At 60.3% G+C, this 56,282-nt stretch carries 57 protein-coding genes (2 of these 57 cut by a window edge); 37 read left to right on the forward strand and 20 right to left on the reverse strand.

Going from position 1 to position 56,282, the window contains the following annotated elements; genetic code table 11:
• The 7 genes in view from rfbB to ACQRAX_RS07995 are tightly spaced (at most 35 nt apart) and all read left to right on the forward strand, a layout consistent with a single transcriptional unit that may run on beyond the window.
• Positions 1–562 carry the 3' portion of a dTDP-glucose 4,6-dehydratase gene (gene rfbB, locus ACQRAX_RS07965; protein ID WP_412038917.1) on the forward strand. Its footprint begins 521 nt before the window's first position, so only the last 562 of its 1,083 coding nucleotides appear in the window; its start codon lies beyond the left edge, outside the window; its stop codon occupies positions 560–562.
• Entirely contained in the window at positions 559–1,434 is an 876-nt protein-coding gene (gene rfbA, locus ACQRAX_RS07970; protein ID WP_412038916.1) for a glucose-1-phosphate thymidylyltransferase RfbA, read from the forward strand. The genes rfbB and rfbA overlap by 4 nt, the downstream gene beginning before the upstream one ends.
• Positions 1,431–1,976 (forward strand): dTDP-4-dehydrorhamnose 3,5-epimerase, encoded by a 546-nt coding sequence (gene rfbC, locus ACQRAX_RS07975; protein ID WP_412038915.1) that lies wholly within the window; start codon positions 1,431–1,433, stop codon positions 1,974–1,976. The genes rfbA and rfbC overlap by 4 nt, the downstream gene beginning before the upstream one ends.
• Positions 1,977–1,987: 11 nt before the next feature.
• Positions 1,988–2,848 (forward strand): dTDP-4-dehydrorhamnose reductase, encoded by an 861-nt coding sequence (gene rfbD / locus ACQRAX_RS07980; RefSeq protein ID WP_412039101.1) that lies wholly within the window; start codon positions 1,988–1,990, stop codon positions 2,846–2,848.
• Between the two features lie 35 nt (positions 2,849–2,883).
• Positions 2,884–4,698 carry a sensor histidine kinase gene (locus ACQRAX_RS07985; RefSeq protein ID WP_412038914.1) on the forward strand — a complete coding sequence of 605 codons (1,815 nt, stop codon included), beginning with the start codon at positions 2,884–2,886 and terminating at the stop codon, positions 4,696–4,698.
• Positions 4,695–6,107, forward strand: a complete 1,413-nt coding sequence (locus ACQRAX_RS07990; protein ID WP_412038913.1) for a sigma-54-dependent transcriptional regulator — start codon at positions 4,695–4,697, stop codon at positions 6,105–6,107. The genes ACQRAX_RS07985 and ACQRAX_RS07990 overlap by 4 nt, the downstream gene beginning before the upstream one ends.
• Positions 6,104–6,559, forward strand: a complete 456-nt coding sequence (locus ACQRAX_RS07995; RefSeq protein ID WP_412038912.1) for a YiiD C-terminal domain-containing protein — start codon at positions 6,104–6,106, stop codon at positions 6,557–6,559. Before ACQRAX_RS07990 ends, ACQRAX_RS07995 begins: the two co-directional genes overlap by 4 nt.
• Here the strand turns inward: ACQRAX_RS07995 and cysQ are convergent.
• Together cysQ and nudE are read right to left on the reverse strand one after the other, a co-directional pair.
• Positions 6,548–7,375 carry a 3'(2'),5'-bisphosphate nucleotidase CysQ gene (gene cysQ, locus ACQRAX_RS08000; RefSeq protein ID WP_412038911.1) on the reverse strand — a complete coding sequence of 276 codons (828 nt, stop codon included), beginning with the start codon at positions 7,373–7,375 and terminating at the stop codon, positions 6,548–6,550. The two genes, ACQRAX_RS07995 and cysQ, sit on opposite strands and share 12 nt — an antisense overlap.
• Positions 7,372–7,938 (reverse strand): ADP compounds hydrolase NudE, encoded by a 567-nt coding sequence (nudE, locus tag ACQRAX_RS08005; protein ID WP_412038910.1) that lies wholly within the window; start codon positions 7,936–7,938, stop codon positions 7,372–7,374. Before nudE ends, cysQ begins: the two co-directional genes overlap by 4 nt.
• 80 nt (positions 7,939–8,018) lie before the next feature.
• Between nudE and yrfG the strand changes: the two genes are divergently transcribed.
• Entirely contained in the window at positions 8,019–8,681 is a 663-nt protein-coding gene (gene yrfG / locus ACQRAX_RS08010; RefSeq protein ID WP_412038909.1) for a GMP/IMP nucleotidase, read from the forward strand.
• Between the two features lie 3 nt (positions 8,682–8,684).
• On the opposite strand, the gene lysM is transcribed toward yrfG, so the two are convergent.
• A complete protein-coding gene (gene lysM / locus ACQRAX_RS08015) occupies positions 8,685–9,125 on the reverse strand; it encodes a peptidoglycan-binding protein LysM (protein WP_412038908.1) in 441 nt (146 codons plus the stop codon).
• Positions 9,126–9,209: 84 nt separating this feature from the next.
• Here lysM and ACQRAX_RS08020 point away from each other — a divergent pair, with 84 nt between their 5' ends.
• The 6 genes from ACQRAX_RS08020 (at position 9,210) to ACQRAX_RS08045 (ending at position 15,934) form a co-directional block, all read left to right on the forward strand.
• Positions 9,210–10,097, forward strand: a complete 888-nt coding sequence (locus tag ACQRAX_RS08020) for a LysR family transcriptional regulator (RefSeq protein WP_412038907.1) — start codon at positions 9,210–9,212, stop codon at positions 10,095–10,097.
• Between the two features lie 92 nt (positions 10,098–10,189).
• Complete coding sequence (gene fdhD / locus ACQRAX_RS08025) at positions 10,190–11,026, forward strand: formate dehydrogenase accessory sulfurtransferase FdhD (RefSeq protein ID WP_412038906.1); 837 nt, start codon at positions 10,190–10,192, stop codon at positions 11,024–11,026.
• Positions 11,023–13,359 (forward strand): FdhF/YdeP family oxidoreductase, encoded by a 2,337-nt coding sequence (locus ACQRAX_RS08030; protein WP_412038905.1) that lies wholly within the window; start codon positions 11,023–11,025, stop codon positions 13,357–13,359. The genes fdhD and ACQRAX_RS08030 overlap by 4 nt, the downstream gene beginning before the upstream one ends.
• A 212-nt stretch (positions 13,360–13,571) precedes the next feature.
• Entirely contained in the window at positions 13,572–14,048 is a 477-nt protein-coding gene (locus ACQRAX_RS08035; RefSeq protein WP_412038904.1) for a glycine zipper domain-containing protein, read from the forward strand.
• A 295-nt stretch (positions 14,049–14,343) separates the two neighbouring features.
• Positions 14,344–15,159, forward strand: a complete 816-nt coding sequence (locus ACQRAX_RS08040) for a CheR family methyltransferase (RefSeq protein WP_412038903.1) — start codon at positions 14,344–14,346, stop codon at positions 15,157–15,159.
• A 118-nt stretch (positions 15,160–15,277) separates the two neighbouring features.
• Positions 15,278–15,934, forward strand: a complete 657-nt coding sequence (locus ACQRAX_RS08045; protein ID WP_412038902.1) for a response regulator — start codon at positions 15,278–15,280, stop codon at positions 15,932–15,934.
• 9 nt (positions 15,935–15,943) lie between these two features.
• Here the strand turns inward: ACQRAX_RS08045 and ACQRAX_RS08050 are convergent, their stop codons facing one another.
• The 4 genes from ACQRAX_RS08050 to ACQRAX_RS08065 form a co-directional block, all read right to left on the reverse strand.
• Positions 15,944–16,372, reverse strand: a complete 429-nt coding sequence (locus ACQRAX_RS08050; protein WP_412038901.1) for an acyl-CoA thioesterase — start codon at positions 16,370–16,372, stop codon at positions 15,944–15,946.
• 116 nt (positions 16,373–16,488) lie between these two features.
• Complete coding sequence (locus ACQRAX_RS08055) at positions 16,489–18,030, reverse strand: phosphoenolpyruvate carboxykinase (RefSeq protein ID WP_412038900.1); 1,542 nt, start codon at positions 18,028–18,030, stop codon at positions 16,489–16,491.
• A gap of 179 nt (positions 18,031–18,209) precedes the next feature.
• Positions 18,210–19,112 carry an Hsp33 family molecular chaperone HslO gene (hslO, locus tag ACQRAX_RS08060; protein WP_412038899.1) on the reverse strand — a complete coding sequence of 301 codons (903 nt, stop codon included), beginning with the start codon at positions 19,110–19,112 and terminating at the stop codon, positions 18,210–18,212.
• 62 nt (positions 19,113–19,174) lie between these two features.
• Positions 19,175–19,576, reverse strand: a complete 402-nt coding sequence (locus ACQRAX_RS08065) for an RNA-binding S4 domain-containing protein (RefSeq protein WP_412038898.1) — start codon at positions 19,574–19,576, stop codon at positions 19,175–19,177.
• A 141-nt stretch (positions 19,577–19,717) separates the two neighbouring features.
• Here ACQRAX_RS08065 and ACQRAX_RS08070 point away from each other — a divergent pair, with 141 nt between their 5' ends.
• Both ACQRAX_RS08070 and rimK read left to right on the forward strand, forming a co-directional pair.
• Positions 19,718–20,200 carry an ATP-dependent zinc protease family protein gene (locus ACQRAX_RS08070; RefSeq protein WP_412038897.1) on the forward strand — a complete coding sequence of 161 codons (483 nt, stop codon included), beginning with the start codon at positions 19,718–19,720 and terminating at the stop codon, positions 20,198–20,200.
• Positions 20,197–21,102 (forward strand): 30S ribosomal protein S6--L-glutamate ligase, encoded by a 906-nt coding sequence (rimK, locus tag ACQRAX_RS08075; RefSeq protein ID WP_038605625.1) that lies wholly within the window; start codon positions 20,197–20,199, stop codon positions 21,100–21,102. Before ACQRAX_RS08070 ends, rimK begins: the two co-directional genes overlap by 4 nt.
• Here the strand turns inward: rimK and ACQRAX_RS08080 are convergent.
• Together ACQRAX_RS08080 and ompR are read right to left on the reverse strand one after the other, a co-directional pair.
• Positions 21,099–22,412, reverse strand: a complete 1,314-nt coding sequence (locus tag ACQRAX_RS08080; protein ID WP_412038896.1) for an ATP-binding protein — start codon at positions 22,410–22,412, stop codon at positions 21,099–21,101. The genes rimK and ACQRAX_RS08080 overlap by 4 nt on opposite strands.
• 127 nt (positions 22,413–22,539) lie before the next feature.
• Positions 22,540–23,280 (reverse strand): two-component system response regulator OmpR, encoded by a 741-nt coding sequence (ompR, locus tag ACQRAX_RS08085; protein ID WP_038605620.1) that lies wholly within the window; start codon positions 23,278–23,280, stop codon positions 22,540–22,542.
• A gap of 240 nt (positions 23,281–23,520) precedes the next feature.
• Between ompR and ACQRAX_RS08090 the strand changes: the two genes are divergently transcribed.
• The 4 genes from ACQRAX_RS08090 (at position 23,521) to ACQRAX_RS08105 (ending at position 28,590) form a co-directional block, all read left to right on the forward strand.
• The gene (locus ACQRAX_RS08090) at positions 23,521–25,839 is read left to right on the forward strand and encodes a Tex family protein (protein WP_412038895.1); all 2,319 of its coding nucleotides are present in this window, start codon (positions 23,521–23,523) and stop codon (positions 25,837–25,839) included.
• Positions 25,839–26,222, forward strand: coding sequence for a PaaI family thioesterase (locus ACQRAX_RS08095; RefSeq protein WP_412038894.1), 384 nt, complete (start codon positions 25,839–25,841; stop codon positions 26,220–26,222). Before ACQRAX_RS08090 ends, ACQRAX_RS08095 begins: the two co-directional genes overlap by 1 nt.
• Positions 26,223–26,375: 153 nt before the next feature.
• Entirely contained in the window at positions 26,376–27,962 is a 1,587-nt protein-coding gene (gene gshA / locus ACQRAX_RS08100; protein WP_412038893.1) for a glutamate--cysteine ligase, read from the forward strand.
• 1 nt (position 27,963) lies between these two features.
• A complete protein-coding gene (locus ACQRAX_RS08105) occupies positions 27,964–28,590 on the forward strand; it encodes a TetR/AcrR family transcriptional regulator (RefSeq protein ID WP_412038892.1) in 627 nt (208 codons plus the stop codon).
• Positions 28,591–28,630: 40 nt separating this feature from the next.
• On the opposite strand, the gene ACQRAX_RS08110 is transcribed toward ACQRAX_RS08105, so the two are convergent.
• From ACQRAX_RS08110 to ACQRAX_RS08145, 8 genes are all read right to left on the reverse strand, one after another.
• Positions 28,631–28,846 carry a TOBE domain-containing protein gene (locus ACQRAX_RS08110; RefSeq protein WP_010221227.1) on the reverse strand — a complete coding sequence of 72 codons (216 nt, stop codon included), beginning with the start codon at positions 28,844–28,846 and terminating at the stop codon, positions 28,631–28,633.
• Between the two features lie 18 nt (positions 28,847–28,864).
• The gene (gene ssuB / locus ACQRAX_RS08115; RefSeq protein WP_412038891.1) at positions 28,865–29,677 is read right to left on the reverse strand and encodes an aliphatic sulfonates ABC transporter ATP-binding protein; all 813 of its coding nucleotides are present in this window, start codon (positions 29,675–29,677) and stop codon (positions 28,865–28,867) included.
• Positions 29,674–30,468 (reverse strand): aliphatic sulfonate ABC transporter permease SsuC, encoded by a 795-nt coding sequence (gene ssuC, locus ACQRAX_RS08120; protein ID WP_412038890.1) that lies wholly within the window; start codon positions 30,466–30,468, stop codon positions 29,674–29,676. The genes ssuB and ssuC overlap by 4 nt, the downstream gene beginning before the upstream one ends.
• A 10-nt stretch (positions 30,469–30,478) precedes the next feature.
• Positions 30,479–31,627, reverse strand: a complete 1,149-nt coding sequence (gene ssuD, locus ACQRAX_RS08125) for an FMNH2-dependent alkanesulfonate monooxygenase (RefSeq protein WP_412038889.1) — start codon at positions 31,625–31,627, stop codon at positions 30,479–30,481.
• A gap of 58 nt (positions 31,628–31,685) precedes the next feature.
• Positions 31,686–32,651 (reverse strand): sulfonate ABC transporter substrate-binding protein, encoded by a 966-nt coding sequence (locus ACQRAX_RS08130; RefSeq protein WP_412038888.1) that lies wholly within the window; start codon positions 32,649–32,651, stop codon positions 31,686–31,688.
• Between the two features lie 92 nt (positions 32,652–32,743).
• A complete protein-coding gene (gene ssuE, locus ACQRAX_RS08135; RefSeq protein ID WP_412038887.1) occupies positions 32,744–33,337 on the reverse strand; it encodes an NADPH-dependent FMN reductase in 594 nt (197 codons plus the stop codon).
• Between the two features lie 200 nt (positions 33,338–33,537).
• Positions 33,538–34,176 (reverse strand): peroxiredoxin, encoded by a 639-nt coding sequence (locus ACQRAX_RS08140; protein ID WP_412038886.1) that lies wholly within the window; start codon positions 34,174–34,176, stop codon positions 33,538–33,540.
• Positions 34,177–34,335: 159 nt separating this feature from the next.
• Positions 34,336–35,682 (reverse strand): OprD family porin, encoded by a 1,347-nt coding sequence (locus tag ACQRAX_RS08145; protein WP_412038885.1) that lies wholly within the window; start codon positions 35,680–35,682, stop codon positions 34,336–34,338.
• A gap of 549 nt (positions 35,683–36,231) precedes the next feature.
• Here ACQRAX_RS08145 and tauA point away from each other — a divergent pair.
• Genes tauA through tauD form a run of 4 tightly spaced genes read left to right on the forward strand, consistent with a single transcriptional unit; the run spans position 36,232 to position 39,705 of the window.
• Positions 36,232–37,209, forward strand: a complete 978-nt coding sequence (gene tauA, locus ACQRAX_RS08150) for a taurine ABC transporter substrate-binding protein (protein ID WP_412038884.1) — start codon at positions 36,232–36,234, stop codon at positions 37,207–37,209.
• 12 nt (positions 37,210–37,221) lie between these two features.
• A complete protein-coding gene (gene tauB, locus ACQRAX_RS08155; protein ID WP_412038883.1) occupies positions 37,222–38,016 on the forward strand; it encodes a taurine ABC transporter ATP-binding subunit in 795 nt (264 codons plus the stop codon).
• Positions 38,013–38,852 (forward strand): taurine ABC transporter permease TauC, encoded by an 840-nt coding sequence (tauC, locus tag ACQRAX_RS08160; RefSeq protein WP_412038882.1) that lies wholly within the window; start codon positions 38,013–38,015, stop codon positions 38,850–38,852. The genes tauB and tauC overlap by 4 nt, the downstream gene beginning before the upstream one ends.
• Positions 38,853–38,871: 19 nt before the next feature.
• Positions 38,872–39,705 carry a taurine dioxygenase gene (gene tauD / locus ACQRAX_RS08165; RefSeq protein ID WP_412038881.1) on the forward strand — a complete coding sequence of 278 codons (834 nt, stop codon included), beginning with the start codon at positions 38,872–38,874 and terminating at the stop codon, positions 39,703–39,705.
• 64 nt (positions 39,706–39,769) lie between these two features.
• Here the strand turns inward: tauD and betT are convergent, their stop codons facing one another.
• The gene (betT, locus tag ACQRAX_RS08170; protein WP_412038880.1) at positions 39,770–41,731 is read right to left on the reverse strand and encodes a choline transporter BetT; all 1,962 of its coding nucleotides are present in this window, start codon (positions 41,729–41,731) and stop codon (positions 39,770–39,772) included.
• A gap of 233 nt (positions 41,732–41,964) precedes the next feature.
• Positions 41,965–42,897, reverse strand: a complete 933-nt coding sequence (gene epsC, locus ACQRAX_RS08175; protein WP_412038879.1) for a serine O-acetyltransferase EpsC — start codon at positions 42,895–42,897, stop codon at positions 41,965–41,967.
• Between the two features lie 191 nt (positions 42,898–43,088).
• Here epsC and ACQRAX_RS08180 point away from each other — a divergent pair, with 191 nt between their 5' ends.
• From ACQRAX_RS08180 to ACQRAX_RS08235, 12 genes are all read left to right on the forward strand, one after another.
• The gene (locus ACQRAX_RS08180; RefSeq protein ID WP_412038878.1) at positions 43,089–44,087 is read left to right on the forward strand and encodes a D-cysteine desulfhydrase; all 999 of its coding nucleotides are present in this window, start codon (positions 43,089–43,091) and stop codon (positions 44,085–44,087) included.
• Positions 44,088–44,194: 107 nt separating this feature from the next.
• Positions 44,195–44,989: a cystine ABC transporter substrate-binding protein gene (gene tcyJ / locus ACQRAX_RS08185; protein WP_412038877.1), complete on the forward strand. Its 795-nt coding sequence runs from the start codon at positions 44,195–44,197 to the stop codon at positions 44,987–44,989.
• Positions 44,986–45,654, forward strand: coding sequence for a cystine ABC transporter permease (tcyL, locus tag ACQRAX_RS08190; RefSeq protein WP_412038876.1), 669 nt, complete (start codon positions 44,986–44,988; stop codon positions 45,652–45,654). Before tcyJ ends, tcyL begins: the two co-directional genes overlap by 4 nt.
• Before the next feature lie 3 nt (positions 45,655–45,657).
• Positions 45,658–46,419, forward strand: a complete 762-nt coding sequence (gene tcyN, locus ACQRAX_RS08195; protein ID WP_412038875.1) for an L-cystine ABC transporter ATP-binding protein TcyN — start codon at positions 45,658–45,660, stop codon at positions 46,417–46,419.
• 170 nt (positions 46,420–46,589) lie between these two features.
• Complete coding sequence (locus ACQRAX_RS08200) at positions 46,590–47,312, forward strand: hypothetical protein (RefSeq protein ID WP_412038874.1); 723 nt, start codon at positions 46,590–46,592, stop codon at positions 47,310–47,312.
• Between the two features lie 174 nt (positions 47,313–47,486).
• Entirely contained in the window at positions 47,487–48,728 is a 1,242-nt protein-coding gene (locus ACQRAX_RS08205) for an SfnB family sulfur acquisition oxidoreductase (RefSeq protein ID WP_412038873.1), read from the forward strand.
• 21 nt (positions 48,729–48,749) lie between these two features.
• The gene (locus ACQRAX_RS08210) at positions 48,750–49,955 is read left to right on the forward strand and encodes an SfnB family sulfur acquisition oxidoreductase (protein ID WP_412038872.1); all 1,206 of its coding nucleotides are present in this window, start codon (positions 48,750–48,752) and stop codon (positions 49,953–49,955) included.
• Positions 49,955–51,340 (forward strand): LLM class flavin-dependent oxidoreductase, encoded by a 1,386-nt coding sequence (locus tag ACQRAX_RS08215; RefSeq protein ID WP_412038871.1) that lies wholly within the window; start codon positions 49,955–49,957, stop codon positions 51,338–51,340. Before ACQRAX_RS08210 ends, ACQRAX_RS08215 begins: the two co-directional genes overlap by 1 nt.
• Entirely contained in the window at positions 51,333–52,139 is an 807-nt protein-coding gene (locus ACQRAX_RS08220) for a MetQ/NlpA family ABC transporter substrate-binding protein (RefSeq protein WP_412038870.1), read from the forward strand. Before ACQRAX_RS08215 ends, ACQRAX_RS08220 begins: the two co-directional genes overlap by 8 nt.
• 1 nt (position 52,140) lies before the next feature.
• Positions 52,141–53,256 (forward strand): methionine ABC transporter ATP-binding protein, encoded by a 1,116-nt coding sequence (locus ACQRAX_RS08225; RefSeq protein WP_412038869.1) that lies wholly within the window; start codon positions 52,141–52,143, stop codon positions 53,254–53,256.
• Positions 53,246–53,890: a methionine ABC transporter permease gene (locus tag ACQRAX_RS08230; protein ID WP_412038868.1), complete on the forward strand. Its 645-nt coding sequence runs from the start codon at positions 53,246–53,248 to the stop codon at positions 53,888–53,890. Before ACQRAX_RS08225 ends, ACQRAX_RS08230 begins: the two co-directional genes overlap by 11 nt.
• A 139-nt stretch (positions 53,891–54,029) precedes the next feature.
• On the forward strand, positions 54,030–55,421 hold the full coding sequence (locus ACQRAX_RS08235) for an L-cystine transporter (RefSeq protein ID WP_412038867.1): 1,392 nt from the start codon (positions 54,030–54,032) through the stop codon (positions 55,419–55,421).
• 80 nt (positions 55,422–55,501) lie between these two features.
• Here the strand turns inward: ACQRAX_RS08235 and ACQRAX_RS08240 are convergent, their stop codons facing one another.
• Complete coding sequence (locus ACQRAX_RS08240; protein ID WP_412038866.1) at positions 55,502–56,020, reverse strand: dihydrofolate reductase; 519 nt, start codon at positions 56,018–56,020, stop codon at positions 55,502–55,504.
• 63 nt (positions 56,021–56,083) lie between these two features.
• Here ACQRAX_RS08240 and ACQRAX_RS08245 point away from each other — a divergent pair, with 63 nt between their 5' ends.
• Positions 56,084–56,282 carry the beginning of a DUF2868 domain-containing protein gene (locus tag ACQRAX_RS08245; protein ID WP_412038865.1) on the forward strand. 1,193 nt of this gene lie beyond the right edge of the window, so the window shows 199 of its 1,392 coding nt (coding positions 1–199); its start codon is at positions 56,084–56,086; the stop codon falls past the right edge of the window.

Below are 56,282 nucleotides of genomic sequence, written 5' to 3' on the forward strand. Positions count from 1 at the left end.
ACGTACCTATGGCCTGCCGGTACTGATCACCAACTGCTCGAACAACTACGGGCCGTTCCATTTCCCGGAAAAACTGATTCCGCTGGTGATTCTGAATGCCCTGGCGGGAAAACCGCTGCCGGTATATGGCAATGGCCTGCAGGTTCGCGACTGGTTGTACGTCGAGGATCATGCCCGTGCCCTGTTCAAAGTTGTAACCGAAGGCAAGGTCGGCGAAACCTACAACATCGGCGGGCACAACGAGCAAAAGAACATCGACGTGGTCCGCGGCATCTGTGCGCTGCTCGAAGAGCTCGCGCCTGAGCGCCCGGCTGGCGTCGCCAACTACGCCGACCTGATCACCTTCGTCCAGGATCGACCAGGCCACGACCAGCGTTATGCCATTGACGCCAGCAAGATTGAGCGCGAGCTGGGCTGGGTCCCGGAAGAGACATTCGAAACCGGCCTGCGCAAAACTGTGCAGTGGTACCTGGACAACCTGCCATGGTGCCAGCGCGTACAAGACGGTAGCTATCAAGGACAGCGCTTGGGCGCCAGTGACCTCAAGGATCTTATTGCATGACCAAAGGTATCGTTCTGGCAGGCGGCTCCGGCACCCGCCTGCACCCAATCACGCTGGGTGTTTCCAAACAACTGCTGCCGATCTACGACAAGCCGATGATCTACTACCCGATCTCGGTGCTGATGCTCGCCGGTATTCGCGAAATCTTGCTGATCTCCACGCCCCATGACTTGCCGCAGTACCAGCAACTGCTGGGCGACGGCAGTCAGTTCGGTATCGAAATCAGCTACGCCGAACAGCCTTCTCCCGACGGTCTGGCTCAGGCCTTCCTGATCGGTGAAGAGTTCATCGGCGACGATTCGGTCTGCCTGATTCTGGGCGACAACATTTTCCATGGCCAGGGTTTCAGCGAGCAGTTGTTGCGCGCCATCAAGCAACCTACTGGGGCAACCGTGTTCGGCTACTGGGTCAAAGACCCGGAGCGTTTCGGTGTGGTCGACTTCGATCAAGACGGTCGCGCCCTGTCGATCGAAGAAAAACCGGCCAAACCCAAGTCGTCTTACGCAGTAACCGGTCTGTACTTCTACGATAACGATGTGGTGAACATCGCCAAGAACGTCAAGCCGTCGCCACGTGGCGAGCTGGAAATCACCGACGTCAACAATGCCTACCTGCAACGCGGTGACCTGCGTGTCGAGCGCTTCGGCCGTGGCTTCGCCTGGCTCGATACCGGTACCCACGACAGCCTGCTTGAAGCTTCGCAGTACGTGCAGACCATCGAGCACCGTCAGGGCCTGAAAGTTGCCTGCCTGGAAGAAATCTCCTTCCAGCAGGGCTGGATCGATCGCCCCCAGCTGCTGGAGCGCGCCAGGATTTTCGGCAAGACTGGCTACGGACAATACCTCTACGGCCTGGCAGAAGAGCATCAATGAACGTCATCACTACCGATCTGCCCGGCGTGCTGATCATCGAACCGAAAGTGTTCGGTGATAGCCGCGGCTTTTTCTATGAAAGCTTCAATGCCGAGGCGTTCAAAGAGCAAACCGGCGTCACCACAACCTTCGTCCAGGACAACCATTCCCGCTCGCAAAAAGGCGTGCTGCGTGGGCTGCACTATCAACTGGAAAACACCCAGGGCAAGCTGGTGCGCGTCACCCACGGTGAAGTACTGGATGTGGCTGTCGATATCCGTCGCAGTTCTCTGCACTTCGGCCAATGGATTGCGGTGAGGTTGTCGGCCGACAATCACCGCCAACTGTGGGTACCGGAAGGCTTCGCCCATGGTTTTGTCGTGCTCAGTGACAGCGCCGAGTTCCTCTACAAGACCACCGACTACTACAACCCAGCGGCCGAACGCTGCATTCGCTGGGACGACCCGGACCTGGCCATCGACTGGCAACTGGACGCCGCACCGCAACTGTCGGCCAAGGACCAGGCCGGTAAATGGCTGAAAGAGGCGGACCTGTTCCCATGACCGCACGCCGACTGAACATCCTTATCAGCGGCCAACACGGCCAGGTTTCCCAAGCGCTGCAACAGCGCTTGGGTGACCTTGGCCAGTTGCATGTGCTGGGTCGTGATCAGCTCGACCTGGCCCAGCCCGAAGGCATCCGTGAACGCGTGCAGGCGCTCAAGCCTGACCTGATCATCAATGCCGCCGCTCATACGGCAGTAGATCAGGCCGAAAGCGAACCGGAGCTGGCTTTAGCAATCAACGGCCAGGCACCAGGCATCTTCGCCGAAGAAGCTGCCAAGCTGGGCATCCCGCTGATTCATTACTCCACTGACTACGTGTTCGACGGCAGCAAGACCAGCGCCTATACCGAAGACGATCAACCCAACCCGTTGGGTGTCTACGGGCGCAGCAAACTGGCTGGCGAGCAAGCGATTAGCGCTGTCGGTGGCGAGCATTTGATCTTGCGCACCAGTTGGGTGTATTCGCTGCACGGGCGCAACTTTCTGCTGACCATGCAGCGCCTGCTGCAGGAAAAGCCGCAACTGCGCATTGTCGCTGACCAGATCGGCGCACCGACCTGGGCGGGCACCATTGCCCAGAGCACCCGTGCCCTGATCGAACGCTGGCAGGCGGGCCAAGCCGGTGCCTGGGGCACCTACCACCTGACCGCTGAGGGCGAGACGTCCTGGTTCGGTTTCGCCCAGGCCATCGGCGAACACCTCAAGGCCCAAGGTTTGCCCTGTGCCGAGTTGCTGCCGATTGCTTCGAGCGAATACCCAACGCCTGCACGGCGTCCGCTGAACTCGCGCCTGGACTGCAGCCGCCTGCAACGCGAGTGGAATGTCAGCCAACCGCACTGGCAGCAAGCGCTGATTGACTGCCTGAAGTAGCGCATAATGCGCCAGATCATTCTGGCGCAGTTACGATGACCAAGACTCCACCGCTACCCCGCCGCCCTCGATGGCGCAGCCTCGCGCTCCTGGCGATATGCCTGGCGCCGTTGCTCTGGCCCTTGCAGCACTTGGCCAAGCACTACTACCAGGGCGAACTGGCCGGCCAGAACCGCCAGACCCTGGACCTGTACGTCGCCAACTTGCTCGGCACCTTGCACCGCTATGAAACTCTGCCGCAGATCCTCGGCGACCTGCCCGCCTTGCGTGCGGTACTGGCCGATCCAATCCGCCTGGAAACCCTGACCAACGCCAACCGCCTGCTCAAGGACATTGCCACTCAGACCGGCGCCGAAGTCATGTACCTGATGGATGCCAAAGGCAACACGCTGGCGGCCTCCAATTGGGACAAACACGATAGTTTCATTGGCCGAAACTTCGCCTTTCGGCCTTACTACACCGAAGCCGTTGCCGGACGACTGGGGCGTTTCTTTGGCCAGGGCACGACATCGGCCAAACGTGGCTATTTCTTTGCCGCTGCCGTACGTGACGGCGACGAGATCATTGGCGCCCTGGTAGTCAAAGTCGACCTGGACCATACCGAAACCCTGTGGGGTAAAACCCCCGAGCAGTTGTTATTGACTGACCACAACGGCGTGGTGATCCTGACCTCGCGCCCAGATTGGCGCTTCCGCGCCACGCGGCCACTGACCGATACCGAACGTGAAGCGATTGCCGCCATCCAGCCGTATCCGACCCAGGCACCGCAGCCCCTTAATCTCAACGAACAAGCCTGGTTGATCCAGACCCAGGCTATTGAGGAGACCGGCTGGCAGGTCAGTATCCTCGCGCCGCGGACCCTGATCGACCGTTCGGTGAACACCGTGGTAGCGATCGGTGCCGCCGCCCTGCTGGTGCTGATGCTGTTGCTTGGCTTGATCATGCAACGCCGACGCCACTACATGGATCGCATCGACTTTGAGGCCCACGCGCGCCAGGAACTGGAAAAGCGCGTGATTGAACGCACCGCCGACCTCGAAGGCCTCAACAGTCGCCTGAAAAGTGAAGTACTGGAGCGCGAGCAAGCCCAGCAGGAATTGGTGCGAGCCCAGGACGAGCTGGTTCAGGCGGGCAAACTGTCGGTGCTGGGGACCATGTCGGCGAGTATCAGTCACGAGCTAAATCAGCCGCTGGCGGCCATTCGCAGCTATGCGGAAAATGCCGAAATCCTTCTCGACCATCAGCGCACCGATGACGCCCGCAGCAACCTCAAGTTGATCAGCGAGCTGACCGGGCGCATGGCTTCGATCATTGCTCACCTGCGTGCGTTCGCCCGGCGCGACCGCCATGCCCCGGAAAGTGTGGCACTGCAGCCGGCCCTGGATGACGCCCTGGCGCTGCTGGCCAAGCGTCGCCGGGCCATGGCCGTGGAGTTGGCGCGCGACCTGCCGGACGCGACCCTTTGGGTCCAGGCTGGTGAGACCCGTTTGCGCCAAGTGCTGGGTAACTTGCTGGCCAACGCCCTCGATGCCTTGACCGAAAAAGCCAACCCACGCCGGCTCATGCTCAGTGCCGAACAGCGCGATGGCAACGTCTACCTGTACATTCGTGACAACGGTCCAGGATTTACCAGCGAAGCGCTGGCCCGTGCCCGCGAACCCTTTTTCACCACCAAAACACGTACCCAGGGTCTTGGCCTGGGCCTGGCGATCTGCGATACCTTGATGCGCGCGCTGGGCGGCGAGTTGCTGCTTGGCAACCACCCGGAAGGTGGCGCCCTGCTTACCCTGCAACTGCGCATGGCCAAACCCGGCGCCAACCTGCAAACCTCGGAGGACCCATCGGCATGACGACCGAGCCGCTCATTGACAGCCGCATACAGGTGATTCTGGTCGATGACGACCCTCACCTGCGCCAGGCGCTGAGCCAGACCCTGGATCTTGCCGGTCTTAAAGTTCTGTCCCTGGGCGATGCCCAGAACCTCGCCGCACGCATCGACTCGGACTGGCCAGGCGTGCTGGTCAGCGATATCCGCATGCCCGGCATCGATGGCCTGGAGCTGCTGCAACAGGTGCAGGCCCAAGACCCAGATCTACCGGTGTTACTGATTACCGGTCATGGCGACGTGCCCCTGGCGGTTCAGGCCATGCGTGCCGGAGCTTATGACTTTCTCGAAAAACCCTTCGCCAGCGATGCCCTGCTCGACAGCGTGCGCCGCGCCCTGGCCCTGCGGCGCCTGGTACTGGACAACCGCAGCCTGCGCCTGGCCCTGAGCGACCGCCAGGAGCTGAGTACGCGCCTGGTTGGCCAATCGTCGCCCATGCAGCGCCTGCGCGAGCAGATCGGTGCCCTGGCTGGCACCCGCGCCGACGTGCTGATCCTCGGTGAGACGGGGGCGGGTAAGGAAGTGGTAGCCCGTGCGCTGCATGACCTGTCGAGCCGCCGCGACGGTCCTTTCGTCGCCATCAATGCTGGCGCCTTGGCCGAATCGGTGGTCGAAAGTGAACTGTTCGGCCACGAGCCCGGTGCCTTCACGGGCGCGCAGAAACGCCGGATTGGCAAGTTCGAGTTCGCCAATGGCGGCACGCTGTTTCTCGACGAAATCGAGAGCATGAGCCTGGATGTCCAGGTCAAGCTACTGCGCTTGCTGCAGGAACGGGTGGTCGAGCGTCTGGGCGGCAATCAGCAGATCCCGCTGGATATCCGTATCATTGCCGCCACCAAGGAAGACCTGCGTCAGTCTGCCGACCAGGGCCGCTTCCGTGCCGACCTTTACTACCGCTTGAACGTCGCCCCCCTGCGGATTCCGCCGCTGCGCGAGCGTGGTGATGACATCCTGGTGCTGTTCCAGCATTTCGCCGATGCTGCCAGCGAGCGCCATGGTCTGCCGGCTCACGCCCTACAACCGCCGCAGCGCGCGCTGTTGCTACGCCACAATTGGCCAGGCAACGTGCGTGAACTGCAAAATGCCGCGGAGCGCTTCGCCCTCGGACTGGAACTGGCGCTCGATGGTGAAGCCCCGCCACATTCCCAGGAACATCCTGTGATTGCCAGCAGTGGTAACCTCAGCGAACAGGTCGAACACTTCGAGCGCTCGCTGATTGCCGCCGAACTGGCCCAGTCGCATAGCTCTATGCGCAGCTTGGCCGAGGCCCTGGGGATTCCACGCAAGACCCTGCATGACAAACTGCGCAAGCATGGCCTGAGCTTCGCTGACAGCAACAGCAGTGCTGATGATCTGGAGGACAACCGCCCATGACCACGGACAGCCACTACCTGGAATCAGTGCTGCACAGCGACATTCCGTTGACCCGCGAGATGGGTTTGCAAGTGCTCGACTGGCAGCAGCATCAACTGCGTCTGCAACTGCCGCTGGCCGCCAACGTCAACCACAAGAGCACCATGTTCGGTGGCAGCTTGTACTGCGCCGCGGTGCTGGTCGGTTGGGGCTGGTTGCACTTGCGTTTGCGTGAAGCGGGAATCGACGACGGTCATATCGTCATTCAGGAAGGGCAGATCAGCTATCCGCTGCCGGTGACCGGTGCCGCCATCGCCGTCTGCCAGGCACCGGAGGAGAAAGTCTGGGAACGCTTCGTTGCCACCTACCAACGCCGTGGTCGCGCGCGCCTGAACCTGCATACGCAGGTCAGCAACGCCGGTAACGATGAGGCCGCTGTGCTGTTCAGCGGCCAGTATGTGCTACATCGCTGAAGCCAGCTGCAACAGACGCTCGCGCCACGGCGCAGCCGCCGGCAAGGCCAGAAAGTGGGGGTTGAGCAATGACTCGCGCGGCGGGTAGATAAACACCTGGCCATCGAGCCCGAGCACTACACCGCCCGCGCCTTCCAATACCCCCTGGGCGGCTGCGGTGTCCCACTGGGACGTCGGCGCCAGACGCGGGTAGCAGTCGGCAGCCCCCTCAGCCAACAGGCAGAACTTCAACGAACTGCCTATATTGGCCAGCTGCAATTCACCGACCGCAGTACTCAACCCCGCCAGCAAGGCTTCTTGTTGCGGGCTTGAATGCCGTCGACTAGCCACCACGGTAAACCCTGTACCCGCAGGGGGTGCCAGGCGAACCTGGATGGCCTGCGGCGCGGCATTGGCCTCGGCGCACCAGGCGCCAATACCCTGGCCACCAAAGTAACAACGGCCATTGGTGGGAACCGCCACGACGCCAAACACCACGCGGCCCTGCTCGATCAGGGCAATATTGACCGTGAACTCTTCAGTACCGGCAATGAACTCCTTGGTGCCGTCGAGCGGATCGACCAGCCACCAACGCTGCCACTGCTGACGCTCACTCAAGGGAATATTGCAGTCTTCTTCAGACAGCACCGGGATCTGCGGGGCTAACGCCTGCAGGCCCTTGGCGATCACCTCATGGGCAGCCAGATCGGCAGCAGTAACCGGCGATTCATCAAGTTTGGTAGTCACCGCTACATCGGCGCGCCAGAACGGCAGGATGACCTGACCCGCCTGCCGTGCCAACTCAACCACCTGGTGCATCAACTGCTGATCATTCATGCGCCGAATGCCCCACGCAGGGTCAACAGGTCACGCACCAGGTAGAGCGCCGCCAGTGCGCGGCCTTCGGAAAACTGCGGGTGTTGGGCCAGGGCCGAGAGTTCACGCAGGTTGATCTTATCGACACGCATTGGCTCTGGCTCATCGCCTTCCAGGCGTTCTTCATACAGATCGGTGGCCAACACCACCTGAATCTTCTGGCTCATGTAGCCTGGCGACAGCGACAGTTCGGTCAGGTGCTCAAGTTGACGGGCGCCAAAGCCCGCCTCTTCCTTGAGCTCGCGGTCGGCCGCAGCCAATACATCCTCACCGGGCTCGATCAGGCCCTTGGGCAAGGACAGCTCGTATTCGTCAGTACCGCCGCAGTACTCTTCAACCAGCACCGCATGCTCAGCATCAAGCATGGCCACGATCATCACCGCGCCATAACCGTTACCACGGCCCACAAGTCGTTCGTAGGTACGCTCGTTACCATTGGCAAAGCGTAACTGCACCGCTTCGACCCGAAACAGGCGGCTGCTGGCGACAATCTCGCGGGAGAGTACGGTAGGTTTTTGGCGCATGGGGCGGCTCCTGGGCGTGAACGGGTTACTATACCGTGGCTTGCCCGGCCACTGTTGCCCTGACTGTCCGAGAATTTCATATGCCCGTTTTAGCCTGGCCCACCATCGACACCGTACTGCTGGACATGGACGGCACCCTGCTGGACCTGCACTTCGACAACCACTTCTGGCTCGAACACCTGCCCCAGCGCTATGCCGAGTTGCACGGCATCAGCCGGGCAATGGCCGAGCTGGAAATGCAACCATTGTTCGAGCAGCACGCCGGCTCACTGAATTGGTACTGCCTGGATTTCTGGAGCCGCGAGCTGAACCTTTCGGTACGCGATCTCAAGCTCGAGACCGCCCATCTGATTGCCCTGCGCCCGGACGCTGACACGTTCCTCAAGGCGATCAAGCAGGCCGGCAAGCGGGTGATTCTGATCACCAATGCCCACCGCGACTCGCTGTCACTGAAACTGGAAAAAGTCGAACTTGCGCCGTATTTCGAACGCCTGATCAGCTCCCATGACTACGGCTACCCCAAGGAAAACCCACAGTTCTGGGACGCATTACAGGCCGATATCGGTTTTATCCCGCAGCGCAGCCTGTTTATCGATGACACCTTGTCGATCCTGCGCAGTGCCCGCGACTTTGGCGTGGCGCACCTGCTTGCAGTGCGCCAGCCAGACAGCCGTAAAGGGCCGCGTGATACCGAGGAGTTCGCCGCCGTGGAGGACTACCGGACGCTGCTCGAAGGGCTTTGAGGTTTACTCGGGGATGCGCAGGCTCTGGCCTGGATAGATCTTGTCCGGGTGCTTGAGCATCGGCTTGTTGGCTTCGAAAATCTTGTTGTATTGATTGGCGTTGCCGTACACGGCCAGGGAAATGGCGCTAAGGGTGTCGCCCTTCTTCACCACGACGAAACGCGCTGCCGCTACTACGGGACCCGTCACGGTGATTTGATCATCTACCGAAGCAACGCCGGCTATGTTACCCAGCGCCAGAAGGATCTTCTCCTTCTCTTCCTGGCTGGTCACTTCACCGGTGACCGTCACCTTGTCGCCATCGACAGTGGCCTTGATGTTCGGGTTGCCGAGGCCAACCGCTTCCACATGCTGTTGCAATTGCTCGCTGGCATTGGCATTACCCGGCGTCAGCAGGTCGATGATTTTCTCGCCGGCCTCTTTGATGAAACTGAAAATGCTCATACCGCTCTCCTTGGTTATGAATCTCGGAGCCTGCAGTCTAGGACAGGTTAGAATGCTTCGCCTGCTTTGCGCCAAGGAGCGACGATGGACATCAAACAACTCAAATTCCTCATCGCCCTGGATGAAACCCGCCACTTCGGCCAAGCCGCCGCCCGCTGCCATGTAACGCAACCCACGCTGTCGATGCGCCTGCGCAATCTTGAGCAGGAGCTGGATCTGGCCCTGGTCAACCGCGGCCAGCGCTTCGAAGGCTTCACCGCCCAAGGTGAGCGGGTACTGGCATGGGCGCGTACGGTAATTGCCGCCTATGACGGCCTGCACGCCGAAGCTGCTGCCTGTCGCGGCCACCTGGTCGGAAACCTGCGCCTGGGCGTGGTGCCGCTGTCGAGCTTCGATCCGCTGCCGTTGTTGCAACGCCTGCACCAGCATCACCCGGACCTGAACTTCGAACTCAGCGCACTGAGCTCCGAGCAGATCCTCGAACAGCTGACCAGTAATCGTCTGGATCTGGGAGTGTCTTACCTTGAGCGCCTGGACCACGAACGCTTCCTGTCGCTGCCCCTGGGCGAGACGCGCATGGGGCTGATGTATGACCCAGATCATTTTCGCTTCGACGAACAGCCCTTAAGCTGGCAAGCATTGACCGAACTGCCCCTGGGCCTGCTGACCGCCGGCATGCACTTTCGCCAGTCGATCGATCACAATTTCCACAGCCGCGGCCTGCAACCGCGCTTGCTATTGCAGACCGATGCCGTCCATCAGTTGGTCCAAGCGGTCCGCGGTGGTCTGTGTTGCGCGATCATGCCGCTGGCTGCAGGGCTGGAAGTGCTCACCGAACAGTTGCGCCTGCAACCCATAGAGCAGGCCTGCACCCTGGCGCCACTGGGCCTGATCATGCGCCGCACAGCGCCGCGCTCGGCTTTGGCCGAAGCTTGCCTGGCTGAATTTCAAGCCCTGCAAAGTGGTGCCTGATCGACGCCATCTATCAAGGCATCAACATTAGCGATTAGACGATAACCGAGCGCAAGCCTAGGCTTAATCCAGACCAGTCGCCGGTATCTCTAATGCGTACAAAACCTCCGGCCTGCGCGGCGTCCGCCCCCCTGACTGCGCCCGCGGCCAGCAATCACTATGACTACAGCCACCTGACCGATGACAGCCAGGCCAGCACCGCGCTGGCCGAAGAAGTCGCATTGGCCATTGCCTACAACGGCATTAGCCAGGCAGTCATGCTGGTCAGCCCGACTGACCTTGAAGACTTCATCGTCGGTTTCAGCCTCGGCAGCGGCATCATCACCTCTCCAGACGACATCTATGACCTCAAGCTCACCGGCCGCGGTTCGGCGATCAGTGCTGAAGTAGAGATTGCCAGCCGTGCCTTCTGGAACCTGAAAAACCAGCGTCGACAACTGGCGGGCACCAGTGGTTGTGGCCTGTGTGGGGTTGAAGCCCTGGAGCAGGCCTTACCGGAACTGCAGGGGCTACCCGGTGCGCCCCTTCCACCCGCGCAATGGCTCGACGGCCTGCGCCAACGTATCGACGCCTTCCAGCCCTTGGGCCAGCACTGCGGTGCGGTACATGCAGCGTTATTCATGAACAACCAGGGTGAACTGCTGCTGGGCCGTGAAGACATTGGCCGCCACAACGCCCTGGACAAGCTGATTGGTGCTCTGTTGCGCCAACACATCAGCCTTGATGGCGGTTTGGCAATTGTCACCAGTCGCTGCAGCCTGGAACTGATCCAGAAAGTCCTGCGCGCCGGCATCCAGACCTTGGTCAGCCTGTCATCGCCCACCGGCCTGGCCCTGCAGTGGGCGCGTCGGCACAACCTGAACCTGATCCATTTGCCTAAACACAGCGCACCACGGGTCTTCAGCCCCGTGCTGGAGAATTGCCCGTGAGCCTGCATCACCAAGCCGATCAGAAGCCCGTCCCGCGTTACAAGCCCTATCACGGTGCTGCTGGTGGCTGGGGTGCTCTACGCAGCGTGGCCCAAGCCTGGATCGGCAGCGACAACGCGCTGAAGAACATCCGTGCCCTGCTCAAGACCAACCAGAATGGCGGCTTCGACTGCCCCGGTTGCGCCTGGGGCGACTCGCCGGAAAGCGGCATGGTCAAATTTTGCGAGAACGGTGCCAAGGCGGTGAATTGGGAGGCGACCAAGCGCCGTGTCGATGCCGCGTTCTTTGCCCGCCACAGTGTCACCTCGCTACTGGCCCAGAGTGACTACTGGCTCGAGTACCAAGGCCGGCTGACCGAACCCATGGTCTATGAACCGAGCACCGACCGTTACCGGCCGATTGATTGGGACGCAGCGTTCGCGCTGATCGCCAGCCATCTGCATAACCTCGCCAGCCCCGACCAGGCCGAGTTCTATACCTCAGGCCGAGCCAGCAACGAAGCGGCCTACCTGTACCAGTTGTTTGTGCGCGCCTATGGCACCAACAACTTCCCGGATTGTTCGAACATGTGCCACGAGGCCAGTGGCGTAGCCTTGGGCCAAAGTGTCGGTGTCGGTAAAGGCACGGTGACCTTTGACGATTTTGAACACGCCGATGCGATTTTCGTCTGGGGCCAGAACCCCGGCACCAACCACCCTCGCATGCTCGAACCGCTGCGCGAAGCGGTCAAGCGCGGGGCTCAGGTGGTGTGTATCAACCCTCTCAAGGAGCGCGGCCTGGAGCGCTTCCAGCACCCGCAGCATCCACTGGAAATGCTCACCAACGGTGATCGCCCGACCAACACCGCATACTTTCGCCCAGCCCTGGGCGGCGACATGGCAGTGCTCCGGGGTATGGCCAAGTTCCTACTGCAGTGGGAGCGCGAGGCGCAGGCTAGCAACGCTGCGGCCGTCTTCGATCATCAATTCCTCAATCTGCACACCCAAGGGGTTAGTGATTACCTGGAGGCGGTGGACGCCACCGCCTGGGCAGCGATCGAGACCCAATCCGGTCTGAACCTGGCAGAGATCGAACAAGCTGCGCGGATGTACTGCAAAGCCAAGAAAGTCATCATGTGCTGGGCCATGGGCATCACTCAGCACCGCCACTCTGTGGCGACCATCCAGGAAATCGCCAACCTGATGTTGCTGCGCGGCAATCTCGGCGTACCCGGCGCCGGCTTATGCCCGGTACGTGGCCATAGCAACGTACAAGGCGACCGCACCATGGGCATCAACGAACGCCCACCGGTTGCCCTGCTCGATGCCCTGGAGCGACGATTCAGCTTCAAGGTGCCGCGTCACAACGGCCACAATACTGTGGAAGCGATTGCTGCCATGCTCGCCGGCCAGGCCAACGTGTTCATCGGCCTTGGTGGCAACTTTGCCCAAGCCACGCCGGATACTGAACGCACCGCGCAGGCTTTGCGTAGCTGTGAACTGACCGTACAGATCAGCACCAAGCTCAACCGCAGTCATTTGATTCACGGCAAGCAGGCACTGATCCTGCCGTGCCTTGGCCGTACCGACATCGACCAGCAAGCCGAAGGCCCGCAAGCGGTCACCGTGGAAGATTCATTCAGCATGGTGCATGCCTCCAACGGTCAACTGCAGCCACTGTCGCGCCAGATGCGCTCAGAGCCAGCCGTGATCGCCGGAATTGCCGCAGCCACCCTCGGAGCGAAACCGGTGGACTGGAACTGGTTGGTCGGCGACTACGCACGTATTCGCGACCTGATCAGCGACACCATCCCAGGCTTTGACAGCTTCAACCAGCGCCTGGAACACCCAGGCGGGTTCTACCTGGGCAATAGCGCTGGGCAACGGCAGTGGAAAACCGCCAGTGGCCTGGCCAACTTCAAGGCCAACCAGCTGCCTGAGGATCTTCTGCACGAACGCGTACGGGAAACCGGCCAGGTGCCTGATCTGATCATGCAATCGATGCGTTCCCACGATCAGTACAACACCACCATCTATGGTCTCGATGACCGCTACCGTGGGGTCAAGGGCCAACGCAACGTACTGTTCGTCAATGAAGCCGACATCCTCCGCCTGGGCTTTCACCCGGGACAAAAGACCGATATCGTTTCACTGTGGGGTGATGGCCGCGAACGCAGGGTCAAAGGCTTCACCTTGCTCGCGTTCGATATTCCCGCCGGTCAGGCGGCAGCCTATTACCCGGAAGTGAATCCGCTGGTACCGCTGGAGAGCGTCGGTGACGGTAGCCACACGCCGACCTCGAAATTTGTCGCCATCAAACTGCAGGCAGCGAGCGACAACGCGCGCATCCTCTGACAGAATCCGCTGTTCAACACGCACAAAAAAAGGCCCTGGTAGCGATGCCAGGGCCTTGTCTCAAGTAAACTCAGACAGCCAAAAATCGAGAAAGTTTCATAGTTAAAACAGTAACTTAGAGAATTGTGTACAACTCGTGTTACTCGTCGGATTTCCATTGCCAGCCCCCTCCGTCAGCCTCAGGATCGCCTCGTCATCCTTATGAGGCTCTCTTGATGAAGTACTCCTCGATTCTGTTGTTGTCTCTCGGCCTGCTCAGTGGCGTTGCCTCGGCAGGTGGCACCACCGAAGCCGGTATCGGCGGCGCATTGGGTGGGGTACTAGGGTCCGCAGTCGGTCAGTCGATCGGTGGCAGCACCGGTTCGACAATCGGTGCAGGCCTTGGCGGCGCAGCCGGTAGTGCTGTCGGTGCGAACAAACACAGCCGTGGCGAAGCGGCCATCGGTGGCGCATTAGGCGCAGCGGGCGGTAACGCCATCGGTCGCAGCGTCGGTGGTGTCAATGGCGGCTACATCGGTGCAGCTGCAGGCGGTGGTGCCGGTGGCGCACTGGGTAACTACATGGGTAAGGAAAGTGACAAGGAAGATCGTCACTACAGCAACCGTGGCTACGATGACCGCCGCTACCGCCACGACCGCGGCCATCACTATGGCCATCGCAAGCACAAGAAGCACTGGCGTCACCGTTAAGGTTAAGCACATCTGGGCTTAAGCCAATCTCTTAGTCCCTGCCCTCCCGGGCAGGGATTAGCGATGATCCTCCCGCGTTACCGGTCAAGCCGTTCCGGCAACACCTGCCGCCGACCTGGCGAAATCCCACACCAGGGCAATACCCTTACCTTACCTACGGCTTAGGGGCCACCCCGATTCTGACAAAAATAGCCAGTAGCTATCATCGAACATTCCCCAATCAGCCAATGGACGCAGGGAATGCGCATCGATTCTGCACCGCCGCCCCTACTGCCCGTTGTCCGCAGAGGCTGATATGCCGGCAGGCAAACGCTTACCTGCGCTCAACGATGCTCAGTTTCTTGAGCTGCAGTCGCTGGTGGAACGCGCATCAGGGGTGATTCTGCTTTCTGAGCGCCGCGCAGTCATTGCTGCCCGCCTGGCCAGGCGCCTGCGCCATTATCAATTGGCGACCTTCTCCGATTACATGCTCCTACTCGCACGGCCTGACCAGGGTGTTGAGCGTCAGCGCGTGATCGAACTGCTGATTGCCAAAGAGACTTACTTCTTTCGCGAACATCCGCATTTCGAATTCCTCGCCCACTGGCTGGCGACCAAGACCAGCCCTGTGCGCCTGTGGAGCGCTGCCTGCGCGTCTGGCGAAGAAGCCTATAGCTTGGCCATGGTTGCCAGCGAACACGCCCACAATACTAACTGGCACGTCCTGGCCAGCGATCTAAGCCCGCGTATGCTCGAATGTACCCGCCACGGCATCTATGACATTACCCAGGCACGGTACTTTCCTGAGGGCTGGCTGCAACGCTATTGCCAATGGGGCATTGGCGAAATGGCCGGGCGCCTGCAGGTACAGACAAGTCTGCGGGAGCGCATCAGGGTGCAGCAGATCAACCTGATCCGGCCGTTACCCGATGACCTCGGGGTGTTCGATGTAATCGTTCTACGTAATCTTCTCGGCTGTTTCAGTCAGGACGACAAGCACCAAGTCGTACAGCGGCTGCTGGCTCGATTGCGTCCGGGCGGACTGCTGTTGATCGGTCACAGTGAAAGCATACACGGGCTTGATCTACCAATTCGGCCGATACTTCCTTCGGTGTTCGAGCGTCTATGTTGACCTGCGCTGCCGACACCGACGGCAGACTTTCAATACTGATCATGCTCCGTCGCGGCAGCGCTCATACGGACCGAGCAAACCTGCCGCCTTCCAACCCTTGCGAAACAGGCTCGAACCCATGCTCTGCCGAATTCTACTTGCCGATGACTCGCCGCTCTTTCGGGCTGGCCTGCGCGCGCTGCTCGAACAAAAAAAACATTACGCCGTAGTCGGTGATGCAGGCGATGGCCTGACCGCAGTTGCTTTGGCGGAAAAGCTCAAGCCCGATGTGATTTTGTTGGGTATGACCGCCGACACCTTGGACAGTGAGCAGATTCTGCGCGAGCTGTGTCTGCGCGCACCCGCCAGCCATGTGCTGATGCTCTCGTCGCGCTCGGAGCTGGATTTTGTCATGCGCTGCCTGCAGCTCGGTGCCCATGGCTTTCTGCTCAATAGCGCCACGGTGCAAGAACTGGAGCAGGCATTACAGGCGCTGAAAAATGGTGGCCAGTACCTGTCCTCGGCAGTTCTGCCGATGGTCATTGGCCAAGCGGTTAAACACAGTCGCAAGCGCCTGCCTGGCAGCAACGCCATGCAGTTGACCGTCCGCCAGCTGGAAATCCTGCGCCTGATCGCCCGCGGCGAAAGCACCCGTTCGATTGCCGATGGCCTGGGCCTGAGCGTAAAGACCATCGAGGCGCATCGTTCACAAATCATGCACCGCCTGCAGATTCACGACGTGCCAGGGTTGGTATTGTTTGCAGTCCGCGAAGGGATTATTCGCCTGAACGACTGAAGATACGCTTCAGCCTTGCAAACGCGATAACGCTGCTTGCAGCTCGGCAGGTAGCGTTGCTGGCCGCCCCGAGCCGCGCTCGACGAAAACCTGAACTACCTTGCCAGCCGCACAAGGTTGCATCTCACCAAGGCGAAACAAGCCCAACTGATACTCCACCGAGCTGCCAGCCAGGCGCGCTACCCGCAGACCGACCTCAAGGGTGTCTGGAAATGCCGGCAAGGCAAAAAAGTCCGCCGCCGAACTGACGACAAAGCCCAGCACTTCGCCCTCCTGTGGGTCCAGGTTGGCCTGCTGCAGAAGGAATGCCTGAATGGTTGTGTCGAAGTAGCTATACACCGTGGCACCGGCGATATGGCCATTGAGGTCGCAATCCTGCCAGCGCGTGAGGATTGGCTGCAGGTGGGGATAGTCTTGGCGTTGGGGCATTTCGGACATGACTGGCCTAGCGTGTGGGGACGGGAATACAAAAGCTTCCCACAATCAGGAAGAAATACCGAGAACGAAAAAGCCGCCCCTGAGGGCGGCTTTTTCTGTTTCACACCGGTTTCAGCTTACAGCTGTGGACCAGCGGCCTTGATGGCGTCGGACACTTCAAACTTCTTGAAGTTGTCGATGAACAGATTGGCCAAGGCCTTCGCTGCTTCATCGTAGGCGGCTTGGTCAGACCAGGTGTTGCGCGGGTTGAGCAGGACAGTATCAACGCCAGGAACGACTTTTGGCACGTCCAGGTTGATGATGTCCAGGTGCTCGGTCTCGGCACCGACCAGTGCGCCGCTCTGGATCGCTGCGATCACTGCACGGGTGGTCGGAATGTTGAAACGCTTGCCAACGCCGTAGCCGCCACCGGTCCAGCCGGTGTTGACCAGGTAGACCTTGGAGCCGAAGCCGCGGATACGCTTGATCAGCAGCTCTGCGTATTCACCAGCAGGACGCGGGAAGAACGGTGCGCCGAAGCAGGTGGAGAAGGTCGACTTGATGCCGCTACCCGAACCCATTTCGGTCGAGCCCACCAGTGCGGTGTAACCTGACAGGAAGTGATAAGCCGCTTGTTCTTCGTTGAGAATCGACACTGGCGGCAGCACGCCGGTCAGGTCGCAGGTCAGGAAGATAACCGCGTTAGGCTCGCCACCGAGGTTCTGTTCCGAACGCTTGGCAACGTGCTCCAGCGGGTAAGCTGCGCGGCTGTTCTGGGTCAGGCTGACGTCAGCGTAGTCGGCGTGCTTGGCGTCATCGATCACGACGTTTTCCAGTACCGCGCCGTGCTTGATGGCTTTCCAGATGACCGGCTCGTTCTTCTCCGACAGGTCGATGCACTTGGCATAGCAACCGCCTTCGATGTTGAACACCACGCCTTCGCCCCAGCCGTGCTCGTCGTCACCGATCAGGTAACGGCTTTCGTCGGCGGACAGGGTGGTCTTGCCAGTGCCGGACAGGCCGAAGAACAGGGTGACGTCGCCCGCTTCGCCAATGTTAGCGGCACAGTGCATTGGCAGCACGTCAGCGGCCGGCAGCAGGAAGTTCTGCACCGAGAACATGGCTTTCTTCATTTCGCCGGCGTAACGCATGCCAGCGATCAGCACTTTCTTCTGGGCGAAGTTGAGGATCACGCAACCGTCGGAGTTAGTGCCGTCACGCTCAGGCACGCACTCGAAGTTGGCAACGTTGAGAACCTGCCACTCATCACGGCCAGCAGGATTGTACTGGGCCGGGTTGATGAACAGGCAACGGCCGAACAGGTTCTGCCAGGCGGTCTGGGTGGTCATTTTGACGGCCAGGTAGTGCTCGGAAGCGGCGCCTACGTGAACGTGCGAAACGAAATGCTCTTGGGCGTTATTAAAGGCCTCAACGCGGTCCCACAGGGCATCGAACTTGTCGGCCGGGAACTTGCGGTTGATCGGGCCCCAGGCGATGGCGTCCTGCGTGGACGGCTCTTCGACGATGAAACGGTCGACCGGCGAACGACCGGTACGATGACCAGTTTTCACAACCAGCGCGCCAGTATCGGCCAGCTCGCCTTCACCGCGGTTCAGCGCTTCTTTTACCAGCTCATCGACGCTCAGGTCGGTGTACACGGTGTTGTTGGCTTGCGTCATGAGATTCCCCATCCGGCCTGCGGCCGAGTGCTCCAAACGTTTTGTAGTAGAGCTTTGAAAACTACTACAGCGAAAAAAGTGGCCGGATTATGCCAGAAACGCCCAAAAAAAGTAGGGTCCTCCTGTCAGAACGGCGAGTTTCCGGCGTTAGACAGGAGATTTACCTTAGCTGAAACGTTTTAGTGACGAGTATCTGACGGCGTGTCTACACCGCCACCGGCGAACAATTGCTCGATATCGGCGGCATCGAATTGATAGCGCTGGTTGCAGAACTGGCAGTCGATCTCGATCTTGCCGGCATGTTCGTTAACCAGTTCCAACGCGTCATGCTTACCGAGGCTGACCAACGCGTTGCCGGAGCGCTCTCGCGAGCAGCTGCAGCGGAAATGCAACGGCTGGATATCGAACAGGCGCACCGCATCCTCGTGATACAGGCGATGCAGCATGGTGTCGTTGTCCAGACCAAGCAGTTCCTCGGCTTTCACCGTATTGGCCAGAGCTTTCACATGGTTCCAGCTTTCTTCACGCTCCTCGATATCCTTGTGGCGATCGGCAGGTAACTGCTGCACCAGCAGGCCACGGGCGCGCTGGCCGTCGGCGGTGAGGGAAATACAGGTGTTGATCTGCTGAGACATGACGAAATAGTTGGTGAAGCATTCCGACAGGTCCTTGCCGTCCAGCTCCACCGTACCCTGGTAGCGCTGACCGTTGACCGGAATGATGGTCAGGACCAGATGCCCGCCAGGCATCAGATCGGCAAGCGTTGCATCATCCTCGATCTGCTCGGCTACATAGCGTGCCAGGCCGCGAATTTCGTGCTCGCTGGTGCATTCGATGGCCAGCAGGGGCACCGGCCCGCTCGACTGCGCCTGAAGGATCAACAGGCCATCGAACTTCAGGGTGCCGACCAGCAGCGCGGCAGCCGCCATCAGTTCGCCGAGCAATTGCGCGACAGGCAGCGGGTAAGGATGCTTGGCCAGCACTTCAGCATAGCTACGCTCCAGCCCGACCATTTCGCCGCGCACATCGCGGTCGTCGAAGATGAAGCGTTGGGTGTAATCGGTATCCGGCAATTCAGGCATGGGTTCGGGTATTCGCGTAAATGAATTAATGGCACCTAGTTTATCAGTGCGCTCCGCGCCCGTTAACCGGCGCTGTCGTGAAGCTGGTGGAGCTGGCGCCGTTGTTTCTTGGTCGGCCGACCATCGGTCGTCACGCCCAGTGCGCCAGCCTTGCGCATGGCGGCTGCCTTCTCGCGCCGGTCAATACTCTCGGCGGTTTCCTCATACAGCGCCTGGGCCTCAGGCGCACCACGACGCACCACTGACAGGGCCTTGACCACCACCGTGCGCTCGTCAAAGCCTGTGCGCAAGACAAACTCGTCGCCGACCCGTGGCTCTTTGCCCGGCTTGCATCGATCACCGCGACAGTGCACCTTGCCACTTTCGATGGCGGCCTTGGCCAGCGCCCGGGTCTTGTAGAAACGTGCCGCCCATAGCCATTTGTCCAGGCGGACCTTATCGTCCTCTTCCGACTTTTGTGCCATGACATTTCCCCGCTTAATTTCGTAAACAGAACTGTACTACCGTAACTGGCGGATGCAAAAAAACCGCAGCGTGCTTACAGTTCACCGACCTGTCGCGCCTGCCGAGTCTGGCTTTGCGACTTTCTACGCTGGTTGAGCAATTTGAAGACATTTGACCATTTGACTGTGATCGGCCTGCGCGAGTGGGTAGCCTTGCCCGACCTCGGGGTGGCGGGCCTGCGCGCCAAGATCGACACCGGCGCCAGCACCTCCAGCCTGCACGCTACCGAGGTCGAGACCTTTGAGCGCAATGGCGAGGCCTGGGTACGCTTCAACGCGCATCTGGGCTCGGTCGTGCAACTGCGTCACCGCCGCTGTGAAGCGCCGTTGGTGACGATGAAAACCATCAAGAGCTCCAATGGCCACGCCCAGACCCGCTATGTGATCCGCACGCCTCTGGCACTCGGGGATCGGGTTTGGGAGGTGGAGTTCACCCTGGCCTGTCGCAAGGCCATGCGTTATCGCCTGTTGCTAGGTTCCAAAGCCCTGATCCATGGCCAATTGGTGGTCAATCCGGGCCTCAAGTACGTTCAGGACAAGCCGGCATTTCCGGCCACTATTTCTCCTTCCACAGGTGTTGCATGAAGATCGCCGTGCTGTCGCGTAACCCGCGTCTGTATTCCACTCGTCGTCTGGTTGAAGCCGGTACTGCACGAGGCCATGAGATGGTTGTGATCGATACCCTGCGCGCCTATATGAACATTGCCAGCCACAAGCCGCAGATCCACTACCGCGGCAAGCCCCTCGAAGGCTTTGATGCAGTCATTCCGCGCATCGGTGCCTCGGTGACGTTCTATGGCTGCGCAGTACTGCGTCAATTCGAGATGATGGGCGTGTTCCCGTTGAACGAGTCGGTGGCCATCGCCCGCTCGCGGGACAAACTGCGTTCGCTGCAACTGCTGTCACGCCGTGGCATCGGCCTGCCGGTCACTGGCTTTGCCCACTCACCCGACGATATCCCCGACCTGATCCAGATGGTCAACGGTGCGCCGCTGGTGATCAAGGTGCTCGAAGGCACCCAGGGCATCGGTGTGGTCCTGTGCGAAACCACCAAGGCTGCCGAGTCGGTGATCGAGGCATTCATGGGCCTGAAGCAGAACATCATGGTCCAGGAATACATCAAGGAAGCCGGAGGCGCCGACATTCGCTGCTTTGTGGTCGGCGACAAGGTGATTGCCTCGATGAAGCGCCAGGCCAAGCCCGGAGAGTTCCGCTCCAACCTGCATCGTGGCGGCAGCGCCAGCCTGATCAAGATCACCCCGGAGGAGCGCATGACCGCGATCCGTGCAGCCAAGGTCATGGGCTTGAGCGTCGCCGGCGTGGATATCCTGCGTTCGAATCACGGCCCGTTGGTGATGGAGGTGAACTCCTCACCTGGGCTGGAAGGCATTGAGGTCACCACCGCCAAGGACGTTGCCGGGATGATCATCGAGCATCTGGAGAAGAACGGCGGGCCAAATCTGACCCGCACCAAAGGTAAAGGCTAGACCGCGTCGCGCGGCAGCAACAGCCCCAGCGGCAGACGCACCCGGGCTTCCAGCCCACCGCCGGAGCGATTGCGCAGCTCGACATTGCCGCCATGCTGGGCAGCGATCCGCTTGACGATCGCCAGCCCCAGCCCCGTGCCCTTGCCACTGCGGGCACGGTCGCCACGAATGAACGGGTTGAAGATCACTTCCAACTCGTTCGGATCGATGCCCGCCCCCCGGTCCAGCACGCTGAGCACCACGTAAGGGGCGTTGCTGTCGCCTGAGACATACGCTGCCACTTCCACGCCCTTGCCGGCGTGATATAGGGCGTTGCCAATCAGGTTGTTGAGCAAGCGCTTGAGCGATACCCTGCGCAGCGGAAACGGTGGAATCGGCTCTAGACACAGACGTACCCGCTCTTCTGGCTGATTGAACGGTGCCACCACCTCGCGCACCAGATCACTGAGGTCGACCTCTTCCACTGGCTCATCCCGCCCGTCACGAATGAAAGCGAGGAACTGGTCGAGAATGGCGTCCATGTCTTCGATATCACGCACCATGTCATCGGTCAGGTCACTCTCGTTGGCCAGCAACGACAGCGACAGACGCAAACGAGTCAACGGCGTGCGCAAGTCATGGGAGACACCTGCGAGCATCAGCTCACGTTCGCGCCCAGCCTGCTCGACGTCTTCGGCCATCTGGTTGAAGGCCCGGTAGACCTCGGTCATTTCGCTCGGCGTATCGCTGACCGGCAACCTGACACTGCGCCCCTGGCCCAACTGCCTGGCGGCGAAAACCAGGCGTTTGAGCGGCTGGTTGAGTTGACGGACAAAGATCCACGCAGACGCCGTGGACAACAGGCCGATGGCCAGGAACCAACCCAATACACTCCAGATTTTCTGCCCACGCAATGGGTGCGGATACAGCGGCACCTTCAACCAGCCATCACCCAGGCTTGGCGCCCTCACCCATAATGCTGGTGGCGCATGAATGCGCAGGCGAACTTCAGTGTCGGCGCCAAGTTCGGCTTGCATCTGACGCTGGTAGATCTCGCTGTAAGGCCAATGCTGCTCGCCTTCAGGCACACCGGAGCCAACCACACGAATCAACCCGGCGGCCTCGGCAATCTTGTCGCGGTTAGACTCGTCAGCCGCCCAATAGGCACGCAGGGTCAGGGCGACACCGTGACTGTACTGGCGGTCGACCAGCACGTCCTCGTTCATCAGCAGGTAGACCAGGGTCAGAGCTTTTGAGAACAGCACGACGATCAGCACCAGCCAAAGGGTGCGGGCGAAGAAGCTTTGCGGGAACCACAGGGGCGTTTTCATCGACAACGGCTACACACTTTGCAGGAGCGAGCATGGCTCGCAGGCTTTGCGGATCTCGGCACACGCAAAAACAGGGCAACCCGAAGGTCCACCCTGCTTGCAGTGACTGGCTCCTACAATCGATACATCACTTGCCAGCATTGCCATCCGGCACAAACACGTAGCCAACACCCCAGACAGTCTGGATATAGCGCGGCTTCGAAGGATCGGGCTCAATCATGCGCCGCAGGCGGGAAATCTGAACGTCGATGGAACGCTCCAGCGCATCCCATTCACGACCGCGGGCAAGGTTCATCAGCTTGTCGCGAGTCAACGGTTCGCGGGCGTGCATGACCAGCGCCTTGAGTACGGCGAACTCACCCGTGGTGAGCATGTGCACTTCTTCACCGCGCTTGAGCTCACGGGTGGCCAGCGACAACTCATAGTCACCGAAAGTGACGGTCTCGTCTTCACTGCCCGGCGCACCCGGTACCGCTGGCGCCTGGCGGCGCAACACCGCTTTGACCCGGGCCATCAACTCGTCGGGGTTGAACGGTTTGGCCAGGTAATCGTCAGCACCGAGCTCCAGGCCTTTGATACGGCTCAGCTCGTCACCCTTGGCGGTGAGCATGATGATCGGGATCTGGTTGTTCGCGGCGCGCAACCGGCGACAAGCGGTCAGGCCATCCTCGCCGGGTAGCATCAGGTCGAGGACCACCAGGTTGAACACCTCACGGGCCAACAAGCGATCCATCTGCTCGGTGTTGGGTACAGCACGGGCGCGGTAGCCCTTGCTGGTAAAGAATCGCTCCAGCAGGCTGCTCAAGCCCGGGTCATCGTCGACGATGAGAATTTTTTCGCCTTCGGCGGTTTGTGCAGTGCTGCTCATAGGTAGCTCCTCTAATCTCGGCAGGCATTATGGCTTAGCCACCAGTGACCGTGCCGTGTGCATTGTTAGCAGATTTTTCCCTGTGCGCCAGTTCTGCCTGGCCAGGGGCTGGCGTGCTGCTATCACCGCAAGCCCGGCGCGCTGGGTATAATGCGCCGCTTTCAGCCAGTGCCGCATTGATCCAAGCGCCCCATGGCGCCCGCCCGCGGCCTTTGTTTTCACAATTTGTCAGGTGGTTTTATGGACAGCATCAACAGCCGCATCGCCGAGGAACTCGGTGTCCGCCCGCAACAGGTCGAAGCGGCCGTAGCTCTGCTTGATGAAGGCTCGACGGTGCCTTTTATCGCCCGTTACCGTAAAGAGGTGACCGGCAGCCTGGATGACACCCAACTGCGCCATCTGGAAGAGCGTTTGCGCTACCTGCGCGAGCTGGACGACCGCCGTGCAAGCATCCTTGCCAGCATTGAAGAGCAAGGCAAGCTGACGCCGGAGCTGGCTCGCGAGATCAAACTGGCCGACACCAAAACGCGCCTTGAAGATCTCTATCTGCCGTACAAGCAAAAGCGCCGCACCAAGGGCCAAATCGCCCTGGAGGCCGGTCTCGGTGAGCTGGCTGACAGTCTGTTGAACGACCCACAGCTGAGCCCGGAAGCTGAAGCCGCACGTTTTGTCGATGCCGAAAAAGGCGTGGCAGACGTCAAGGCCGCCCTTGAAGGCGCCAAGTACATCCTCATGGAGCGCTTCGCCGAAGACGCCAGCCTACTCGACAAACTGCGCAGTTTCCTCAAGCAGGAAGCGGTACTTAGCGCTCGCCTGGTGGCTGGCAAGGAAGAGGAAGGCGCCAAGTTCCGCGACTACTTCGAACACGATGAGCTGCTCAAGAGCGTGCCGTCGCACCGTGCCCTGGCAATTTTTCGTGGCCGCAACGAAGGCATACTGGCCGCGTCGTTGAAAGTCGGTGAAGAACTGCCGGGCACCCTGCACCCGTGCGAAATGATGATTACCGAACGTTTCGGTCTGCAAAACCAGAACCGCCCTGCCGACAAATGGCTGGCCGAGGTGGTGCGCTGGACCTGGAAGGTGAAACTCTACAGCCACCTGGAAACCGATTTGTTCGGCGAACTGCGTGACAACGCCGAAGGCGAGGCCATCAACGTCTTCGCCCACAACCTGCACGACCTGCTGCTGGCCGCGCCGGCTGGCCCGCGCACAACGCTGGGCCTTGACCCGGGCCTGCGTACCGGCTGCAAGGTGGCGGTGGTCGATGCCACCGGCAAGCTGCTGGACACCGCCACCGTTTACCCGCACGTACCGAAAAATCAGTGGGACCAGACCATCGCGGTGCTCGCCGCGCTGTGCGCCAAGCACTCAGTCGAGCTAATCGCCATCGGCAACGGTACCGCCAGCCGCGAAACCGACAAGCTGGCTGCTGAACTGATCAAAAAATACCCAGCACTGAAAATGACCAAGATAATGGTCTCCGAAGCCGGTGCTTCGGTGTACTCGGCGTCGGAATTGGCGGCCCGTGAATTCCCTGATCTGGACGTATCGATCCGTGGCGCGGTGTCCATCGCTCGTCGCCTGCAGGACCCGCTGGCCGAACTGGTGAAGATCGATCCGAAATCCATCGGTGTCGGCCAATATCAGCATGACGTTTCCCAGCTCAAGCTGGCGCGCGGCCTGGACGCCGTGGTCGAGGACTGCGTGAACGCCGTCGGCGTCGACGTCAACACCGCCTCGGTAGCGCTGCTGGCACGCATTTCCGGCCTCAACAGCACCCTGGCGCAGAACATTGTCAGCCACCGCGACGCCAACGGCGCCTTCAAGACCCGTGCAGCGTTGAAAAAGGTCAGCCGCCTTGGCGAAAAAACCTTCGAACAAGCTGCCGGCTTCCTACGGGTAATGAACGGCGACAACCCGCTCGACGCTTCGGCGGTGCACCCTGAGGCCTACCCACTGGTACAGCGCATCGCTGCTGAAACCGACCGCGACATCCGTTCACTGATCGGCGACAGTGGTTTCCTCAAGCGCCTGGACCCGAAAAAATTCACCGACGAGACCTTCGGCCTGCCGACCGTCACTGACATCCTCCAGGAACTGGACAAGCCCGGCCGCGACCCGCGCCCCGAGTTCAAGACCGCTGAATTCCAGGAAGGCGTCGAGGACCTCAAGGACTTGCAACTCGGCATGATTCTCGAAGGCGTGGTAACCAACGTCACCAACTTCGGTGCCTTCGTCGATATCGGCGTGCACCAGGACGGCCTGGTGCACATCTCGGCACTGTCGGAGAAGTTCATCAAAGACCCGCGTGAAGCGGTCAAGGCCGGCGACGTGGTCAAGGTCAAGGTCATGGAAATCGACATTCCGCGTAAACGTGTTGGCTTGTCGATGCGCATGAGCGATACCCCAGGCGAGAAGATCGATGGCGCCCGTGGCAGCCGACCAGGTTCGGCACCGCGTCAGCAGAGTGCCCCGGCTCGCGCCAAGGAAACCCCGGCACCGGCCAACAACGCTATGGCCGCTCTGTTCGCCAATGCCAAACAGCTGAAGAAAAAGTGATGGAAGCCCCGCAAGAGGTCGTCCTCAGCGCCTTCAGCCAGTTGCTTGGCTGCCGCCTGCAACGCCTGGAAGCCGGTGTTGCAGAAATGACCCTGGCCCTGGAGCCACATTTGCGTAACCGCGGTGCCAAGCTGCATGGCGGGGCGATCTTCAGCCTGGTCGATACCGCCATGGGCCTGGCTTGTTCCAGTTCCCATGGCTTCGACCAGCAAAGCGTCACCCTGGAATGCAAGATCAACTACCTGCGCGCGGTCAGCGAAGGTGAAGTGCGCTGCATTGCCCGGGTACTGCACGCCGGGCGACGCACCCTGGTGGTCGACGCCGAGGTGCTTCAGGGCGACAAGCTGGTGGCCAAAGCGCAGGGAACCTTCGTCGTCCTCTAGCGGCGAGCGGCCAAATTGCGATACTTTCGGCAGAGCGCAGGCGCTGCCGAAAGCCGGCCAACACCAGGCGACAACGCCAGTTCCTCTGTCCACCCTTGTAGACCGTCATACCCACCCCCATATTGGGGCGACTGACGCGTGAAGGAATCCATCTTGAGCGAACTTCTCAACCGCCGCCTGAGCTTGCTCGGCCAAGGCGACAACCTCTCCCTGCTCAAGCAGTGCCTGCACGGCATCGAGCGCGAATGCTTGCGTGTGACCGAGGAAGGTCGCCTGGCACAAACCCCGCACCCCGAAGCTCTCGGCGCGGCGTTGACCCACGAGCAGATCACCACCGACTATTCGGAGTCGCTGCTGGAGTTCATTACTCCAGCCCTGGCCGACCCTGCGCAGACCCTCGAAAGCCTGGAAAACATCCACCGTTTCGCCTACACCCAGTTGGGCACGGAGTACCTGTGGAGCCCATCGATGCCTTGCCCATTACCAGCCGAGGAAGACATTCCGATCGCCTGGTATGGCAGCTCCAACATCGGTCAGCTCAAGTATGTTTACCGCAAGGGCCTGGCCCTGCGTTACGGCCGCACCATGCAGTGCATCGCCGGGATTCACTACAATTTCTCGCTGCCGGAAAAACTCTGGCCGCTGCTGCGTGACGCTGAAGGCAGCAACCTGAATGACCGCGATTATCAGTCGGCGGCCTACATCGCCCTGATCCGCAACTTCCGCCGCTACAGCTGGTTGCTGATGTACTTGTTCGGCGCCTCGCCGGCGCTGGATGCCGGCTTCCTGCGTGGCCGCGCCCATCAGCTCGAACAGTTCGATGCCGATACGCTCTACCTGCCCTATGCCACCAGCCTGCGCATGAGCGACTTGGGCTACCAGAGCAACGCCCAGGCCGGCCTGACGCCCTGCTACAACGATCTGAACAGCTACACCGACAGCCTGCGCAAGGCCGTCGCCACCCCGTACGCACCCTATGTGGAAATCGGTACGCACAAAGATGGCGAGTGGGTGCAACTGAACACCAACATCCTCCAGATCGAAAACGAGTACTACTCCAACATCCGTCCCAAGCGCGTGACCTACAGCGGCGAGCGACCAATCCAGGCGCTGATGGCCCGCGGTATCCAGTACGTCGAAGTGCGCTGCCTGGACATCAACCCGTTCCTGCCGACCGGCATCGACTTGCCTGAATCGCGCTTCCTTGATGCCTTCCTGCTGTTCTGCGCCCTGGATAGCAGCCCACTGCTGGGTACCCTGGAGTGCGGCAATTGCACGGACAACTTCCTCAGCGTGGTCAAACAGGGCCGTCGCCCAGGCTTGATGCTAGAACGCCATGGCAAGCCGGTGGAGCTCAAGGAATGGGCCAATGAGCTGCTCGAGCGCATTGCGCCGCTGGCTGCCCTGCTTGACCGCAGCCAGGACAGTGACGAGCACGGTAAATCCCTTGAACTGCAGAGGGCCAAGGTCAGCGACCCGTCCCTGACGCCATCGGCGCAAGTGCTGGCGAGCATGACCGAGCGCAAGGAAAGCTTCAGCCGCTTTGCCTTGCGTCAGAGCCAGGCACATGCCGAGTTCTTCCGCGCCCAGGCGCTGCCAGCCGACCAGCAGCAGCGTTTCGAAGCGGCAGCACGTGAGTCCCTGGAGGCGCAGGCCAAGCTTGAGCGTGAAGAGAGCAAGGTCGACTTCGATCTGTTCGTCAGTGCTTACCAGGCCAGCATCCTGGCGATCAGCAACTGACATGACCCGGACCGTCACCCCGCGCAAACCCCGCGCCCGTAGCCAGGCGCGGATCGATTCGATCCTCGAGGCGGCGCGAACCCTGCTGGCCAGCGAAGGCGTGGCCAGCCTGTCGATTTACAGCGTGGCCGAGCGGGCGCAGATCCCGCCGTCATCGGTGTATCACTTTTTCGCCAGTGTCCCGGCGCTGCTCGAAGCCCTGACCGCCGACGTGCATGGCGCCTTCCGCGCGTGCCTGGCGGCACCGGTTGAAGCAACGACACTGAACACCTGGCACGACCTCTCGCGCCTGGTGGAACTGCGCATGCTGAGCATCTACAACGAGGATGCCGCAGCCCGACAGTTGATCCTCGCCCAGCATGGCCTGAGCGAAGTGACCCAGGCCGACCGTCAGCACGACCTCGAACTGGGCGAGCAGATGCACAAGCTGTTCGCTGAGCACTTCCAGTTGCCGGTGCTACCAGACGATGTCGATGTGTTTGCCCTGGCCATGGAGCTGGGTGATCGGGTCTATGCCCGCTCAGTGCAGTTGCATGGGCAGATTACGCCGCGCATGGCTGAGGAAGGCATGCGCGTGTTTGATGCGTATCTGGGTTTGTACCTGCCGCCTTTTCTGCCTAAGCGCTAAGAGTCTCATCGCTGGCAATGTCGGCGCCCCCAGTGTCCACTCAGAGCTTGGCAATCGACACTTCAGTGGACTTCACAAAGGCAATCACCTCACTGCCAATGGTCAGCTCCAACTCGCGTACCGAGCGGGTGGTGATCACCGAAGTGACAATGCCCGAAGCCGTCTGCACGTCGATTTCCGACAGTACGGGCCCTTCGAGAATTTCTTTCACAGTGCCTTTGAACTGGTTACGTACGTTGATCGCTTTGATAGTCATCTGCTTGCTTCCTTCAGGTTAGAGAGCCCAACGCAGCTGCGTTGGCAAAGGTGCTACGGGTTCCGGCTCCGGCGGTGCGGCCGGCACCGAGAGCACACGGTTGAGAACTTCGCTTTCCAGCGCGGCGAGGCGATGTGAGCCTCGTACACGGGGTCGCGGCAGCTCGACGGTCAGGTCCAGCCCGACTTCTCCGTCCTCGATGAGGATCACCCGGTCAGCAACCGCAACCGCCTCGCTGACATCGTGGGTGACCAACAACACGGTAAAGCCATGCTCGCGCCATAACCGCTCGATCAGTTGTTGCATCTCGATACGGGTCAAGGCATCCAGCGCGCCCAGCGGCTCATCAAGCAGCAACAGACGCGGCTGGTGGATTAGCGCACGAGCCAGGGCTACACGCTGCTTCTGCCCGCCAGACAACGCCGCGGGCCACTCATTGGCGCGTTCGGCCAGGCCGACCGCCTCCAGGGCTTGCAGCGCCTGGGCTCGCCAGTTGCCGGACAGGCCAAGGCCAACGTTGTCGATGACCTTTTTCCAGGGCAGCAAGCGCGACTCCTGGAACATCAGTCGGGTGTCTTCACGCGCGTCACTCAAGGGCGCGGAACCCGCCAACAGCTCACCGCCGCTGGATTGGTCGAGGCCCGCGAGCAAGCGCAGCAGAGTGCTCTTGCCGCAGCCGCTACGGCCAACGATGGCGACGAATTGCCCGGCCGGAACATGCAGGTCGATGTCTCGCAATACCTGGCGCTGCCCAAAGGTTTTTTGCAGGTTGTTCGCCGCCAGCGGTATACCGCGCAGTAGCCGCGCGGGTGCTTCTTTGAGGATGGTCATGCGCCCTCTCCCCGGGTCGGTTGATAAGCCGGATGCCAGCGCAGCCAGACCCGTTCCAGGCCTCGCGCCGCGAGATCGGCAAGCTTGCCGAGCACCGCATACAGAACAATCGCCAGCACCACCACGTCGGTCTGCAGGAACTCACGGGCATTCATCGCCAGATAGCCGATGCCGGCGTTGGCGGAAATGGTTTCGGCCACGATTAGAGTCAGCCACATAAAGCCCAGAGCAAAACGCACGCCGACCAGGATCGACGGCAACGCACCGGGCAAAATCACCTGACGAAACAGCTCGAAGCCGGACAGGCCATAACTGCTGGCCATTTCCACCAGCGCTGGATCGACGTTGCGAATGCCGTGATAGGTGTTGAGGTAAATCGGGAACAGGGTGCCCAGGGCCACCAGGAAAATCTTTGCCGACTCATCGATCCCGAACCACAGGATCACCAATGGAATCAGCGCCAGGTGTGGCACGTTCCGGATCATCTGCACCGAGCTGTCGAGCAGGCGTTCGCCCCACTTCGACAGGCCGGTGACAAATCCCAGCGCCAAACCAATTGCGCCACCGATCACGAAGCCGAGCGCGGCGCGCCAGCCACTGATCGCCAAGTGGGTCCAGATTTCACCGCTGCGAACCAGTTCGACACCGGCGCTGAACACCGCGCTCGGGGCCGGCAGGATGCGCGTCGACAGCCAGCCGACGCTGACTGCCAATTGCCAGATCGCCAGCAACAACAACGGCAGCGCCCAAGGGGCCAGACGTTGCGGCCAAGGAGTGGATGCTCGACTCATGACCCGCTCCTCAGCGCTGCGCCGCAGACTTGGGCAAGATGTCGTTGGCAACCATCTCACCAAATGGACTCACGTAGCCCGCACGCTTCGGCAGTTCCGGACGCTGCACATCCAGGTGCGGGAACAGCAGCTCAGCAACCCGATAGGACTCTTCAAGGTGTGGATAACCAGAGAAGATGAAGGTATCAATACCCAGGGCGGCGTATTCCTTGACCCGCTCGGCCACGGTTGCCCCATCGCCGACCAACGCAGTACCGGCGCCACCACGCACCAGGCCGACACCGGCCCAAAGATTGGGGCTGACTTCCAGGTTGTCACGGTTGCCGCCGTGCAACGCGGCCATGCGTTGCTGGCCCACCGAGTCAAAGCGCGCCAGCGACGCTTGAGCACGGGCAATGGTGTCGTCGTCCAGGTGCGAAATCAGTCGCTCGGCAGCCTGCCAGGCCTCAGCGTTGGTCTCGCGCACAATCACATGCAGACGGATGCCGAAACGTACCGTGCGCCCCTGCTTGGCGGCTTTGGCCCGGACTTCTTCGATTTTTTGCGCAACGGCTGCTGGCGGCTCGCCCCAAGTCAGGTACAGCTCGACCTGTTCGGCGGCCAAGTCCTGGGCCGCTTCCGAGGAACCGCCAAAGTACAGCGGCGGACGCGGCTGTTGGACCGGCGGGTAAAGCAACTTGGCGCCTTTGACCTGGATGTGCTGGCCGTCGTAGTCGACGGTTTCGCCTTCCAGCACGCGCCGCCAGATACGGGTGAACTCCACCGAGGCCTGGTAGCGCTCTTCGTGGCTGAGGAAAAGGCCGTCACCTGATAGCTCTTCCGGATCACCACCGGTCACCAGATTGAACAACGCACGGCCGCCCGAGAGCCGATCCAGGGTCGCGGCCTGACGGGCTGCCACGGTTGGCGAGATGATCCCCGGGCGCAGGGCGACAAGGAACTTCAAACGCTGGGTCACTGGAATCAGCGACGCGGCGACCAGCCAGGAGTCCTCGCAGGAACGCCCGGTGGGGATCAGTACCCCGCCAAACCCCAAACGGTCAGCCGCCTGGGCGATCTGCTGCAGATAGCCGTGATCGACGGCGCGTGCACCGTCAGCGGTGCCCAGGTAGTGGCCGTCGCCGTGGGTGGGAAGAAACCAGAAAATATTGAGGCTCATCGGCGTTGTCTCCTAAGGGGAACGCAAGCCGGGGCAAGGCCCCGGCGCGGGCAAATCGTCAAGGTGCGCTAGCGACCTTGGCCGGGGGAGTCCAGATCACATCCTTGATGCTCAACGGCTTGGGGATCAGCTTGAGCGTGTGGAAGGTGTCGGCGATTTTCTGTTGGGCGCTGACCACTGCCGGGGTCAGAAAGTGCGCGCCATAGCCCTGGCGCTTGACCGAGGTCAGGGTGATGTCAGCCGACAGGCCCAGCAGTGGCGCGACCTGCTCGGTGACCTCCTGCGGGTTGGCCTGGGACCACTCGCCCACCGCTCGCACTTCCTCGACCAGCGCGCTGATCACTTCAGGGTGCTTTTGCGCGTAGGGCTTGGTTGCCAGGTAGAACTGGTGGTTGTCGACGATGCCCTTGCCGTCGCGCAGGGTGCGCGCCTGCAACTGCTGTTCAGCCGCCGCCTGATAGGGATCCCAGATCACCCAGGCATCGACACTGCCACGCTCAAACGCGGCGCGGGCATCGGAGGGCGGCAGGAACACCGGTTGGATGTCGGTGTACTTGAGGCCGGCGTCTTCCAAGGCGCGCACCAGCAGGTAATGCACGTTAGAGCCCTTGTTCAGGGCGATTTTCTTGCCCTTGAGTTCACTGACCGATTGGATCGGCGAGCCCTGGGGCACCAGGATCGCTTCGCTGTGTGGAGCAGGGGGTTCATAGGCGACATACAGCAAGTCAGCGCCGGCAGCCTGGGCAAATACTGGCGGGGTTTCGCCGGTGACACCGAAGTCGATGGAACCGACGTTCAGGCCTTCAAGCAGCTGCGGGCCACCCGGGAACTCTGTCCATTGCACCTGCACACCTTGGGCGGCCAGACGCTTTTCCAGCGAGCCCTTGGCCTTGAGCAGCACCAGAGTGCCGTATTTCTGATAACCGATACGCAGGCTTTCAGCCTGGGCTTGAGTAATAGCGCCGAAGGACACAGCCGCAGCAAACAGAGCGACCAGACCACGACGCAAAATGACAGTGCGCATAGCGCTCTCCTTTTGCGGTTGGATTCAGGCTGCACCTGCTTGCCCGTTGGCGGGCGAGTAAGGTGGGAATTAAGGGGTTCGGGTGGTGCGCCTCAGATGCTCCAGCGAGCGCTGAGCAGGCGTTCGTTCAACACGCCTGGCGCGAGCGGCTTGGGTCGACGGGCCAGGGCGCTGTGAAACTGTTCCAGCGATTCGTACAGGCGCTGCTCCAGCGCGGGTGCCAACTGCGCGGCGGCGCTGCCTTGGCCGTAGGCGATCTGGCTGTCATCGGCGAAGATCCCTTGCAGGGTTTCCTGGGCCTTGAGTGCAGACAGCACTGGCTTGAGGGCGTAATCCACCGCCAGCATGTGAGCGATGCTGCCGCCAGTGGCAATCGGCAACACCACCTTATGACTCAGGGCGCGTTCGGGCAGCAGATCGAGCAGGGTTTTCAGTGCACCGGCAAACGACGCCTTGTACACCGGGGTGGCGACAATCAAGCCGTCAGCCTGCTCCACCAGTTGCAGGAAGTGCTGGACCTTGGGGCTGTCGAAGCGTGCATGCAGCAAGTCTTCGGCAGGAAAGTCGCGAACCTGGAAGGTCACCACCTCCACACCTTGGCCTTGCAACCACTGGCGGCTGCGCTCAAGCAGCACGCCGGAGCGTGAACGCAAACTGGGACTACCACCGAGAGAAACAACCAGCATTGGAGCGCATCCTTGATCGTGTTCTTGAGGGCCGCGAGGTTGAGTTCTCGCTGGAATGGGGTGACCTTAACAGCTACCCACATATATCAATAAATCATATTTTTTCATTTGTTTATTCTTTTTAGAGCTATGCCATTGCCCCGTAAACAAATAAAAAAGGGCCGTCGAAACGGCCCCAAAATCCCTGCAATGGTTAACGATCAGCGATTCGGCTGCGGGGTCAGGCGCAGGTATGGCTTGACCGTCCGGTAGCCCTTCGGAAAGCGTTGCTTGATTTCATCTTCGTCTTTGAGCGACGGCACGATGACCACCTCGTCACCGTCCTGCCAGTTGGCTGGGGTGGCAACCTTGTGGTTATCGGTCAGCTGCAACGAGTCGATCACCCGCAAAATCTCGTGGAAATTGCGCCCGGTGCTGGCCGGATAGGTGATGGTCAGGCGGATTTTCTTGTTCGGGTCGATAACGAACAAGGAACGCACAGTCAGGGTATCGCTGGCATTGGGATGGATCAGGTCGTAGAGGTCGGACACCTTGCGATCGGCATCGGCCAGGATCGGGAAGTTGACGACGGTGTTCTGGGTTTCGTTGATGTCTTCGATCCAGCGGTGATGGGAGTCCACCGGGTCCACCGACAAGGCGATGGCCTTGACCCCTCGTTCGGCGAACTGCTCCTTGAGCTTGGCGGTGAAACCGAGCTCAGTAGTGCACACCGGGGTGAAGTCGGCCGGGTGCGAGAACAGCACGCCCCAACTGTCGCCCAACCATTCATGGAAACGGATCTTGCCGGTGCTGGATTCCTGTTCGAAGTCGGGGGCGATGTCGCCGAGTCTGAGGCTCATGGTGCGGCTCCTTGGCTGGGTTCGTTATGGGTTCACTGTGCCCGCAAGGGCATTAAAACAAAAAGAATAAATATTGATTTATTTATAACTTTTAATGCTATCGATCGGTAGATAAAAAAAAGCCTCGCAGTAGAGCGAGGCTTCTTGGTTCAACTGGACTTACATGAAGCTGTAAGTGTAGTTGAAGATCAGGCGGGTTTGGTCCATGTCGGCACCGGCTTCGCCGCTGCCACGATAGACACCGTGACGCAGGCTGGTGCCCAGGCCTTTGAAGGTACCTTCCTGAATGACGTAGTCGATGCGAGCATCGCGTTCCCATTCGTTGTAGGAACCGTCACCACTTTTATTGCGGATGTCATCACCACGCAGGTAGGAGATCGAGGTTTTTAAACCTGGAACACCCAAACGGGCGAAGTCATAGGAGTATTGACCGAATGTGGTGTTCTCACCAGCACGGGCAAACTGGTTGATCATGCTATCGGTGAACAGGTAAAAGCTTGCACCGCCGGCACCTTCGTTGCGGCCATTGTCGTCAACCACACTGCCTTGGTTCAGCCAGACGAAACCACCGTCATCACCGATCTGCTGATGACCCAACAGGAACGCATGGCCACCCAGGGTGTAGGTGAACATGGCGCTCCAGGTCTTGTTGTCGATCTCGCCAGTATTCTTGGCATAACCACCGTTGTTGCTGAACTGGTAGCCAGCCTCGCCGTTCTTGCCATCCGAGCTGCTGTCGAAGTAGCGCAGGTCGGTCTTGAACGACTGGTCGTCAGCGATCGGCAGGACATGAACCAGACCCAGGAAGTGCTGCTTGTAGAAGTCTTCCAGGTTCGAGTAGTAGTACTGCAGGGTCAGGTCTTTGCTGACTTTCCAGTCGCCACCGGCGAACTGGAACTTGTTGCTGTCCTGAGTACCACCAGCAACGGACAAACCGGTACGGTTGCTCGACGCACGACCCATTGCATGGGTAAATTGACCGGCATTGAGAGTCAGGCTGTCGATTTCTTTCGATTGAATGGTGCCACCTTCAAACGTTTGCGGCAGCAGACGGCCGTCGTTTGATACGAGGATTGGCAGGTTAGGCGCCAGAGCACTACCAAAGTGGGCTTCGGTCTTGGAGAAACGCGCCTTGGCGTTAGCACCAAAACGACCCCACTGGCTTACAGCCGAACCATCAGTGTCGCTTGGGATGAAGCTGCTGTTATCCGGGTGATGGCCTTTGCCACCGTCCAGATGAATACCCCAAAGGGCTTGAGCGTCAATACCAAAACCGACAACACCCTCGGTGAAACCCGAGATGTAGTCGAGTTTGAAACCCTGACCAGATTCACGGTTGTCGCCGTTACGGCCTCGCGCGTCGCGCTTCACGTCACGGTTATCGTTATCGAAATACATGGTCCGCGAACTGAGCGACAGCTTGCTGTCTTCCACGAAACCGGCAGCGTTCGCCTGCTGGGCCAGAACCCCTACGGCCACGGCGAGTGCCAAGGTCGACTTGTACATGTTTTGCTCCTCTGATTTCTAATTTTTGTGTGTCGCTTACGGCGAGATCTTTGTGTCCCGCTCGACGTCGATTGGCGATTAGCACCAAAGCGTGACCGTCAAGTCAATCGTAACGATTCATTTCACTACTTTGGTCTAATGCGCCAGCCATTGGTGTCAAGGATAATGACAATCCTATAAATCCAAAAAGACTTATTTCGTAATTTTTCAGATTATTACGGAATATGGACAGAAATTTCTTCGCTGCCGTTATCGGCACACACGCAAATTCCTAAAGGCTATTTGCTTGCAGGTTTTTAGATCGCTTTGCTGTGAAACATTGCGTTTACCCACCGCCACCTTCTGTAACTCGCCCGCATCTTTTCGTTTTCTATAGGCCTTGGCATTGACCGTCGTCAGGTTTAGAAGACGACCGCTCGCCGCGCAAGTCCGGTCGCTTAAAGCGATTGGCTCCTAAGCTAATGCTAAAAAGTTATTTATTTTACTTTTCTTAGATCATTTAGCTTTTCAGCCATTGCTTGCCACCGACCGCCTGACAAGGAGTTCCCCATGACCCTGCATGCTCCGCTGCGCCTGTTCGCCGCCCTGACCCTGACCGGCGCCAGCTGGTTCGCCCAGGCGGCCGACCTGACGGTGGCCTACCAGACCACCGTGGACCCGGCGAAAGTCGCTCAGGTCAACGGCGACTACGAAAAAGCCAGCAAGGCCAGCATCGACTGGCGCAAGTTCGACAGTGGTGCCGATGTAATCACCGCTGTCGCCTCCGGCGATGTGCAGATCGGCTACCTCGGTTCCAGCCCTCTGGCCGCAGCTGCGACCCGCAAGCTGCCCGTGGAAACGTTCCTGATCGCCACTCAAATCGGCGCGGCCGAAGCCCTGGTGGCGCGTGATGGCGCCGGAATCAATTCGCCCCAAGACCTGATCGGCAAGAAAATCGCCGTGCCGTTCGTTTCAACCGGTCATTACAGCCTGCTGGCTGCACTTAAGCAGTGGAACATCGATCCGGCCAAGGTACAGATTCTCAACCTGGCACCACCGGCGATCATTGCCGCCTGGAAACGCGGCGACATTGATGCCACTTACGTCTGGGACCCGGCGCTGGGTGTCGCCAAAGAAAACGGCAAGGTGCTAATTACTTCTGGAGAGCTGGCCGACAAAGGCGCACCGACCTTCGACGCCTGGATCGTGCGCAAGGACTTCGCCGCCAAGCACCCGGAAATCGTCAAAGCCTTCGCCAAAGTCACCCTCGATGCCTACGCCGACTACCGCAAAGATCCGCAGGCCTGGCTGGCCAATCAAAGCAACGTCGACAAGCTGGTCAAGCTCTCCGGTGCCAAGGCCAGCGACATCCCCGGCTTGCTGCAAGGCAACGTGTTCCCGCTGGCCGCTGACCAGGTCGCTGCGCTCGGTGCGCCGACCACCCAGGCTATCACCGACACCGCCACCTTCCTTAAAGAGCAAGGCAAGGTCGACGCGGTACTGCCGGACTACGCGCCCTACGTCAGCGCCAAGTTCATCGCCAATTGATCGGAGCTCGTCATGGCATTGCTTGAACTGGAGCGCATCAGCGCACAGTACCCCGGCGCAGCCGAGCCGGTGCTGGGCGACATCACCCTGAGCCTGGGCCCACAGCAACTGCTGGTGGCCCTCGGCCCTTCCGGGAGCGGCAAAACCTCGCTGCTCAACTTGATTGCCGGCTTCGTGGCGCCCAGCGCTGGGCGCATCACCCTGGATGGAGTCACCGTGCAAGGGCCAAGTGCCGAACGTGGCGTGGTGTTTCAGGATGACGCCCTGCTGCCCTGGCAGGATGTACTGGCTAACGTCGCCTTCGGCCTGGAACTGGCAGGTGTGGCGCGCCCGGAGCGCGAACGCAAGGCGCGGGAAATGCTCGCTCTGGTGGATCTGGCCGACTTCGGTAAGCGGCGCATCTGGCAGTTGTCCGGCGGTCAGAAACAACGCGTGGGCCTGGCCCGGGCATTGGCCGCCGACCCGCGAGTACTGCTGATGGACGAGCCATTCGGCGCTCTGGATGCCTTTACCCGCGAGCAAATGCAGGAATTGCTCCTGCAGGTCTGGCAACGTACGGCGAAGCCTGTGTTCCTGATCACCCACGACATCGAAGAAGCGGTGTTTCTCGCCACTGACCTGATCCTACTAGCGCCCAATCCAGGGCAGATCGTCGAGCGCTTGCAGCTGGATTTCGGCCAGCGCTACGCCGCGGGTGAGCCGGCCCGGGCGATCAAGTCCGACCCTCACTTTATCGAAACCCGCGAGCACGTGCTAAGCCGGGTGTTCTCCCAACGCAGCGCCGCCGTGCGGCAGGAGTTCGCATGAGCAGCCTGGAAGTATCGGTCGCGACCAAACGCAGCACCCCAACAACACCGGTTGCCAAGCCCCGTCGCAGCCTGAGCACACGCTGGATCAGCAGCCTGACCCTGCTCACCTTGCTCCTGCTGTGGTGGGCAGTGACGGCAGCCCAGTGGATTGAGCCGCTGTTCCTGCCGCCCCCTGAAGCGGTACTGGCCAAGGCCTGGTTGCTGCTGACGCAAGGCTATATGGAGTCAACCCTGTGGCAACACCTGGGCGCGAGCCTGGGGCGTATCGGCCTGGCGCTGGGTGCAGCGATTTTCACCGCGATCCCGATCGGCATCGCCATCGGCCACAACCGTATTGCCCGCGGCATTCTCGATCCATTGATCGAGTTTTACCGACCTATCCCTCCCTTGGCCTACCTGCCGCTGATCGTGATCTGGTGCGGTATCGGCGAGCTGTCGAAGGTATTGCTGATCTACCTGGCGATCTTCGCGCCCATTGCCATTGCTACCGCCACCGGCGTACGCACTGTCGACCCGACCAAGCTACGTGCGGCGCAGTCGCTGGGTGCGTCACGGGCTCAGCTGATTCGCCATGTGATCCTGCCCAGCGCCCTGCCCGACATCCTCACCGGTGTGCGCATCGGCCTGGGCGTCGGTTGGTCGACCCTGGTGGCCGCCGAACTGATTGCCGCCACCAGCGGCCTGGGCTTCATGGTCCAGTCGGCGGCGCAATTTCTGGTTACCGATGTGGTGGTGCTGGGCATCCTGGTGATCGCCTTGATTGCCTTCGCCCTGGAAATGGGTCTGCGTGCCCTGCAGCGTAAGTGGGTGCCCTGGCATGGCCAGAGCCATTGAAACCTGATCGAGAACAACCATGAGCTTGACCATTACTCCGCTGAGCATAGCCCTCGGCGCACAGATCAGCGGCATCGACCTCAGTCGTGAGATCAGCAACGCGCACCGTGATGCCATCGAACAGGCGTTGCTCAAGCATCAGGTGCTGTTCTTTCGTGAGCAGCCAATCAACCCGCAACAGCAGGCTGACTTCGCTGCACGTTTCGGCGACCTGCACATTCATCCGATCTACCCTAATGTGCCGGAAACCCCGCAAGTGCTGGTGCTCGACACCGCCGTCACGGATGTACGCGACAATGCCGTCTGGCACACCGATGTTACTTTCCTGCCAACCCCGGCGCTGGGTGCGGTGCTCAGCGCCAAGCAGCTACCGGCCTACGGTGGCGATACCTTGTGGGCCAGCGGCATCGCCGCCTTCGAGGCACTGTCGGCACCACTGCAGCAGCTACTCGATGGGCTGACCGCCACCCATGACTTCACCAAGTCGTTCCCTTTGGAACGCTTCGGCACTACACCTGAAGACCTTGCACGCTGGGAAGCGACGCGGCGCAATAACCCACCGCTGTCGCATCCGGTAATCCGCACGCACCCGGTCAGCGGGCGCAAGTCGCTGTTCGTCAATGAAGGCTTCACCACGCGAATAAATGAGCTGAACGAGGCGGAAAGCGAGGCGATTCTGAAACTGCTATTCGCCCATGCCACCCGGCCGGAGTTCACCATTCGCTGGCGCTGGCAGGAGAACGACCTAGCGTTCTGGGATAACCGCGTAACCCAGCATTTCGCGGTGGATGACTACCGGCCGCAGCGGCGGGTCATGCATCGGGCGACGATTCTGGGGGATGCGCCGTTTTGATTATTACCACGGGCTTGTGGGAGCGGATCCATCCGCTCCCACCGAAGTCGCGCCCGCGGTAATTTTAACGCACCAAATGCAAGAACTGCATATGCCGCTCGTACTGATCAAGGATGTCGTTGATGATCTGCTCCTTGCTGTAACCCACCAGGTCATAGTCCTGGCTGCCTTCGCTCAGATGCACCTCGGCACGGTAGTAGCGACGGTTCTTCAACTCCTGGGTACCCAGCCCGCCCAAAGCGAACGACGGCGTGAAGTAGCCACGCATCTGCACCTGGTAGATGAAGGGTTGCTCCTCACCATGACCAATCTTCAGACTGACGTTGTCGTGGCTCGGGTCTTCCTGAGTGATGACGTTCAGGCCCTTCTCGACGAACACTTCAGTGACCTCGGCAATTGCCGGGCGCACCACGTCATCCATGAACCGATAGACCTCATCACGCGATGGGAAATGCACCGCTTGGCTCAGACGCTGTCGCCAACCACCACGGCCGCGACGCGAGTTGGCGAACGGCGCCAGCGAATGCATCTGCGCAATCTGGCGCTGCGACTCAAGGTAGAACGCCTTATGCAGGCCCCACATCATCGCCAGGAGAATCACCGAGAATGGCAACGAGGTGAGCACCACCGCCGACTTCAACGAGTCAATGCTGCCAGCAAACAACAGGCCGATGGTTACCAGGGCAGTCATTGCGCCCCAGAACACCCGCAACCAGTTCGGACCGTCTTCATCGGCATTGCCATCGCGAGCGGACAAGGTCGACAACACCACAGTGCCAGAGTCGGCAGAGGTGACGAAGAAGACAAAGCTGATAAACACCGTGACCGCAATCACCGTCTTGCTCCACGGATAAGTTTCCAGCAGCAAGTAGAGGGTCATCGAGGGGTTATCAATGGCGGACTGGCCCAGCGCGGTCATGCCGTGATCAAGCACCTGGGATATGGCACTGTTGCCGAAGATCGACATCCACGCCAGGGTAAAACCCAGCGGGATCAGCAGCACGCCGAAGACAAACTCACGGATGGTCCGGCCTCGGGAAATCCGCGCAATGAACAGGCCGACAAAGGGCGCCCAGGCAATCCACCAGGCCCAGTAAAACACGGTCCAGCCACCCAGCCAGTCGCGGGCTTCGTTATAGGCGTAGACATCGAAGCTCTTGCGCGGCAGCGCCCCGAGATAATCCCCCAGGTTCTGGATCAAGGTATTGAACAGGTGCTGGGTAGGCCCGGCGAACAGCACAAACAACAGCAGTGCACAGGCCAGGAACATATTGATGTCGGACATTACCCGCACACCCTTCTCGACCCCGGCCACCGCCACCGCTACCGCCGCGCCCATCATCAGGGTGATCAACGCCACCTGGACCCATTGGGTATGGGGAATACCGAATAGGTAATCCAGGCCCGAGTTCAGGTGCAGTACACCAAAGCCCATGTCGGCACCCAGGCCGAACACCGTGGCGATGATGCCGAAGCCATCCACGGCATAGCCGATGGGCCCGTTAATACGCTTGCCGATCAGCGGGTAGAGCGCTGAGCGCAGCGCCAACGGCAGGTTGTGCCGATAGGCGAAATAGGCCAGGGCCATACCGACGAAGGCAAACACCCCCCAGCCATGTAGGCCCCAGTGCAGGAACAGCAACTGCATGGCCTGACGACCGGCCTCGACCGTTCCAGCCTCCCCTTGCGGTGGCTGGAGCATGTGGGTCAGTGGTTCAGAGACGCAAAAGAAGAACAAGGTAATGCTGATGCCAGCGGCGAAGAGCATGCCGGCCCAGGACAAGTAGCTGAACTCGGGTTCGTCGTGGTCGGCACCGAGCTTGATCTTGCCGTAGCCGGACAAGGCGGTGACCACCACGAAGACCAGGTACAACGTCATCGCCAGCATGTAGTACCAGCCGACCGTGTTGGCCGCCCAGTTCTGCGCCGCCAGCAACCATTCGCCGGCCGCTTGCGGATTGCTGATGACCACCAGTCCGAAAATGAGGATAAAGCTCGCCGCGAAATAGAAAACCGGCGGATTCATGCGGATTTTGCCGCTAGGTAAGGAACTCGGCGCACCCATTAAATGTGCACCTCGACATGAAGGGAAAGGCTTGGATTGAACGGGTTCGGCAAAGGGTTTTCTCCTTTTGAACACCGGCAGCGGACCACCGTTTTAACTTGAACAAGCGTTCAAGTTAAACACGGATGGGGGTCGCGATGCGACCCAGTGCCGCAACTCAAGCCTGGGGCAAGGCCCTAAACACCATTGCGAATTTACTTTTGAGTGCCGTCATCATGCTGCAAATTGGCCTGGGTCAGGTTGCTGCCCGGAACGACGCTGCGGGTCAGCCAGACATTGCCACCGATGGTTGAACCCTTGCCAATGGTGATGCGTCCCAGAATTGTTGCGCCGGCATAGATCACCACATCGTCTTCGACGATCGGGTGACGCGGATGGCCTTTTAGCAACTGCCCGTCCTCGTCCGCCGGGAAGCGCTTGGCCCCCAAGGTCACGGCTTGGTAGATGCGTACCCGCTCACCAATGATTGCGGTTTCACCAATCACCACACCCGTACCATGGTCGATGAAGAAGCTTTTACCGATCTGAGCACCAGGATGAATGTCGATACCGGTAGCCGAATGCGCCAGCTCCGAACTGATCCGCGCCAGCAACGGCAGGCCAGAACGGTAGAGGTGGTGGGCCAGGCGATGATGGATCACCGCAAGAATGCCCGGGTAGCACAGCAACACCTCATCGACGCTGCGCGCCGCCGGGTCACCATGGAAAGCTGCCAGCACGTCAGTATCGAGGATGCTGCGCAAACCCGGCAGGGCCGCGGCGAAATCCTGAATCAGACGCAGCGCCTTGGCATCGACCTCAGCAGCATCGCACTTGCCTTGGCGAGCTACATAGCGCAGCTCCAGGCGCGCCTGGGCATGCAAAGCTGTCAGGGCTGAATCGAGGGTATGACCGACATAGAAATCTTCGCTTTCCTCGCGCAGGTCCACAGGCCCCAGGCGCATGGGGAAAAGCGCCCCACACAATTGCTCGAGGATGTGCCGCATGGCTTCGCGTGAAGGCAATTCCCGCCCCCCCTGCTCGCCACTGCTACGGCCATTGCTGCTGCGCCATTTGTCACGGGCGCTGCGCAAGCCGGCAACGATGCCCTGCAATTGCCAATGCCCTGTTTGCGCGTTCTCGCTCACGGTTACGTCTCCCTGTCGCTACGGTGAATGGAATGGAAATGCTGTCAGATCAGCACTCACTGTACGGCAAATGCTCTGAGGGGAAAAAATAATCCGTTATTCCAAAACGCAATAAAGCAGGCATAAGGCCGGAAGTTGCCCACTGACCGGAGGCTGCCTATAGTCGAATTTTCCCTTGCAGATGTGTTGCCATGATCGACCGACAGCTTTCCCGCTTCAATCGTCTGGACCTGCTTGGCGCGCCGACCGCGCTGGAAAAGTTGCACCGCCTCTCGGCCTGGGTCGGCCGAGACATTTATGTCAAACGTGACGATTGCACCCCCCTTGCTCTGGGCGGCAACAAACTGCGCAAGCTCGAATACCTGGCGGCCGACGCTTTGAGCAAAGGCGCCGATACCCTGGTCACGGCCGGTGCGATCCAGTCCAACCATGTGCGCCAGACCGCTGCGCTCGCCGCGCAATTGGGCCTGGGTTGTGCCGCACTGCTGGAGAATCCGATCGGCACCCATTCCCCGAACTACAAGGGCAACGGCAACCGCCTGTTGCTGGACCTGTTCGACGCCAAGGTCGAGCTTGTGGATAACCTCGACAATGCCGAACAACAACTGCAGGCCCTGGCAGTACGCCTGCACGCCAGTGGGCGCAAACCCTACATCGTGCCGATCGGTGGCTCAAACGCGCTCGGGGCGCTGGGCTACGTACGTGCAGGGCTGGAGCTTGCCGAACAGATCAAGCACGGCGGCCAGCGCTTTGCCGCTGTCGTGCTCGCCTCTGGCAGCGCTGGCACGCACAGTGGCCTCGCCCTGGCATTGGCTGAAGCCTTGCCAAAGTTGCCAGTGATTGGCGTCACCGTGTCACGCACCAATGAGGACCAACGCCCCAAGGTTCAGGGGCTTGCCGAGCGAACGGCCGAACTTCTTGGCGTGCACCTGCCCAAGCACTTCAAGGTCGAACTGTGGGACGAGTATTTCGCCCCACGCTATGGCGAGCCGAATGCCGGCACCCTCGCCGCGATTCGCCTTCTGGCCAGCCAGGAAGGATTACTGCTGGATCCGGTGTACACCGGCAAGGCCATGGCCGGCTTGCTCGACGGCATTGCTCGCCAGCGATTCAACGATGGCCCACTGATTTTCCTGCATACCGGTGGGGCACCGGCATTATTCGCCTACCCTGAGGTCTGGAACAGTTAATCAACTTATGCACTTACAGCATAAGAAAATGAATTTATATTATTTTTAAGCCTATTAGCGTCAACCTATAGTCGCCAGCCACTACACAACAACATTGGGGCTTCGTCATGACAGTAATCGGTAAACAGATTCTAAACGCAGGCGTCGCCCTGTTGCTCGGTGCCAGCCTGCTTGGCCAGGCGGTTGCGGGTGAGCAACTGAAATCCATCAAAGACAAGGGTGTGATCAGCGTTGGCCTGGAAGGCACTTACCCTCCGTTCAGTTTCGTCGATGCCGACGGCAAGCTGGCGGGTTTCGAGGTGGAGCTGTCCGAGGCCCTGGCCAAAGAACTGGGGGTCAAAGCCAAGCTGCAACCGACCAAATGGGATGGCATCCTCGCCGCCCTTGAGTCCAAGCGCCTGGACGTGGTGATCAACCAGGTGACTATTTCCGAGGAGCGCAAGAAGAAATACGACTTCTCCCAGCCTTACACCGTTTCCGGTATTCAGGCGCTGGTACTGACGAAAAAAGCCGCCGAGTTGAACATCAAGTCCGCTGCCGACCTGGGCGGAAAAAAGGTTGGGGTAGGCCTGGGTACCAACTACGAACAGTGGGTCAAAGCCAATGTACCGACCGCTGACGTGCGCACCTACGAAGACGATCCGACCAAGTTCCAGGAACTGCGTGTCGGGCGTATCGACGCGATCCTGATCGACCGTCTGGCCGCTCTGGAATACGCCAAAAAAGCCAAGGACACTACCGCCGCCGGTGACGCGTTCTCGCGCCAGGAAGCGGGTATAGCACTGCGCAAGGGTGAGCCGGAACTACTTGAAGCCCTGAACAAGGCACTGGATAAACTGCGTGCCGACGGCACCCTGGCCAAGTTGTCCCAGAAGTACTTTGGCGCCGACGTGACTCAATGATCGAAGACAGCCTGCAGCTTGCGCTGGACAGCGCGCCCTTTCTGCTTAGGGGCGCGTACTACACGGTCATCCTCAGCCTTGGCGGGATGTTCTTCGGGCTGTTACTGGGTTTCGGCCTGGCGCTGATGCGCCTGTCGTCGCTCAAGCTGCTGAGCTGGACGGCGCGGGTCTATGTGTCGTTCTTCCGTGGCACACCGTTGCTGGTCCAGCTGTTTATGATCTATTACGGCTTGCCGCAGTTGGGTATCGAACTGGACCCGCTACCCGCGGCGCTGATCGGCTTCTCTCTGAATATGGCGGCCTACGCCTGTGAAATCCTCCGCGCGGCAATCGGCTCCATTGATCGTGGCCAGTGGGAAGCGGCCGCCAGTATTGGCATGACGCGTGGCCAGGCCATGCGCCGGGCGATCCTGCCTCAGGCTGCACGCACTGCCTTGCCACCGCTGGGCAACAGCTTTATCTCCCTGGTCAAGGACACCGCCCTGGCCGCGACCATCCAGGTCCCGGAACTGTTCCGCCAGGCGCAGCTGATCACCGCCCGCACTTTCGAAATCTTCACCATGTACCTTGCCGCCGCACTGATCTACTGGGTGTTAGCCAGCGTTCTCGCGCACTTGCAGAACCGCCTGGAAGCGCGGGTCAACCGACACGACCAGGAGTCCTGAGGCATGATTGTGGTAGAGCAGCTGAGCAAACAGTTCAATGGCCAGACGGTGCTCAAGGACATCAGCCTCAAGGTCGAAGCAGGCGAAGTCATCGCCATCATCGGCCCCAGCGGCTCCGGCAAAACCACCTTCCTGCGCTGCCTTAATCTACTGGAAACCCCCAGCAGCGGCCGTATTCAGGTCGGTGATGTGGAGATCGATGCCAACCGCCCGCTCAAGCAGCAGCAAGGCTTGATCCGCAAGCTGCGTCAGCAGGTTGGCTTCGTGTTCCAGAACTTCAACCTGTTTCCCCATCGCACCGCGCTGGAAAACGTCATCGAAGGCCCATTGGTGGTCAAGAAGACGCCTCGCGAGCAGGCCGTTGCCCTGGGCATGAAGCTGTTGGCCAAAGTCGGGCTGAGTGGCAAGGAAGATTCCTATCCACGCAAGTTGTCCGGTGGCCAGCAACAGCGGGTGGCAATAGCCCGCGCCCTGGCGATGGAGCCTGAGGTGATTCTGTTTGACGAGCCAACCTCGGCCCTGGACCCGGAACTGGTTGGTGAAGTGCTGGCAACCATTCGCGGCCTGGCGGAAGAACGCCGCACGATGATCATCGTCACCCATGAGATGAGCTTTGCCCGTGATGTCGCCAACCGAGTGATCTTTTTCGACAAGGGGGTGATTGTCGAACAGGGCGAGGCCCGAGCGCTGTTCGCTCACCCTAAGGAAGAGCGCACCCGTCAGTTCCTCGGCAAGTTCCTCGGCACCCAGAACACCGGGTACTGAGTTCCCCACCAGACCCTGGCCCCTCCTTCAGCCCCAGACTTTCCCTATGGCTGTAGTCCTATTCCGAAGTTCGCCGCTACCGAGCAAATGGCAATCGATGGGCTTGTTCCTGCGCGTCAGCTGGCCAATAACCGCCAATCCTGCCGATGCTCATGCCAAGGATGCGCACCATGCCCGATGTCAGCCAAGGACCCGAACTGTCTCCACCCGCCCTGCCCGGTATTAATCCTGCCGGTATCGGCCGCTACAGTGCCGCCCGATTGAGGGCACGCGTAAACATTGAGCCGCCCATGGAAGCCGGCGATCTATTGGCCATGTTCTGGGGCCAACGCTTTGTCGCCGCACACACGCTGCAGGTTCACCAGCCGGATGGCAGTGTCGACTTCCGTATACCTGGCATATTGCTGCACAACGGTATCCAACGCCTGCACTACCGCCTGCTCAAGCCGGGCTGTCGGCCGTTGCGCTCACCTGAACTGCACGTACTGGTCAAACTCGACTGCCCAGGCGGCAGCGATGCCCGCGAGCACTTACAACCTTTACAACTGAATAGCCGATTACGTCGTGAGGGCCTGTTCCTGAACGACCTGAACGACGATCTACCCTGCTCCCTGGCCCCTTATCGACACATGGCCGAAGGTGACAGCATCACCTTGCGCTGGGGCGATCTACGCCTGGACCTACCGGCACTGAAGCAGAGTCAGGTCGGCAACCCGCTGCAGGCGAAAATTCCTTTGTCATTGATTCAGGAAAGCGGGCCTGACCCACACCTGGACCTGAGTTACTGCATTCTCGACCGGGTCGGAAATCGATCGCAGTGGGCGCCGGCCGTGCAGCTACGGGTGTTCGCCAAACGGCCAATGAGTACTTCTATATATATTCCTAAAAGTTAGTTTATTTAATTTTTATACAGCATTAGGGTATATGAACCGGACCACCGGACCAGCGCATTTCAGTCGGCGCAGCCTGCGCCGACCTTTCCAATACGTGAGGTAAGGTATGGTCAGGAACACAATCCCCCCAGTGCGTAACGCCAAGACATTGAGTGCAGCCAGGGAGCAGTGCTGATGTCCAGTCTGGCAGAAACCAATGTCCACAGTGATCTGGACAGCGCCCCGTTGCTGTTGCCCGCCAAGGTGCTGCGCAGTGACGCTGAAGCCGTGCAGGCTGCCCATGAGTTGGCCGAAGTAGCCCGCAGTCAGGCCGCTCGCCGCGACCAGCAACGCAAGCTGCCCTGGGCAGAAATCGAACAGTTCACCCGCAGCGGCCTGGGTAGTATTTCCATTCCCCGCGAGCATGGCGGCGCACAGGTGTCCTTCGTCACCATCGCTGAAGTGTTTCGCATCATCAGCGCCGCCGACCCGGCGCTGGGACAAATTCCGCAAAACCAGTTTGGCATGCTGCAACTGCTCAAAGGCACTGCCAACGCGCGGCAGCAAGAGCTGCTGTTCAAATCGGTACTCGACGGCTGGCGGATCGGCAATGCCGGGCCGGAGCGCAGCAGCAAGCACACCTTGGAGCTTAAGGCACGGATCAGTCGTGAGGGTGATCACTATCTGCTCAGTGGCGAAAAGTTCTATTCCACCGGCGCCTTGTTCGCCCATTGGGTGGCCGTCAAAGCCCTGAACGATGACGGTCGTCAGGTATTGGCATTTGTTCGTCGCGGCACGCCTGGGCTGCGTATCGTCGATGACTGGTCTGGATTCGGCCAGCGCACCACCGCCAGCGGCACCGTGCTGCTCGACCGGGTTCAGGTCGATGCCGAGCTGGTCATCGACAACTGGCGCCAGAATGAGGTGCCGAATATCCAGGGCGCCGCCTCGCAGCTAATCCAGGCCGCCATTGATCTGGGCATCGCCGAAGCCGCCGTGGCCGACGCTATCGCCTTTGTGCGCGAACGCTCACGGCCATGGATCGATGCCCAGGTCGAGCGCGCCAGCGATGACCTCTACGTGATCGCCGATATCGGTCGCCTGCAACTTGAGCTGCATGCCGCCCAGGCTTTGCAGAGCAAGGCCGCGCGCACCCTTGATGAGGTCAACGCAGCCCCCGTGGATGCCGCTGCGGCAGCCCGTGCCTCGATTGCGGTGGCCGAAGCCAAGGTGTTGACCACTGAGGTCGCCCTGCTGGCCAGCGAGAAGCTGTTCGAACTGGCCGGCAGCCGCGCCACCCTCGCCGAGTTCGGCCTCGACCGGCACTGGCGCAATGCCCGCGTGCACACCCTGCACGACCCAGTGCGCTGGAAATACCACGCCGTTGGCGCCTATCACCTCAACGGTACCTTGCCTGCCCGGCATTCCTGGATCTGACCAGACCTCTGGAGCCTATTTATGAGCCTTCTGCCGCAACCGCACGAAAACGTCGCGGTCATTCACACTGACGCCCAGGCTTTGCAAGTTGCCGAAGAACTGGCTGGCGAGCTGCGCCGTGACAGCATCCTGCGCGACCGCGAACGCCGCCTGCCTCATCCGGAACTGGCGCTGTTCTCGCGTTCCGGCCTGTGGGCCATCAGCGTGCCCAAAGCCCTTGGGGGTGCCGGTGTCTCCAACGTCACCCTGGCCAAAGTAATCGCGCGCATCGCCCAGGCCGATGCTTCCCTCGGCCAGATTCCACAAAACCATTTCTATGCCCTGGAAGTGCTGCGGGTAAACGGCAGCCTGCAGCAACAGCAGCGCCTTTACGCTGAAGTGCTGGCCGGCAAACGCTTCGGAAATGCCCTGGCCGAACTTGGTACCAAAACCGCCCATGATCGTACTACGGCGCTAAACCGTGACGGTGACGGCTACCGCATCAACGGGCGCAAGTTCTACGCCACGGGTGCCCTATATGCCCAACGCATTCCCACCTCGGTGGTCGACGAACACGGTGTGCAACACCTGGCTTTCGTGCCAGCCGAAAGCACCGGGTTGCGGGTCGTCGACGACTGGAGCGGCTTCGGCCAGCGCACCACCGGCAGCGGTTCGGTGCTGTTTGAGAATGTCTGGGTCGCCGCCGAGGATGTAATTCCCTTCCAGAGCGCCTTCGAACGGCCAACTACTGTCGGCCCACTGGCACAGATACTTCATGCCGCGATCGACACCGGCATCGCCCGCGCCGCCTACGAAGATGCACTGCAGTTTGTGCGCAGCCGCAGCCGACCGTGGATCGATGCAGGCATCGACAAAGCCAGCGACGACCCGCTGACCCTGAAGTCCTTTGGTCATCTGGCGATCCGCTTGCACGCTGCTGAAGCCCTACTTGAACGTGCCGGTGAGTTCCTCGACCAGGCTCAGGCTGAAACCAACGCCAGCACCGTGGCCGCAGCCTCCATTGCCGTCGCTGAAGCGCGGGCGATCAGCACCGAAATCTCCCTGGCCGCCGGCAGTACCCTGTTCGAACTGGCGGGCAGTCAGGCCACCCTTGCCGAACATGGCCTGGACCGCCACTGGCGCAACGCCCGCGTACATACCTTGCACGACCCAGTGCGCTGGAAATACCACGCCATTGGCAACTACTACCTCAACGATGAAAACCCACCGCTGCGGGGGACCATCTGATGGCCAAGAAAAAGATCCTCCTCAATGCCTTCAACATGAACTGCATTGGCCACATCAATCACGGCTTGTGGACCCACCCACGCGACACTTCAAGCCAGTACAAAACTCTGGAGTACTGGACCGAACTGGCCCAACTGCTGGAACGCGGGCTATTCGACGGGCTGTTCATCGCCGATATCGTCGGTGTTTACGACGTCTACCAGAACAACATCGACGTGCCGCTCAAGGAGTCGATCCAGCTACCGGTCAACGACCCTTTGCTGCTGGTATCGGCCATGGCCGCCGTGACCCGCCACCTGGGCTTTGGCCTGACCGCCAACCTGACCTACGAAGCGCCGTACCTGTTCGCCCGCAAACTCTCGACCCTCGACCACCTGAGCCGTGGCCGGGTCGGCTGGAACATTGTCACCGGCTATCTGGACAGCGCCGCCCGGGCCATGGGCCTGGAGCAACAAACCGAACACGACCGCCGTTACGACCAGGCCGATGAATACATGCAGGTGCTGTACAAGCTGCTCGAAGGCAGTTGGGAGCACGACGCGGTGGCCAACGACCGCCAGCAGCGCATCTACGCCAGGCCGGACAAAGTGCACAAGGTGCGTCATCAGGGCGAGTTCTATCGGGTCGAGGGTTACCACCTGTGCGAGCCTTCGCCACAGCGCACCCCGGTGCTGTTCCAGGCGGGCAGCTCCGAGCGCGGCCTGGGGTTTGCCGGCAACCACGCCGAATGCGTATTCATCAGTGGCCAGACCAAGGCCGGCACCCGTGCCCAGGTCGACAAGGTGCGTGCGGCGGCCGTGGCGGCCGGACGTGATTCCGAGGCGATCAAGGTGTTCATGGGCCTTACCGTGATTGTCGCCCGCAGCGAGGAGCAAGCCTGGGCCAAGCACGCCGAGTATCTGCGCTACGCCAGTGCCGAAGCAGGCGTTGCACATTTCGCCAGCTCCACCGGCATCGACTTTGCCGCCTACGAGCTGGATGAGCCAATCCAGTATGTGCACAGCAATGCCATCCAGTCGGCGACCAAAACCCTGCAGAACAACGACTGGACCCGGCGCAAGTTGCTCGACCAGCACGCATTGGGCGGCCGCTATATCACTCTGGTCGGCTCTCCAACCCAAGTTGCCGACGAACTGGAAAGCTGGATCGCTGAAACCGGCCTGGACGGCTTCAACCTGACCCGTACCGTAACCCCGGAAAGCTATGTCGACTTCATCGACCTGGTGATCCCCGAATTGCAACGTCGTGGCGCCTACAAGACCGCCTACGAACCAGGCAGCCTGCGCGAAAAACTGTTCGCCACGGATCAGCCTCTGTTGCCTGCCGACCATCCCGGCGCCGGCTATCGCCACACCACCCTGACTGGAGCGCCACAGCATGCTTAAGACTTTTTTTGCCCGTCCTGTCGCGGCCCTGCTGCTGACTCTGGGCTTATCCGCAATTACCCAGGCGGCCGACGCCCCGTTGAAAATCGGCACCACCGCTGCGTTTGCCATCCCGTTGGAAGCGGCTGTCAGTGAAGCGAAGAAACAGGGCCTGAGCGTCGAGCTGATCGAGTTCAGCGACTGGATCGCGCCGAATGTCAGCCTGGCCAGCGGCGACATCGACGTGAACTACTTCCAGCACATCCCGTTCCTGGAGAACGCCAAGGCCGCTGCTGGTTTTGATTTGGTGCCCTACGCACCGGGGATCATCAACAACGTCGGCTTATATTCGAAGCACTACAAAAGCTTCGACGAACTGCCCAAGGGCGCGAGCGTGGCCATCGCCAATGACCCGATCAACAGCGGCCGCGGCCTGCAGTTGCTGGCCAAGGCCGGCCTGATTACCCTCAAGCCGGGCGTTGGCTACAAAGCCAGCGAAGAAGACATCGTCGCCAACCCCAAGCAATTGAAGATCCTTCAGGTCGAAGCGGTGCAACTGGTACGGGCCTACGATGATGCGGACGTGGTTCAGGGCTATCCGGCCTATATCCGCCTGGCCAATACCTTCGATGCCACCTCCGCGCTGTTGTTCGATGGCCTCGACCACAAGGAATACGTGATCCAGTTCGTCATCCGCCCGCAAACCAAGGGCGATCCGCGCCTGGCCAAGTTCATCGATATTTACCAGCACTCGCCCGCCGTGCGGGCCGCCCTGGAAAAAACCCACGGCAAACTTTACCAACCGGGCTGGGAGAGCTGAAATGAACGCCGCCACCGCCCTTTCGCCCTCTTCGGCATCGCAGCCTCATGCGCAACAACGGCTCCTTCGGCCTGAACTAAGCAACGCCCATGTGCGCTTCATCGGCCTGGGCAAGACGTATCCGGGGCAAACCACACCGGCACTTGACGCTATTGATCTGAACATCCAGCGCGGCGAAATCTTCGGCATAATCGGGCGCAGTGGCGCTGGCAAATCGTCGCTGATCCGCACCATCAATCGACTAGAGCAACCGAGCGCAGGCCGGGTGCTGATCGACCAGATCGACATCGGCGAATTCGACCAAGACCGCTTGGTACAACTGCGCCGACGTATCGGCATGATCTTCCAGCATTTCAACCTGATGTCGGCCAAGACGGTCTGGCAGAACGTCGAACTGCCACTCAAGGTTGCCGGCGTGCCCAAGGTCCAGCGCCAACGCAAGGTGGCCGAGTTGCTGGAACTGGTCGGCCTTGAGCAGAAACATCACGCCTATCCCACACAGTTGTCGGGCGGGCAAAAGCAGCGCGTCGGCATCGCCCGGGCGCTGGTACACGACCCGGATATCCTCCTCTGCGATGAGGCCACCTCGGCGCTCGATCCGGAAACGACCGCCTCCATTCTTGAGTTGCTGCGCGACATCAACCAGCGCCTGGGCCTGACCATCGTGCTGATTACCCACGAGATGGCCGTCATCCGCGATATCTGCCAACGGGTAGTTGTACTCGAGCGCGGACGCATTGTTGAGCAGGGCGCAGTCTGGCGGGTGTTCGGCGATCCTCAGCATGAGGTCAGCAAGACCTTGCTTGCGCCTTTGCAAGCAGCCATGCCAGCCACATTTCAGGCTCGCCTGCAGCCCCAGGCAAACAGCGCCGAAGCGGCCCTGGTGCTGGATCTTAAGGTCAGCGGCAGTGATCAACAGGCCCCAGAGTTATCCACATTGTTCAGCAGCCTAGGTGGCCAGATCCGTTTGCTGCAAGGCGGCATCGAAGCCATTCAAGGCAGGCCGCTGGGGCGGCTGGTGCTGTCGGTGAGCAACTCCCCAAACAGCCATGAACACATCATCCAACGTGCCCGGCAATGGGCAACGCAAGTAGAGGTACTGGGCTATGTGGACTGAGCGTCTGCTGCAAGGAGTACTCGATACCCTGCTGATGGTCGGGGTGTCATCGTTGATCGCCTTGTTGGCCGGAATACCGTTGGCGGTCATCCTCGTTACCAGCGGCAAGGGTGGAATCTTCGAAGCCCCAATCCTGAACCGGGTGCTCGGTGCCTTCGTTAACCTGTTCCGCTCGATCCCGTTCCTGATCCTGATGGTCGCCCTGATTCCGTTCACGCGCCTGATCGTTGGTACCACCTACGGCGTCTGGGCGGCCGTGGTGCCGTTGACCATTGCCGCCACGCCGTTTTTCGCAAGGATCGCCGAAGTCAGCTTGCGTGAAGTCGATCATGGCCTGATCGAAGCCGCCCAGGCCATGGGCTGCCGACGCTGGCATATCGTCTGGCACGTGTTGCTGCCCGAAGCCCTGCCAGGCATCGTCGGCGGCTTCACCATCACCTTGGTGACCATGATCAACTCCTCGGCCATGGCCGGAGCCATTGGTGCAGGCGGGCTGGGCGACATCGCTTACCGTTACGGCTACCAACGCTTCGACAGCCAGATCATGCTCACCGTGATTGTCATGCTGGTAGTGCTGGTGGCGTTGATTCAGCTGGGTGGGGATCGCTTGGCCAAAGGTCTGAACAAACGCTGACCCCTTGTAGAAATCGACTTATTCCAAAAACAACTAAGCAAATTACCTTTTGATATAAATTCGTTCGTTTTCATGCTGTTAGCATTTCTGTTCGCAATCGCACACAGAGGCGATGCCCCGCTTTTTCTCTGGAGCTCCAATGAATCTGCCGCTGTCACTTAATCTGCTGGCGTTCCTGGCATTGCTGCTAGGCCTGGCACAAACCCGTCATGGCAACTGGAGCCTGGCCAAAAAGGTCCTGGTCGGCCTGGTGCTCGGCGTGCTGTTCGGTGCCGCCCTGCACGCCATTTATGGCGCTGGCGACCCGATCCTCAAAGCCACCATCAGCTGGCTCGATCTGGTCGGCAACGGTTATGTGCAATTGCTGCAGATGATCGTCATGCCCCTGATCTTCGCCTCGATCCTCAGCGCCGTGGCCCGTCTACACAATGCCTCGTCACTGGGCAAGATCAGCTTTCTGACCATTGGTACCCTGCTGTTCACCACGGCCATTGCTGCACTGATCGGTATTGCCCTGACCAACCTGTTCGGCCTGACTGCCGAAGGCCTGGTGGCCGGCACCGCCGAAACCGCACGGATGCAGGCGATCCAGAGTGACTACGTGGGCAAGGTCGCTGACCTGAATATCCCGCAGTTGCTGCTGTCGTTCATTCCGAGCAACCCAGTTGGCGATCTAGCCCGAGCCAAACCGACGTCGATCATCAGCGTGGTGATCTTTGCCGTGTTCCTCGGCATGGCTGCCCTGCAGTTGCTCAAGGATGACGCGGACAAGGGCAACCGCGCCCTGGCCGCCATCGACACCCTGCAAGCCTGGGTCATGCGCCTGGTGCGTCTGGTGATGAAACTCACCCCGTATGGCGTCCTGGCACTGATGACCAAGGTGGTCGCCAGCTCGAACCTGGACGACATCCTCAAGCTCGGTAGCTTCGTCGTGGTCTCATACATCGGCCTGGGCTTGATGTTCGTGGTGCATGGTGTGTTGCTGGCGATCAGCGGCGTCAACCCGCTGCGCTTCTTCCGCAAGGTCTGGCCGGTACTGACCTTTGCCTTCACCAGCCGCTCCAGCGCTGCCAGCATCCCGCTGAGCATTGAAGCGCAAACCCGTCGCCTGGGTATTCCACAGTCGATCGCCAGCTTTGCTGCCTCGTTCGGTGCGACCATTGGCCAGAACGGCTGTGCCGGCCTGTATCCGGCGATGCTGGCGGTGATGGTAGCGCCGGCCGTAGGCATCAACCCGCTCGACCCACTGTGGATCGCAACCCTGGTGGCCATCGTGACCCTGAGTTCGGCCGGTGTGGCCGGTGTCGGTGGCGGTGCGACCTTTGCTGCGCTGATTGTGCTGCCGGCCATGGGCTTGCCGGTGGAACTGGTCGCCTTGCTGATCTCGGTTGAACCGCTGATCGACATGGGCCGTACAGCGTTGAACGTCAATGGTTCGATGACGGCAGGGGCGATTACCAGCCAGATGCTCAAACAGACTGATCGTCAGACGTTGAACACTGACGAGCATGCCGAGCTGAGCCATAGTTGAGATTCAAATCCGCTCCTGCAAACAACCGTAGGAGCGGATTTATCCGCGAAGGAAGGCAAAGCCTTTCTACGCTTCCAACGTCAGACTTTCTCCCAAACCTCAAAGTGATACGCCGGCTTCTCTCCCTCTGCCGGATTCTCCTGGCTCGAAGCCAACTTCCACTGCGCCGAATCGAACTCAGGAAACCACGCATCCCCCTCCGGGCTCAGCTCCACTCGTGTCAGGTACAAGCGGTCCGCCAGGCCACGCTCAATCGCCTGGGTATACAGCTGCGCACCACCAATCAGCATCAGCTCATCAACACCCTGCGCCAGCGCCCACTGTTCGGCGCGCACCATCGCCTCATCCAGCGAAGCGAACACCTCGGCACCTTCGAGCTGCAGCCCAGACTGGCGGCTGACCACCAGGTTCAAGCGCCCAGGCAATGGCCGGCCGAGCGAATCCCAGGTCTTGCGGCCCATGATGATCGGCTTGCCCAGCGTAGTCGCCTTGAAATATTTGAAATCCCCCGGCAAATGCCAGGGCATGCTGTTGTCGATGCCGATTACGCGGTTCTCGGCGAGCGCCGCGATCAGGCTGAGGGGAAGTGATGTTTTCATGTCGGCGAGGATAGCAAAGCCCGATCTTCGATGCCTGGGTTATGCTTTGAGCTGAATTGATCAATGGAAGACCGTGTGACTGCACTGACAGACCTGGACAAACGCTGGCTCACTGAAGCGGTACGCCTGCGCGAGGAACATGCAGGCCCCCTGGAGGATCAGCAAGCCAATCGCCGTGCCCGCCAACTGGGCGGCGATCTGCCAACGCGCATCGAACAGCGTGCTTTATGGCTGGCCGAACGCGACGGCATGCGCAGTGCCC

Origin of the sequence: Pseudomonas sp. UM16 (assembly GCF_050312595.1) — a bacterium.
In the GTDB taxonomy this organism is placed as follows: Bacteria; Pseudomonadota; Gammaproteobacteria; order Pseudomonadales; family Pseudomonadaceae; genus Aquipseudomonas.

Bases quoted from the DNA above. Each gene is read 5' to 3' on its own strand.
- rfbA (WP_412038916.1), top strand. From the start codon at position 559: ATGACCAAAGGTATCGTTCTGGCAGGCGGCTCCGGCACCCGCCTGCAC.
- rfbC (WP_412038915.1), top strand. From the start codon at position 1,431: ATGAACGTCATCACTACCGATCTGCCCGGCGTGCTGATCATCGAACCG.
- ACQRAX_RS07985 (WP_412038914.1), top strand. From the start codon at position 2,884: ATGACCAAGACTCCACCGCTACCCCGCCGCCCTCGATGGCGCAGCCTC.
- ACQRAX_RS07990 (WP_412038913.1), top strand. From the start codon at position 4,695: ATGACGACCGAGCCGCTCATTGACAGCCGCATACAGGTGATTCTGGTC.
- ACQRAX_RS07995 (WP_412038912.1), top strand. From the start codon at position 6,104: ATGACCACGGACAGCCACTACCTGGAATCAGTGCTGCACAGCGACATT.
- cysQ (WP_412038911.1), bottom strand. From the start codon at position 7,375: ATGAATGATCAGCAGTTGATGCACCAGGTGGTTGAGTTGGCACGGCAG.
- nudE (WP_412038910.1), bottom strand. From the start codon at position 7,938: ATGCGCCAAAAACCTACCGTACTCTCCCGCGAGATTGTCGCCAGCAGC.
- yrfG (WP_412038909.1), top strand. From the start codon at position 8,019: ATGCCCGTTTTAGCCTGGCCCACCATCGACACCGTACTGCTGGACATG.
- lysM (WP_412038908.1), bottom strand. From the start codon at position 9,125: ATGAGCATTTTCAGTTTCATCAAAGAGGCCGGCGAGAAAATCATCGAC.
- ACQRAX_RS08020 (WP_412038907.1), top strand. From the start codon at position 9,210: ATGGACATCAAACAACTCAAATTCCTCATCGCCCTGGATGAAACCCGC.
- fdhD (WP_412038906.1), top strand. From the start codon at position 10,190: ATGCGTACAAAACCTCCGGCCTGCGCGGCGTCCGCCCCCCTGACTGCG.
- ACQRAX_RS08040 (WP_412038903.1), top strand. From the start codon at position 14,344: ATGCCGGCAGGCAAACGCTTACCTGCGCTCAACGATGCTCAGTTTCTT.
- ACQRAX_RS08045 (WP_412038902.1), top strand. From the start codon at position 15,278: ATGCTCTGCCGAATTCTACTTGCCGATGACTCGCCGCTCTTTCGGGCT.
- ACQRAX_RS08050 (WP_412038901.1), bottom strand. From the start codon at position 16,372: ATGTCCGAAATGCCCCAACGCCAAGACTATCCCCACCTGCAGCCAATC.
- ACQRAX_RS08055 (WP_412038900.1), bottom strand. From the start codon at position 18,030: ATGACGCAAGCCAACAACACCGTGTACACCGACCTGAGCGTCGATGAG.
- hslO (WP_412038899.1), bottom strand. From the start codon at position 19,112: ATGCCTGAATTGCCGGATACCGATTACACCCAACGCTTCATCTTCGAC.
- ACQRAX_RS08065 (WP_412038898.1), bottom strand. From the start codon at position 19,576: ATGGCACAAAAGTCGGAAGAGGACGATAAGGTCCGCCTGGACAAATGG.
- rimK (WP_038605625.1), top strand. From the start codon at position 20,197: ATGAAGATCGCCGTGCTGTCGCGTAACCCGCGTCTGTATTCCACTCGT.
- ACQRAX_RS08080 (WP_412038896.1), bottom strand. From the start codon at position 22,412: ATGAAAACGCCCCTGTGGTTCCCGCAAAGCTTCTTCGCCCGCACCCTT.
- ompR (WP_038605620.1), bottom strand. From the start codon at position 23,280: ATGAGCAGCACTGCACAAACCGCCGAAGGCGAAAAAATTCTCATCGTC.
- ACQRAX_RS08090 (WP_412038895.1), top strand. From the start codon at position 23,521: ATGGACAGCATCAACAGCCGCATCGCCGAGGAACTCGGTGTCCGCCCG.
- ACQRAX_RS08095 (WP_412038894.1), top strand. From the start codon at position 25,839: ATGGAAGCCCCGCAAGAGGTCGTCCTCAGCGCCTTCAGCCAGTTGCTT.
- ACQRAX_RS08105 (WP_412038892.1), top strand. From the start codon at position 27,964: ATGACCCGGACCGTCACCCCGCGCAAACCCCGCGCCCGTAGCCAGGCG.
- ACQRAX_RS08110 (WP_010221227.1), bottom strand. From the start codon at position 28,846: ATGACTATCAAAGCGATCAACGTACGTAACCAGTTCAAAGGCACTGTG.
- ssuB (WP_412038891.1), bottom strand. From the start codon at position 29,677: ATGACCATCCTCAAAGAAGCACCCGCGCGGCTACTGCGCGGTATACCG.
- ssuC (WP_412038890.1), bottom strand. From the start codon at position 30,468: ATGAGTCGAGCATCCACTCCTTGGCCGCAACGTCTGGCCCCTTGGGCG.
- ssuD (WP_412038889.1), bottom strand. From the start codon at position 31,627: ATGAGCCTCAATATTTTCTGGTTTCTTCCCACCCACGGCGACGGCCAC.
- ACQRAX_RS08130 (WP_412038888.1), bottom strand. From the start codon at position 32,651: ATGCGCACTGTCATTTTGCGTCGTGGTCTGGTCGCTCTGTTTGCTGCG.
- ssuE (WP_412038887.1), bottom strand. From the start codon at position 33,337: ATGCTGGTTGTTTCTCTCGGTGGTAGTCCCAGTTTGCGTTCACGCTCC.
- ACQRAX_RS08140 (WP_412038886.1), bottom strand. From the start codon at position 34,176: ATGAGCCTCAGACTCGGCGACATCGCCCCCGACTTCGAACAGGAATCC.
- ACQRAX_RS08145 (WP_412038885.1), bottom strand. From the start codon at position 35,682: ATGTACAAGTCGACCTTGGCACTCGCCGTGGCCGTAGGGGTTCTGGCC.
- tauA (WP_412038884.1), top strand. From the start codon at position 36,232: ATGACCCTGCATGCTCCGCTGCGCCTGTTCGCCGCCCTGACCCTGACC.
- tauB (WP_412038883.1), top strand. From the start codon at position 37,222: ATGGCATTGCTTGAACTGGAGCGCATCAGCGCACAGTACCCCGGCGCA.
- tauC (WP_412038882.1), top strand. From the start codon at position 38,013: ATGAGCAGCCTGGAAGTATCGGTCGCGACCAAACGCAGCACCCCAACA.
- tauD (WP_412038881.1), top strand. From the start codon at position 38,872: ATGAGCTTGACCATTACTCCGCTGAGCATAGCCCTCGGCGCACAGATC.
- betT (WP_412038880.1), bottom strand. From the start codon at position 41,731: ATGAATCCGCCGGTTTTCTATTTCGCGGCGAGCTTTATCCTCATTTTC.
- ACQRAX_RS08180 (WP_412038878.1), top strand. From the start codon at position 43,089: ATGATCGACCGACAGCTTTCCCGCTTCAATCGTCTGGACCTGCTTGGC.
- tcyJ (WP_412038877.1), top strand. From the start codon at position 44,195: ATGACAGTAATCGGTAAACAGATTCTAAACGCAGGCGTCGCCCTGTTG.
- tcyL (WP_412038876.1), top strand. From the start codon at position 44,986: ATGATCGAAGACAGCCTGCAGCTTGCGCTGGACAGCGCGCCCTTTCTG.
- tcyN (WP_412038875.1), top strand. From the start codon at position 45,658: ATGATTGTGGTAGAGCAGCTGAGCAAACAGTTCAATGGCCAGACGGTG.
- ACQRAX_RS08200 (WP_412038874.1), top strand. From the start codon at position 46,590: ATGCCCGATGTCAGCCAAGGACCCGAACTGTCTCCACCCGCCCTGCCC.
- ACQRAX_RS08205 (WP_412038873.1), top strand. From the start codon at position 47,487: ATGTCCAGTCTGGCAGAAACCAATGTCCACAGTGATCTGGACAGCGCC.
- ACQRAX_RS08210 (WP_412038872.1), top strand. From the start codon at position 48,750: ATGAGCCTTCTGCCGCAACCGCACGAAAACGTCGCGGTCATTCACACT.
- ACQRAX_RS08215 (WP_412038871.1), top strand. From the start codon at position 49,955: ATGGCCAAGAAAAAGATCCTCCTCAATGCCTTCAACATGAACTGCATT.
- ACQRAX_RS08220 (WP_412038870.1), top strand. From the start codon at position 51,333: ATGCTTAAGACTTTTTTTGCCCGTCCTGTCGCGGCCCTGCTGCTGACT.
- ACQRAX_RS08225 (WP_412038869.1), top strand. From the start codon at position 52,141: ATGAACGCCGCCACCGCCCTTTCGCCCTCTTCGGCATCGCAGCCTCAT.
- ACQRAX_RS08230 (WP_412038868.1), top strand. From the start codon at position 53,246: ATGTGGACTGAGCGTCTGCTGCAAGGAGTACTCGATACCCTGCTGATG.
- ACQRAX_RS08235 (WP_412038867.1), top strand. From the start codon at position 54,030: ATGAATCTGCCGCTGTCACTTAATCTGCTGGCGTTCCTGGCATTGCTG.
- ACQRAX_RS08240 (WP_412038866.1), bottom strand. From the start codon at position 56,020: ATGAAAACATCACTTCCCCTCAGCCTGATCGCGGCGCTCGCCGAGAAC.